59 protein-coding genes and 1 other annotated feature (1 of these 60 running past the window's edge) are annotated in these 57,671 nt (G+C 36.6%); of the genes, 48 read left to right on the top strand and 11 right to left on the bottom strand.

From position 1 onward, the window contains the following. From B4D49_RS01965 to B4D49_RS01940, 6 genes are all read left to right on the top strand, one after another. A protein-coding gene (locus tag B4D49_RS01965; protein ID WP_286783036.1) for a glycine betaine ABC transporter substrate-binding protein crosses the window boundary here: on the top strand, positions 1-12 show its 3' end. The gene continues 909 nt to the left of window position 1, outside the view; 12 of the gene's 921 nt are visible here — the last part of the coding sequence; its start codon lies off the left edge, out of view; the stop codon is at positions 10-12. A gap of 12 nt (positions 13-24) precedes the next feature. Further along, the gene (locus tag B4D49_RS01960) at positions 25-798 is read left to right on the top strand and encodes an ABC transporter ATP-binding protein (protein ID WP_286783035.1); all 774 of its coding nucleotides are present in this window, start codon (positions 25-27) and stop codon (positions 796-798) included. After that, positions 791-1,417, top strand: a complete 627-nt coding sequence (locus B4D49_RS01955) for an ABC transporter permease (RefSeq protein ID WP_286783034.1) — start codon at positions 791-793, stop codon at positions 1,415-1,417. The genes B4D49_RS01960 and B4D49_RS01955 overlap by 8 nt, the downstream gene beginning before the upstream one ends. A 135-nt stretch (positions 1,418-1,552) precedes the next feature. Next, positions 1,553-2,185 (top strand): GTP pyrophosphokinase, encoded by a 633-nt coding sequence (locus B4D49_RS01950; protein ID WP_286783033.1) that lies wholly within the window; start codon positions 1,553-1,555, stop codon positions 2,183-2,185. 5 nt (positions 2,186-2,190) lie between these two features. Beyond that, the gene (locus tag B4D49_RS01945) at positions 2,191-2,871 is read left to right on the top strand and encodes a response regulator transcription factor (protein ID WP_286783032.1); all 681 of its coding nucleotides are present in this window, start codon (positions 2,191-2,193) and stop codon (positions 2,869-2,871) included. 8 nt (positions 2,872-2,879) lie between these two features. Next, positions 2,880-4,106 (top strand): sensor histidine kinase, encoded by a 1,227-nt coding sequence (locus tag B4D49_RS01940; protein WP_286783031.1) that lies wholly within the window; start codon positions 2,880-2,882, stop codon positions 4,104-4,106. A 58-nt stretch (positions 4,107-4,164) separates the two neighbouring features. Here the strand turns inward: B4D49_RS01940 and B4D49_RS01935 are convergent, their stop codons facing one another. After that, positions 4,165-5,010, bottom strand: coding sequence for an aldo/keto reductase (locus B4D49_RS01935; protein ID WP_286783030.1), 846 nt, complete (start codon positions 5,008-5,010; stop codon positions 4,165-4,167). Positions 5,011-5,075: 65 nt separating this feature from the next. Further along, complete coding sequence (locus B4D49_RS01930; RefSeq protein ID WP_286783029.1) at positions 5,076-5,990, bottom strand: LysR family transcriptional regulator; 915 nt, start codon at positions 5,988-5,990, stop codon at positions 5,076-5,078. Positions 5,991-6,565: 575 nt separating this feature from the next. Here B4D49_RS01930 and B4D49_RS01925 point away from each other — a divergent pair. The 13 genes from B4D49_RS01925 to fni all read left to right on the top strand — a co-directional run bounded on the left by B4D49_RS01925 (position 6,566) and on the right by fni (position 17,779). Beyond that, positions 6,566-7,591 (top strand): uroporphyrinogen decarboxylase family protein, encoded by a 1,026-nt coding sequence (locus B4D49_RS01925; protein ID WP_074481659.1) that lies wholly within the window; start codon positions 6,566-6,568, stop codon positions 7,589-7,591. Positions 7,592-7,651: 60 nt separating this feature from the next. Beyond that, positions 7,652-8,530: a transporter substrate-binding domain-containing protein gene (locus B4D49_RS01920; protein ID WP_286783028.1), complete on the top strand. Its 879-nt coding sequence runs from the start codon at positions 7,652-7,654 to the stop codon at positions 8,528-8,530. A gap of 9 nt (positions 8,531-8,539) precedes the next feature. Then, complete coding sequence (locus B4D49_RS01915) at positions 8,540-9,232, top strand: amino acid ABC transporter permease (RefSeq protein WP_199543701.1); 693 nt, start codon at positions 8,540-8,542, stop codon at positions 9,230-9,232. Between the two features lie 10 nt (positions 9,233-9,242). Next, positions 9,243-9,923: an amino acid ABC transporter permease gene (locus tag B4D49_RS01910; RefSeq protein ID WP_199543703.1), complete on the top strand. Its 681-nt coding sequence runs from the start codon at positions 9,243-9,245 to the stop codon at positions 9,921-9,923. 20 nt (positions 9,924-9,943) lie between these two features. Further along, positions 9,944-10,702 (top strand): amino acid ABC transporter ATP-binding protein, encoded by a 759-nt coding sequence (locus B4D49_RS01905; RefSeq protein ID WP_199543705.1) that lies wholly within the window; start codon positions 9,944-9,946, stop codon positions 10,700-10,702. Positions 10,703-10,839: 137 nt separating this feature from the next. Then, entirely contained in the window at positions 10,840-11,523 is a 684-nt protein-coding gene (locus B4D49_RS01900) for an amino acid ABC transporter permease (RefSeq protein ID WP_286783027.1), read from the top strand. After that, positions 11,483-12,160 (top strand): amino acid ABC transporter permease, encoded by a 678-nt coding sequence (locus B4D49_RS01895; protein WP_286783026.1) that lies wholly within the window; start codon positions 11,483-11,485, stop codon positions 12,158-12,160. The genes B4D49_RS01900 and B4D49_RS01895 overlap by 41 nt, the downstream gene beginning before the upstream one ends. Continuing rightward, on the top strand, positions 12,148-12,912 hold the full coding sequence (locus B4D49_RS01890; RefSeq protein ID WP_199543710.1) for an amino acid ABC transporter ATP-binding protein: 765 nt from the start codon (positions 12,148-12,150) through the stop codon (positions 12,910-12,912). The genes B4D49_RS01895 and B4D49_RS01890 overlap by 13 nt, the downstream gene beginning before the upstream one ends. 32 nt (positions 12,913-12,944) lie before the next feature. Beyond that, complete coding sequence (locus B4D49_RS01885; protein ID WP_286783025.1) at positions 12,945-13,823, top strand: cysteine ABC transporter substrate-binding protein; 879 nt, start codon at positions 12,945-12,947, stop codon at positions 13,821-13,823. A gap of 165 nt (positions 13,824-13,988) precedes the next feature. After that, a complete protein-coding gene (mvk, locus tag B4D49_RS01880; protein WP_199543717.1) occupies positions 13,989-14,867 on the top strand; it encodes a mevalonate kinase in 879 nt (292 codons plus the stop codon). Then, the gene (gene mvaD / locus B4D49_RS01875; protein WP_286783024.1) at positions 14,849-15,799 is read left to right on the top strand and encodes a diphosphomevalonate decarboxylase; all 951 of its coding nucleotides are present in this window, start codon (positions 14,849-14,851) and stop codon (positions 15,797-15,799) included. Before mvk ends, mvaD begins: the two co-directional genes overlap by 19 nt. Further along, positions 15,786-16,784, top strand: coding sequence for a phosphomevalonate kinase (locus B4D49_RS01870; protein WP_286783023.1), 999 nt, complete (start codon positions 15,786-15,788; stop codon positions 16,782-16,784). Before mvaD ends, B4D49_RS01870 begins: the two co-directional genes overlap by 14 nt. Beyond that, positions 16,781-17,779 (top strand): type 2 isopentenyl-diphosphate Delta-isomerase, encoded by a 999-nt coding sequence (fni, locus tag B4D49_RS01865; protein ID WP_199543723.1) that lies wholly within the window; start codon positions 16,781-16,783, stop codon positions 17,777-17,779. The genes B4D49_RS01870 and fni overlap by 4 nt, the downstream gene beginning before the upstream one ends. A 24-nt stretch (positions 17,780-17,803) precedes the next feature. Here the strand turns inward: fni and trhA are convergent, their stop codons facing one another. From trhA to B4D49_RS01845, 4 genes are all read right to left on the bottom strand, one after another. After that, complete coding sequence (gene trhA, locus B4D49_RS01860) at positions 17,804-18,460, bottom strand: PAQR family membrane homeostasis protein TrhA (protein ID WP_074481671.1); 657 nt, start codon at positions 18,458-18,460, stop codon at positions 17,804-17,806. Then, the gene (locus tag B4D49_RS01855; RefSeq protein ID WP_132869344.1) at positions 18,450-18,893 is read right to left on the bottom strand and encodes a DUF1836 domain-containing protein; all 444 of its coding nucleotides are present in this window, start codon (positions 18,891-18,893) and stop codon (positions 18,450-18,452) included. The genes trhA and B4D49_RS01855 overlap by 11 nt, the downstream gene beginning before the upstream one ends. Before the next feature lie 145 nt (positions 18,894-19,038). Then, complete coding sequence (locus tag B4D49_RS01850; RefSeq protein ID WP_286783022.1) at positions 19,039-20,313, bottom strand: hydroxymethylglutaryl-CoA reductase, degradative; 1,275 nt, start codon at positions 20,311-20,313, stop codon at positions 19,039-19,041. Then, positions 20,303-21,478: a hydroxymethylglutaryl-CoA synthase gene (locus B4D49_RS01845; protein ID WP_286783021.1), complete on the bottom strand. Its 1,176-nt coding sequence runs from the start codon at positions 21,476-21,478 to the stop codon at positions 20,303-20,305. The genes B4D49_RS01850 and B4D49_RS01845 overlap by 11 nt, the downstream gene beginning before the upstream one ends. A 329-nt stretch (positions 21,479-21,807) precedes the next feature. On the opposite strand from B4D49_RS01845, the gene B4D49_RS01840 reads away from it, so the two are divergent. The 6 genes from B4D49_RS01840 (at position 21,808) to mmuM (ending at position 27,754) form a co-directional block, all read left to right on the top strand. Further along, a complete protein-coding gene (locus B4D49_RS01840) occupies positions 21,808-22,647 on the top strand; it encodes a thymidylate synthase (protein WP_286783020.1) in 840 nt (279 codons plus the stop codon). A gap of 82 nt (positions 22,648-22,729) precedes the next feature. Beyond that, on the top strand, positions 22,730-23,224 hold the full coding sequence (locus tag B4D49_RS01835) for a dihydrofolate reductase (protein ID WP_074481676.1): 495 nt from the start codon (positions 22,730-22,732) through the stop codon (positions 23,222-23,224). Between the two features lie 228 nt (positions 23,225-23,452). After that, positions 23,453-24,682 (top strand): ATP-dependent Clp protease ATP-binding subunit ClpX, encoded by a 1,230-nt coding sequence (gene clpX / locus B4D49_RS01830; protein WP_286783019.1) that lies wholly within the window; start codon positions 23,453-23,455, stop codon positions 24,680-24,682. Between the two features lie 10 nt (positions 24,683-24,692). Then, positions 24,693-25,286, top strand: coding sequence for a ribosome biogenesis GTP-binding protein YihA/YsxC (gene yihA / locus B4D49_RS01825; protein ID WP_286783018.1), 594 nt, complete (start codon positions 24,693-24,695; stop codon positions 25,284-25,286). Positions 25,287-25,422: 136 nt separating this feature from the next. After that, positions 25,423-26,799, top strand: a complete 1,377-nt coding sequence (locus B4D49_RS01820) for an amino acid permease (protein ID WP_286783017.1) — start codon at positions 25,423-25,425, stop codon at positions 26,797-26,799. A 10-nt stretch (positions 26,800-26,809) separates the two neighbouring features. After that, a complete protein-coding gene (gene mmuM / locus B4D49_RS01815; protein WP_286783016.1) occupies positions 26,810-27,754 on the top strand; it encodes a homocysteine S-methyltransferase in 945 nt (314 codons plus the stop codon). A 39-nt stretch (positions 27,755-27,793) separates the two neighbouring features. Here mmuM and B4D49_RS01810 read toward each other — a convergent pair whose 3' ends face one another. Together B4D49_RS01810 and B4D49_RS01805 are read right to left on the bottom strand one after the other, a co-directional pair. Then, positions 27,794-28,462 (bottom strand): YoaK family protein, encoded by a 669-nt coding sequence (locus B4D49_RS01810; RefSeq protein WP_286783043.1) that lies wholly within the window; start codon positions 28,460-28,462, stop codon positions 27,794-27,796. 217 nt (positions 28,463-28,679) lie between these two features. Next, a complete protein-coding gene (locus tag B4D49_RS01805) occupies positions 28,680-30,788 on the bottom strand; it encodes an ATP-dependent Clp protease ATP-binding subunit (RefSeq protein WP_286783015.1) in 2,109 nt (702 codons plus the stop codon). Positions 30,789-31,190: 402 nt separating this feature from the next. Next, positions 31,191-31,326: a sequence feature (ribosomal protein L10 leader region), on the top strand. A 29-nt stretch (positions 31,327-31,355) separates the two neighbouring features. On the opposite strand from B4D49_RS01805, the gene rplJ reads away from it, so the two are divergent. The 3 genes from rplJ to B4D49_RS01790 all read left to right on the top strand — a co-directional run bounded on the left by rplJ (position 31,356) and on the right by B4D49_RS01790 (position 32,747). Beyond that, positions 31,356-31,859, top strand: coding sequence for a 50S ribosomal protein L10 (gene rplJ, locus B4D49_RS01800; RefSeq protein WP_199543770.1), 504 nt, complete (start codon positions 31,356-31,358; stop codon positions 31,857-31,859). 68 nt (positions 31,860-31,927) lie between these two features. Beyond that, a complete protein-coding gene (gene rplL / locus B4D49_RS01795) occupies positions 31,928-32,296 on the top strand; it encodes a 50S ribosomal protein L7/L12 (protein ID WP_004232036.1) in 369 nt (122 codons plus the stop codon). 124 nt (positions 32,297-32,420) lie between these two features. Then, positions 32,421-32,747 carry a hypothetical protein gene (locus B4D49_RS01790; RefSeq protein ID WP_199543772.1) on the top strand — a complete coding sequence of 109 codons (327 nt, stop codon included), beginning with the start codon at positions 32,421-32,423 and terminating at the stop codon, positions 32,745-32,747. Positions 32,748-32,779: 32 nt separating this feature from the next. Here the strand turns inward: B4D49_RS01790 and B4D49_RS01785 are convergent, their stop codons facing one another. Next, positions 32,780-33,376 carry a TetR/AcrR family transcriptional regulator gene (locus B4D49_RS01785; RefSeq protein ID WP_199543775.1) on the bottom strand — a complete coding sequence of 199 codons (597 nt, stop codon included), beginning with the start codon at positions 33,374-33,376 and terminating at the stop codon, positions 32,780-32,782. Between the two features lie 478 nt (positions 33,377-33,854). Continuing rightward, a complete protein-coding gene (locus B4D49_RS01780; protein ID WP_286783014.1) occupies positions 33,855-34,796 on the bottom strand; it encodes a polysaccharide deacetylase family protein in 942 nt (313 codons plus the stop codon). 218 nt (positions 34,797-35,014) lie between these two features. Between B4D49_RS01780 and B4D49_RS01775 the strand changes: the two genes are divergently transcribed. From B4D49_RS01775 to B4D49_RS01695, 17 genes are all read left to right on the top strand, one after another. After that, the gene (locus B4D49_RS01775; protein WP_199543777.1) at positions 35,015-36,301 is read left to right on the top strand and encodes a homoserine dehydrogenase; all 1,287 of its coding nucleotides are present in this window, start codon (positions 35,015-35,017) and stop codon (positions 36,299-36,301) included. Positions 36,302-36,346: 45 nt separating this feature from the next. Next, complete coding sequence (gene thrB, locus B4D49_RS01770; RefSeq protein WP_132869322.1) at positions 36,347-37,213, top strand: homoserine kinase; 867 nt, start codon at positions 36,347-36,349, stop codon at positions 37,211-37,213. After that, positions 37,200-38,084: an EamA family transporter RarD gene (gene rarD, locus B4D49_RS01765; protein WP_132869315.1), complete on the top strand. Its 885-nt coding sequence runs from the start codon at positions 37,200-37,202 to the stop codon at positions 38,082-38,084. Before thrB ends, rarD begins: the two co-directional genes overlap by 14 nt. Before the next feature lie 12 nt (positions 38,085-38,096). Then, positions 38,097-39,812, top strand: coding sequence for an aminodeoxychorismate synthase component I (gene pabB / locus B4D49_RS01760; protein WP_286783013.1), 1,716 nt, complete (start codon positions 38,097-38,099; stop codon positions 39,810-39,812). A 184-nt stretch (positions 39,813-39,996) separates the two neighbouring features. Then, the gene (locus B4D49_RS01755) at positions 39,997-41,250 is read left to right on the top strand and encodes a bifunctional folylpolyglutamate synthase/dihydrofolate synthase (protein WP_286783012.1); all 1,254 of its coding nucleotides are present in this window, start codon (positions 39,997-39,999) and stop codon (positions 41,248-41,250) included. Between the two features lie 36 nt (positions 41,251-41,286). Then, positions 41,287-41,850, top strand: a complete 564-nt coding sequence (folE, locus tag B4D49_RS01750) for a GTP cyclohydrolase I FolE (protein WP_199543785.1) — start codon at positions 41,287-41,289, stop codon at positions 41,848-41,850. A 26-nt stretch (positions 41,851-41,876) separates the two neighbouring features. Next, positions 41,877-42,677 carry a dihydropteroate synthase gene (gene folP / locus B4D49_RS01745; RefSeq protein ID WP_199543787.1) on the top strand — a complete coding sequence of 267 codons (801 nt, stop codon included), beginning with the start codon at positions 41,877-41,879 and terminating at the stop codon, positions 42,675-42,677. Between the two features lie 65 nt (positions 42,678-42,742). Continuing rightward, positions 42,743-43,105, top strand: a complete 363-nt coding sequence (gene folB / locus B4D49_RS01740) for a dihydroneopterin aldolase (protein WP_199543789.1) — start codon at positions 42,743-42,745, stop codon at positions 43,103-43,105. Then, positions 43,102-43,581, top strand: coding sequence for a 2-amino-4-hydroxy-6-hydroxymethyldihydropteridine diphosphokinase (folK, locus tag B4D49_RS01735; RefSeq protein ID WP_199543791.1), 480 nt, complete (start codon positions 43,102-43,104; stop codon positions 43,579-43,581). Before folB ends, folK begins: the two co-directional genes overlap by 4 nt. Before the next feature lie 175 nt (positions 43,582-43,756). Further along, positions 43,757-44,659: a UDP-N-acetylmuramate dehydrogenase gene (murB, locus tag B4D49_RS01730; RefSeq protein WP_286783011.1), complete on the top strand. Its 903-nt coding sequence runs from the start codon at positions 43,757-43,759 to the stop codon at positions 44,657-44,659. 27 nt (positions 44,660-44,686) lie between these two features. Further along, a complete protein-coding gene (locus B4D49_RS01725; protein WP_132868816.1) occupies positions 44,687-45,838 on the top strand; it encodes an ABC transporter ATP-binding protein in 1,152 nt (383 codons plus the stop codon). Beyond that, positions 45,825-46,616: an ABC transporter permease gene (locus B4D49_RS01720; protein ID WP_132868817.1), complete on the top strand. Its 792-nt coding sequence runs from the start codon at positions 45,825-45,827 to the stop codon at positions 46,614-46,616. The genes B4D49_RS01725 and B4D49_RS01720 overlap by 14 nt, the downstream gene beginning before the upstream one ends. Next, entirely contained in the window at positions 46,613-47,404 is a 792-nt protein-coding gene (locus B4D49_RS01715) for an ABC transporter permease (RefSeq protein WP_132868818.1), read from the top strand. Before B4D49_RS01720 ends, B4D49_RS01715 begins: the two co-directional genes overlap by 4 nt. Continuing rightward, entirely contained in the window at positions 47,397-48,470 is a 1,074-nt protein-coding gene (locus B4D49_RS01710; RefSeq protein WP_286783010.1) for an ABC transporter substrate-binding protein, read from the top strand. Before B4D49_RS01715 ends, B4D49_RS01710 begins: the two co-directional genes overlap by 8 nt. Positions 48,471-48,619: 149 nt before the next feature. Continuing rightward, positions 48,620-50,152 carry a ClC family H(+)/Cl(-) exchange transporter gene (locus tag B4D49_RS01705; RefSeq protein ID WP_286783009.1) on the top strand — a complete coding sequence of 511 codons (1,533 nt, stop codon included), beginning with the start codon at positions 48,620-48,622 and terminating at the stop codon, positions 50,150-50,152. A 194-nt stretch (positions 50,153-50,346) separates the two neighbouring features. Further along, on the top strand, positions 50,347-51,186 hold the full coding sequence (gene licT, locus B4D49_RS01700; protein ID WP_199543801.1) for a BglG family transcription antiterminator LicT: 840 nt from the start codon (positions 50,347-50,349) through the stop codon (positions 51,184-51,186). A gap of 354 nt (positions 51,187-51,540) precedes the next feature. After that, a complete protein-coding gene (locus B4D49_RS01695) occupies positions 51,541-53,433 on the top strand; it encodes a beta-glucoside-specific PTS transporter subunit IIABC (RefSeq protein ID WP_132869907.1) in 1,893 nt (630 codons plus the stop codon). Between the two features lie 72 nt (positions 53,434-53,505). Here B4D49_RS01695 and B4D49_RS01690 read toward each other — a convergent pair whose 3' ends face one another. After that, positions 53,506-54,432, bottom strand: a complete 927-nt coding sequence (locus B4D49_RS01690) for a helix-turn-helix domain-containing protein (protein ID WP_199543805.1) — start codon at positions 54,430-54,432, stop codon at positions 53,506-53,508. A 442-nt stretch (positions 54,433-54,874) separates the two neighbouring features. Between B4D49_RS01690 and B4D49_RS01685 the strand changes: the two genes are divergently transcribed. The 3 genes from B4D49_RS01685 to B4D49_RS01675 form a co-directional block, all read left to right on the top strand. After that, a complete protein-coding gene (locus tag B4D49_RS01685; RefSeq protein ID WP_132869927.1) occupies positions 54,875-55,162 on the top strand; it encodes a phasin family protein in 288 nt (95 codons plus the stop codon). 15 nt (positions 55,163-55,177) lie between these two features. Next, complete coding sequence (locus B4D49_RS01680; RefSeq protein WP_286783008.1) at positions 55,178-56,746, top strand: ABC1 kinase family protein; 1,569 nt, start codon at positions 55,178-55,180, stop codon at positions 56,744-56,746. A gap of 109 nt (positions 56,747-56,855) precedes the next feature. Continuing rightward, positions 56,856-57,671 (top strand): family 1 glycosylhydrolase (locus tag B4D49_RS01675; protein WP_286783007.1); only part of this gene is annotated, 816 nt, incomplete at its 3' end.

The following is a 57,671-nucleotide window of genomic DNA, read 5'->3' as shown; positions in this document are numbered from 1 at the left end:
ATAAAAGGTTAGAAAGATAGATTTATGACAGAAAAGACAATGATTCAATTTGCGCATGTGAGCAAAGTTTATGGTGATAAAACGGTTGTTAATGATATTAACTTAACCATTGAAAATGGCGAATTTATTACCATTTTGGGAACATCAGGTTCTGGTAAGACAACCATGCTAAAAATGATTAACAAGCTGATTGAACCAACGTCAGGGACGATTCTCTTTGCTGGGCAAGATATTGAGCAGATGGATTCCGTTAGCCTTCGTCGTCAGATTGGTTACGTTGTCCAACAAATCGGCTTATTTCCACATATGACGGTTGCTGAAAATATTGCAACTGTTCCCAAGTTATTGGGCTGGGATAAGGAACGCATTGAAAATCGTGTGGGAGAACTTTTAGATTTGGTGCAATTGCCTGCAGCGGATTACGGCGAACGTTATCCAAGTGAATTATCCGGTGGGCAGCAACAGCGGATAGGTGTTGCGCGTGCTTTAGCTGCTGACCCTGATGTCATGTTATTTGATGAACCATTTGGTGCCATTGATGCCATTACTCGCAATGATTTACAAGAGGAATTGCAAGCGATTCATCAGAAATTAAATCAAAAGACATTTGTTTTTATCACTCACGATATTTATGAGGCGTTTAAACTGGGAACACGCGTGGTTATCATGGATAATGGTACCATTTGCCAGTTTGACACACCAGAAAATATTATCAAAAATCCAGGAAATAAATTTGTCCAAAAATTGATAACAACTGCGCAGGAACAAGAAAAACTGTGGAGGGCTAGCTATGATTGATTATTTTAAGACATCTTCTGATAAGTTAATCACGGCGCTCATTGAACATATTGAATTGACGAGTTTTTCCCTACTGTTTGCTCTGCTATTTGCTAGTGTCATCACGGTGATTTTGCTGTTTTACCCTAAAATAAGGCAGGCTTCTGTTTACGTCTTATCACTATTGTACGCCATTCCGAGTTTTGCACTGTTTACCTTGTTGATTCCCGTGACAGGTTTGGGGACGCGAACAGCCATAATAGCTTTGGTAATCTATGCGCAATATACGTTAGTTCGCACATTTTTAGCAGGATTGACACAAGTTGATGACAGTATTGTTGAAGCGGCGACTGGTATGGGGATGACAAGGTGGCAAATATTAGCAAAAATTCAGTTGCCATTGGCGCAATCCTCTATTTTTGTAGGAATACGTTTGGCAGCAAATTCAATGATTGCTATCGCAACAATTGCCTCAACGATTAATGCAGGCGGTCTAGGTAGTATTTTGTTTGACGGACTCCGCACAATGAGTTTGCCTAAATTGCTTTGGGGTATCATTTTGACTGTTGCCCTAAGCTTATTAGTCAACCTCATCTTGTATCTTGTTGAAGAATTAGTCAAGAACGAAAGCGTGAGTTAATGCGTCTTGCAATAATAAGAACACAAACCAAGAAGTTGGGCATTTTGCTCAACTTTTTAGCTCTTAAAAATGCCCCTTTTAGCTTCTTATAAGGAATTTTGTTATAATGAAACTATCATCTAGTTAGGAAAAGTTATGACAGATATGATTTATGGAGAATATGCTGATTACCTGCCTTTGATTTTGGAGGACTTTAGTCAGCGTATTCGCAAGAAAAATGATGAGGTTAAAAAAGAGACTGGTTATAAGCTGTTTGAACATTTTATCGCTCGCGTTAAGACTCCTGAAAGTATGACAGAGAAGTGTCAACGCAAAAATCTTCCAGTAACAACCGAGTCTGCTTTGAAAAAAGTGCGTGATAGTATTGGTCTGCGGATAGTATGTGGTTTTGTTGATGATATTTATACCTTAGTGGACCTTATCCGTTCTTTTGATGATTGCACCATTGTTGCTGAGAAAGATTACATTAAAAATGCAAAACCAAATGGCTATCGTTCTTACCATTTGATAGTTGAAGTTATGACACCTTATCCTGATTGTCTTGGAAATGAGGAGGGCTCATACTTTATTGAGGTTCAGCTTCGTACCATCGCCATGGATTCCTGGGCTAGTCTTGAACATCAGATGAAGTACAAACATGACATTAAAGATCCAAAACGTATTGTAAGAGAGCTAAAACGCTGTGCTGATGAATTAGCGTCATGTGATTTGACGATGCAGACCATTCGTAATTTGATCCAAGAAAGTTCTCAAGATGAAGGAGAATAATAACTATGAAAGTACTTATTGCAGAAGATGAAGTTCAGATGAACCGAGTTTTGACAACAGCATTGACTCATGAAGGTTATGATGTTGATTCTGTTTATGATGGTCAAGCAGCTATAGAGAAAGCTAATGAGAATGCTTATGACGTGATGGTCATGGACATTATGATGCCGAGAAAAACAGGAATTCAAGCTGTTCAAGAAATTCGTCAAAGTGGTAACCAAGCTCACATTATTATGTTGACAGCTATGTCTGAAATTGATGACCGCGTGATGGGACTTGATGCTGGTGCTGATGATTATTTGACCAAACCATTCTCTCTTAAAGAGTTATTGGCGCGACTTCGTTCAATGTCCCGTCGTGTAGATACTAACTTTACATCAAATATTTTAAAACTTGGGACGGTGACGTTAAATGTCGGTGAACAGGAATTAGCTAGTCAAAATACCATTCGTTTAGCAGGAAAAGAGGCAAAAATGCTTGAATTTTTTATGTTAAACCCCGGTAAGAAGTTATCAACTGAGCAAATTTTTAATCACGTCTGGGCAAGTGACAAGGATGATCCAGATATTGATGATGGTTATGTCTTTATTTATGTTTCCTACCTTCGTCAAAAACTCCAATCGATTGGGGCAAATCTCGTGATTGAAGGTGAAGAAATGGGAGACTATGAGTTGAAAGAATTGTAGGTGACCCGATGTTTCGAAAGCTTCGCATACGCTTTATTGCAATTGCTTCTTTAGCGATTTTACTGGTTTTGTTTTCGGTTGTTGGCGTCTTGAATTCTGCTCGCCATGTTCAGACGGTTGATGAAATCAATAAAATTTTATCCTTACTGGCTGATAATGGGGGTAGTTTTCCTAGCATTTCAAAAACGACTAGTGAGTTAGGAGATACGGTTTCAGTTGATACTCTTTTTCAATACCGCTATTTTAGCGCTAAAATGGACCGTGATGGGAATATCATTTCTTTAAATGCAAGCAATATTTCTGATTTGACTGATCAAGAAGTTAAAGATTTTTTGGTGAGAATCAACCAATCTAAGGATACTCGAGCTGATTTTTCTTATCATCACCATACCTACTCTTACTTGGTGACAGAAGAAAGTCGACATACGGATTTGATTGTGGTATTAGATTCGACTAATCAATTTAGAGATAATCTTGCTTTGGTGCACTTGTCTATTTGGATGTCAGGTGCTAGCTTTATTTTCTTTGTCTTGGTTATCTCAATTGTATCTGGAAAAGTTATCAAACCGTTTATTCGTAACTATGAACGTCAACGACGATTTATCACTAATGCTGGTCATGAATTAAAGACTCCGTTAGCGATTATTGCTGCGAATAATGAACTTGTTGAATTGATGAATGGAGAGTCTGAATGGACTAAAAGTACTAACGATCAAATCGATCGTATGACAGGCTTAATTAATGGTTTAGTAGCTATGGCGCGTTTAGAAGAACAGCCTGAGTTGGTCTTAACAAGTGTTAATTTTTCAGATATTGCAAGAGATGCTGCAGAAGATTTTAAAGGACCAGTTATCAAGGATGGTAAGCACTTTATCATGGCTATTCAATCAGGGATTCATGTTAAAGCTGAAGAAAAATCATTATTTGAATTAGTTACTCTTTTGGTTGATAATGCTAATAAATATTGCGATCCAGGTGGAACGGTATCGGTTAAATTAAGTAAAAATCGTCTTTCTAAAGCCCGTCTTGAAATTTCTAATACCTACAAGGCAGGCAAAAATGTTGATTATACAAAATTCTTTGAACGATTTTATAGAGAAGACGAATCTCACAATAATAAGAATTCAGGCTATGGAATTGGTCTTTCAATGGCTCAAACCATGGTTAAACTTTTTAAAGGTAACATTTCAGTTACCTATAAAGATGACCTCATCACATTTGTTGTGACTTTGTAATGATAAGAAAAAGCTGAGACAGAAAATCTCAGCTTTTATATTTATTAAAGTAGTAGTTTTAGACAGAATAGCCTGATAAGCGTTTTACTTGTTCAACGCTTTCATTTGGTCCGTAGTTGTCAGGGAAACGGTCAAGTGACTGGATTTGCTTGATGTCATCTGGTGTGAGTTCAAAATCAAAAATATCAAAATTTTCTTTGATACGGTTGAGGTGAACTGATTTTGGAATAGTTAGGATATCATTTTGAATTTGCCAGCGAAGAATGACTTGAGCAACTGACTTATCATGTTTTTTTGCAATACTTGTTAGGATAGAATCTTTGAAAATATCATCTTTTCCTTGATTAAAGGGACTCCATGCTTGTGTAGCAACGTCAAATTCTTGGTTAGCTGCACGGAGAAGTGGTTGCTGTTTGTATGGATGAAGTTCAATCTGGTTAAGTGCCGGAACAATTTCAGTATTGATAGCAAAATCTGTCAGCCGCCCCGTTGAGAAATTTGAGACGCCAATGGCACGAATACGACCTTCTTTATAGAGATCAGACATTGCACGCCAAGCTCCATGAGTATCACCGTATGGTTGGTGAATGAGGTAGAGGTCTAGATAATCAGTTCCTAGTTTTTTGAGGCTTGTTTCAAATGCTTTTTTGGTTTCATCATAGCCAAGTTGGTTAATCCAAGCTTTAGTAGTTATGAAAACATCTTCACGTTTAATACCTGAGGCTTTAATAGCCTTACCGACTGCTTCTTCATTTCGATAAAGAGCTGCTGTATCGATAAGACGATAACCGATTTCAAGAGCGTCTTCGACTGACTTTTGGCATTCATCTTGGTCAAAAATTTGCCATACTCCAAAACCAAGTTTTGGGATTTTAACGCCGTTGTTGAGAGTTTTAAATTCCATAAGCATCCTCCTTTTTTCTTCATTCTAACACAAAAGTTTTGTAATCTTAAAAGATACGACTCAAACTAGATTAGCTGACTGTTGTCTTCAAATTCTTCTAAACTAAGCTTGATTTCATTGATGAAACTAGCTCCGATATCAGATAGTTTTTTCTTGCGATTGGTCACATAACCAAGTGTGTGTTTTGGACTATTCTTCAGTGGAATAAGAACAATCTGATCTTTGACAAAGCTATTGACGATCCCAAGCCCTGAGGCATAAGCATTCGTAGCACAAAGCAAATTCATTACAGTTCCTCGGTCATTGCTGTAAAGAATACGTTGTTCATCATGGATATCGAGAGCATCTTCATCAAAATTTAAACCTGACTGCTCTTGACGAAAGCGAATTTGATTATAACCTTTTAGGTCACTTTCTGAAATTACTGCTTTGTTAGCAAGTGGGTGGTCACGACGGAGAAAGACACGTGTTGGAAATTCTCCTAAAGAGGTGAATTCCAAATCTTGATGTTCTAGTGATGATTTTAAAATGTGTTTATTGTCATCATCCAGGTAAATTATCCCTAAGTCAGCTTCAAAAGAAGCAACACTATCAAGGATTTTTTTGGTGCTTGTTTCAATTGTTTGAAATTCTTGATAATCTTGTTTAAATTCTTGGGCGACTTTAGCAAGCGGAATAGACAAAAAGTCGTAGTGATGAGAAGCAACCGTAAAACTTTTCTTAAATTGATCATGGTAGCGTTGTTGTAATAAATCTAATTCTCCAATGATGCGTTTAGCATACTTTAAAAAATCATGACCATCCTCAGTTAAACGCGTACCTGTATTAGAGCGCGTGAAAAGCTGGACTCCTAATTCAGTTTCTAAATCTTTAATAGAGCAAGACAAGTTGGGCTGAGTCATGTATAATTCCTTAGCGGCCCGGCTAAAAGACCCTACGCGAGCGACGACTTCGACATAACGACATTGTTGGAAATTCATAAAACATCATCCCTTTTTGTAATAATTGTTAATATTATAGTGAAAATACATTAAAAAATCAGCAAAATTCTGATAAGAATATCTTAAGTACTGATAAAAAAATCCTATAACCTGCGATAAATACGCTTAATTATTAGCCGATTTTATGGCTGGCAATAAAAAGAATAGATTTTTCTAAAGAGCTCAAAGCTGCTACAATAAGCTTAGAAAGCTACTCGGGGGTGACATGTCAATGCTCTTAACAGAAAAACACTTAAGAAATAGCTCAATTGCTGTTACAATTATTCTTGTCATATCTCTTCTTATTTTTTTAAATTGTTCTTCCTTCAAAGCCTATCAAACTAGAAAACGATCATCTCATATTCGAAAGGAAGATATTGTTCGAATTCAAAGTCTTAAGAGTTTGACACATTTACCTTACGAGTAAAAAGTTGGAGATAAACTGTCTCCAACCTTTTTTTTCTTTTTTATACCATAACTCATTTTTATGGCCGAGCATAAATAAAATAGATTTTTCAAGTCAGATAAAGCGTGATAGTATAATTGCCATACCAAATGCAAAGGAGATTACGCTAATGACAACAAAAAGAGAGTGGGTTTTAAAAGCCTTTAAAAATGAAAAAGTTGATAGAGTTCCAGTCGGATTTTGGTATCATTTTACAACTGATGATGAACGAAGTGATGGTTTCAATCCTGTTATTTTTAATAAAAATATCGCTGGGCACAAACGATTTATCTCAGATGTCGATCCAGATTTTGTAAAAATCATGAGTGATGGTTTCTTTACTTATCCAAATGATGCTATTCATGAAGGTATTAAATCGATTCATGAACTTGAAGGGATTACCTCTATTGGAGAAAATCATCCATGGATTACAAAGCAAGTTGAACTTGCTAAAAAAATTCGTGAAGATTTCCATGAAGATATTGCATCTTTCTATAATATCTTTGCTCCAGCAACTTATCTCAAATGGCATCTTGATGGAAAAGGTGGCAATGGGGATAAAATTATTGAAGATTTTATCAAAGAAGACCCAGAATTAACGAAGAAAGTTCTAGATGTAATTGCTTTTGATATTGCACTACTAACAAAACGTTTGATTGAAGAAGCGGGCGTTGATGGGATTTACCTTAGTGTTCAGAATTTGCAGGATTCACGATTGAGTCGCATTGAATATGACCATGTTATCAGACCGGGCGAATTGCATGTTTTAAACCGAGCTATTTCAGCCGGTGGAACAAATATTCTTCATATCTGCGGTTATGAAGGTGCTACAAATGATATTTCGTACTACACTGATTATCCAGCTGATGTCATTAATTGGGCTGTTGAATTGGAAGGTGTTAGCCTATCAGAAGGACGTCAGTTATTTGGTGGAAAAACGGTTCTCGGTGGCTTTAGAAATACTGAAAATGATTTGCTTTATCGAGGAAGTAAGGAAGCTATTCAAGACAAAGTTAAACAGTTGCTTGAAGAAGCGGGACGTCAAGGCGTTGTTATCGGTGCTGATTGCACGGTGCCAAGTGATATTGCCTCAGAACGTATTGCTTGGGTGAAAGAAGCCGTTCTTGATGAGGTTCTTGTCAAAGCAGCCGTTTGATTTTAAGAGTTTTTAGGAATGAAAGAAAAGTTTTAGGTAAAAAGAAAAGGAGTGGGTTATATGAGTAAGAAAAAAAGGATTATTTCTGGTGGTGTTATTGTAGCACTTGTTGCAGCGACAGTTGTCGGACGTCAATTAACAGGTAAGATATCAGCAAGTGCAGACAGTTCATCGAGCAAGTCAAATAAAGTAACAACTTTGCAAGTCGCTCACACACAAAATTATGTTCCATATGATTTTGTCAATGACAAAGGTGAAAGTGATGGATTTGAAGTTGCAGTGTTAAAAGCTGTTGATGACAAGCTAAAAAATTATAAGTTTGATTATACGGGAACAAGCGATGAAGATTTATTGATTGGTCTTGAATCAGGCAAGTATGATATTGGTGTCAAAGGGGCTTGGTACACCGAAGAACGCGCGCAAAAATTCATTATTCCTGATGAAGCCATTGGTGCTAGTGTAATTGGATTTGCCATTCGAAAAGCTGATGAAGGAAAATACAAAGACATTGATTCATTTGCCAAAGATGGTGGTAAGTTGGTTCCAATTTCGCCACAAAATGCTCAATATAATGTCATTCAAGAGTACAACAAAAAAGCTAAACACCCAATTGAACTCAAAGAATCTGAAAGCTTCTCAGTTGCGGATGCCTATGCTTGGGTGCTTGAAGGTCGTTATGACGCTTATTTCTCAATTAAATTGTCATTTGAAGAAGCTGTCAAAAAAGAAGATGGGGCTTACCATCAGTATGCAGACCAATTGACATGGTTCCCATATAAAGGTATTGAAACATACCCATTGATTCATAAAAATGATACTAATAAAGCATTTGCAAAAGAATACGATAAAGCCATCAAGGAATTGCAAAAAGATGGTACAATTGCTAAACTTTCACAAAAATACTTTGGAGAAGATGTCTTTAGTTATGTAACAGATTAGGAGGTAGCTATGGTTTCTTATGAACCGTCTCGTGTAATAAGAGTAATTCCAGATATTTTAACAGCTCTACCTCTTACTTTATGGGTCTTGGCATTAACTGTTTTGTTAGGAAGTTTATTAGGTTTCTTGTTAGCTTATGCACAACTATCAGACGAACATGGCTTTTCCATTTTAGCTAGAGGCTATGTCTTTATACTAAGATGTACACCACCAATTGTTCTTATCTTCCTTGTTTTTTATGGTTTACCTCGTTTTTTAGAATGGTGGTTAGGGATTGATGTAAATGGCTGGTCTCGTTCGATATTTGTGATTTTAGCAATGACTTTGCTCTTTGCGGCAAGTATTTCAGAAGTCTTTAAATCTTCGTATTTAGCCTTGCCAAAAGGACAACTAGAAGCTGGTCTTAGTATTGGTTTAACAGATTCTCAGACTTTTGTGCGTATTCTTTTGCCTCAAGCTTTTAGAATTGCCCTTCCTAACATTACAAGTGCCGTGATTAATTTATTAAAGGATATTGCTCTAGCTTACACCATTGGATTAGTGGATTTGATGGGTGAAGGCAATCTTATCATTTCGCGCAACATGGGCAATTATTCTTTGGAAACTTATACCGCAGTTGCCATTATTTACTGGAGTTTAGCACTGATTTTGTCTGTTGTTACTCATGTGATTGAAAATGATTTGGATACTAGAGAGGGTTAAGGAGGAGATTATGGATTTTTCTTATATTTTGGAAACATTTGTGAAGACTCTCGCTGGTATTCCGGTGACGTTAGGAATTATGGTGGTTTCGATTCTTTTGAGTTTTTTTCCAGCACTTTTCTTGGCCTTGGGGCGTATTTACAGGGTCAAAGGGGTGACAACATTTTCAGTGATTTACCTTGCTTTTATACGATCAACACCGGCTATTTTATTGATTTTATTTTTCTACAGCCTTTTTCCAAGTTTGATTAATCAATTATTGAAAGCATCAGGTTTTAACGTTTTTGACATTAATCCCATTTATTATGCATTTGTTATCTTCGGTCTAATGACGACTGGAAGTCTTTCTGAAATTATTCGCTCGGCAATTTTGACGGTTGATAAGGGGCAGTTAGAGGCAGCTCTTGCTATTGGTTTGTCAAAAAAACAAGCTTATCTCAGGATTGTCTTTCCTCAAGCAATTCGTCAGGCTTTGCCAAATCTCTGTAATTTAGTGATTAATCTTGTCAAAGGTACCTCTCTTGTTTTTGTAATGACAGTAAAAGATATTACAGCGATTGCGAAAATTGAAGCTGCTTATGGCTACCATTATTTTGAATCCTATTTTGTTATTTTTATTATTTACATTGTGATTTGCGGGCTTATTCAATATGGATTTAAAATCTTGGAAAAACGGGCACAAATTGGTTGATCTAAAGTGAGGAGTTTGTTATGTTAACAGTGAAAAATATCGAAAAATCATTTGGAGATAAGAAAGTTTTAGATGGCATTAGTTTGACAGTTAATCAAGGAGATGTTGTGGTGATTTTGGGACCATCAGGGTCAGGGAAAACAACTTTTCTTAGGTCTTTAAATTACCTTGAACATGCGGATGCGGGAGAATTAGAATTAGACGGAAAATCTTATGATTTAGCAAAAATCAGCCGTAAAGATGTCCTTGAAATTCGAAAGAAAACAGCTTTTGTTTTCCAAAATTATAATTTATTTGCCAATAAAACAGCACTTGAAAATATCTTAGAAGGCTTAGTGATTGCTAGGAAAGTGCCCAAAGAAAAAGCTATTCCGATTGCTGAAAATGCTCTTAAAAAAGTTGGGCTTTTAGAGAAAAGAGATTTTTATCCGAGCCAATTATCAGGTGGCCAGCAACAACGGATTGGAATTGCGCGTGCCATCGCTGTTAAACCAGAAGTAATCCTTTTTGACGAACCAACGTCAGCGCTTGACCCAGAATTGATTGGTGATGTTCTTGACGTGATGAAGGAATTGGCCGAAGAAGGCGTGACAATGGTTGTTGTGACCCACGAAATGAGCTTCGCGCGTGATGTGGCAACACACATTATCTTCATGGAGGGTGGACATATCATAGAAGAAGGTGACCCGAAAGAATTCTTCACACGACCAAAAGAAGAACGTACCAAACAATTCTTGACACGAATTATTCCAGAACTTAATATAGACCCAGTGATTTGAAAAATGTCGGCATGCTTTTGTGCCGATGTTTTTTTAGTTAGATTATAAATATTTTTTATGGCGAAGCATAAATAATTTAGAGTACACGAGTTTGGGATATTTTCCTATAATACCTTTATAACGTTTGGAGGGATATCATGTTAGATTGGGAGTTTATTTATGCGAATATTCCTTTGTACCAACAAGCTTTGCGATTAACGGTTAGGCTGGCTTGTTTTGGTATTTTAGGAGCGTTTGTTCTAGGCTTTTTGATTAGTCTGATTAAATTCTATCGGATTCCAATTCTGAGTCAGCTTTGTCAAATTTACATAGAACTGTCACGAAATACACCTCTTTTGATACAACTCTATTTTCTTTACTTTGGTTTACCAAAGATTGGTTTGGTCTTATCATCAGAGCTTTGTGCGGTTGTAGGGCTAACTTTTTTAGGGGGATCTTATATGGCTGAATCATTTCGTTCAGGCTTTGAGGCTGTTTCAAAAAGGCAGTACGAAGTAGGGTTAAGTCTAGGCTTGACGCCAGTTCAAAATGTCTTTTATGTGATATTTCCTCAAGCACTTGCTGTGGCTCTACCATCTTTAGCTGCTAATGTCATTTTTTTAATTAAGGAAACTTCTGTTTTTTCAATTGTTGCTTTAGCAGACTTGATGTATGTAGCTAAAGATTTGATTGGACTTTATTATGAAACAGATGAAGCTCTTTTGATGCTAGTGCTCGCTTATCTGATAGTCCTGCTACCAATTTCATTGCTAGCAAGACTAGTAGAAGGGAGGTTACGTCATGCAGGATTCAGGCCTTCAAGTGCTTTTTCAGGGGAATAATCTTCTTCGCTTGTTTAAGGGGTTACTTGTAACCATTGATATCTCGTTACTGTCAATTGTGATTTCATTGATTTTAGGGTTTGCTTTTGGATTTGTGATGATATCGCGATTTCGCATTATTCGGATACTTTCACAGCTCTATTTAGAATTTATTAGGATTATGCCACAGTTGGTTCTTTTGTTTTTGGTTTATTTTGGACTTGCTAGGAGTTTTAATCTAAACCTATCTGGAGAACTTGCAGCAGTCATTGTTTTTTCAATGTGGGGGACAGCTGAGATGGGAGATCTTGTCCGCGGGGCACTAACCTCTTTACCTAAGCATCAATTCGAAAGTGGTCTAGCTTTGGGGTTAACTAAACGGCAATTGTTTATCTATGTGATTATTCCACAAATTTTACGTCGCTTATTACCCCAAGCTGTAAATTTGATGACAAGAATGATTAAAACGACTTCATTGGTTGTCTTGATTGGAGTTGTTGAAGTGGTCAAAGTTGGGCAAGAGATTATTGAAGCTAATCGATTAACAGTTCCAAGTACAGCAATTTGGATTTATGGCTTTATTTTCATCTTGTATTTTGCCATCTGTTTTCCAATCTCACGATTGTCAATATACCTAGAAACTGTATGGAAGGAGTAACAGAATTGACAAAAGTTTTAGAACTCAAGAAAATAAAGAAATCTTATGATAGTCAAGTTGTTTTGGACAATGTGTCTTTTTCAGTTGACGAGGGTGAAGTTTTAGTCATTCTAGGTCCTTCTGGATGTGGAAAATCAACTTTACTTCGCTGTATTAATGGTTTAGAGCCAATCCAATCTGGGGAAGTTCGTCTAGAGGGTGAAAATATTTTAACAACCCCTAAAAATTTGCCACAGATTCGTCAAAAAATAGGCATGGTTTTTCAGTCTTATGACCTTTTTCCTCATTTGACTGTTTTGAAAAATCTATTGCTGGCGCCGATTAGAGCTCAAAAGCGCTCAGCAAATGAAGTAAGGAAAGAAGCTTTGCAACTGCTAGAACGTGTTGGGCTATCTGGAAAAGAAAATAGCTATCCGCATGAATTATCTGGTGGACAACAGCAGCGTGTTGCTATTATAAGAAGTTTGCTCTTGCATCCAGAGGTTTTATTATTCGATGAAGTGACAGCTTCGCTTGACCCAGAAATGGTGAGAGAAGTTTTAGAGTTGATTGGTGAATTAGCAAACGAAGGTCGGACAATGATTATTGTGACCCATGAATTACAATTTGCTAAAGCAATCGCAGACCGTGTGATATTTCTTGAGAAAGGTCATATCGTTGAAGAAAGTGATGCTGAAACATTTTTTTCTCAACCGAAAACCCAACGTGCTCGAGATTTCTTAAATGTCTTTGATTTTTCAACGGTAGGTTAATATGTGTGATTATTTTTATAAAGGAGATATATATGAAAATTGTAAAACATTTTTTGGCACTTGCTAGTCTATTATTCCTTGTTTTGTTGGTAGGATGTTCAGCATCGAAATCATCAACGGCATCAAGTTCGTCATCATCATCTGGAAATACAGCTAAAGCTCGTTCTCTTGATGCAATTAAGAAAAGTGGTACTATCAAAATTGGCGTTTTCTCTGATAAAAAGCCATTTGGTTATGTGGACGATAAAGGGAAATATCAGGAATATGATGTTTACTTTGCTAACCGTTTGGCAAAAGATCTAGGTGTGAAGGTCAAATATGTATCAGTTGATCCTGCCAGTCGTGTTGAATATTTGATATCAGCAAAAGTAGATATTATTCTTGCAAACTTTACTGTGACTGATGAACGTGCTAAACAAGTTGACTTTGCTTTGCCATACATGAAAGTAGCACTTGGTGTCGTTTCTCCGAGCGATCATTTGATTTCATCTGTTGATGATTTAGAAGGTAAAACACTTATTGTAGGTAAAGGAACAACAGCTGAAACTTACTTTGAAAAGAATTATCCAAAAGTCAATTTGCAAAAATATGATCAATATAGTGAAGCTTACCAAGCTATGTTAGATGGTCGTGGCGATGCACTTTCTACAGATAATACTGAAGTACTAGCTTGGGCTTTAGAAAACAAAGGATACCAAGTAGGTATTACAAGTTTGGGAGATACCGACACTATTGCGCCAGCAGTCCAAAAAGGAAACACTGAACTTCTTGATTGGATTAATGATGAGATTAATACTTTAGGAAAAGAAGACTTCTTCCACAAAGATTATGACAAAACACTTGCCCCAGTTTACGGCGATGCTGCTAAAGCAGATGATTTAGTTGTTGAAGGTGGAAAAGTTGACAAATAAATCTTTTGAGATAACATTGTGAAATTGATAAAGTCTGAGAGCCTAACATCTCGGACTTTTTACTATGCCTTTAAATTTTAATCCCCAACATTTTTTAGTAAAAGTCGCTTTTTTTGTGGAACAATGATAAAATGGAGTGTAAACTAAAAATTGTAAGAGAAGAAAATGACTAAGAAAATTGGCGTCGGAAAGGCGCATAGTAAGATTATTTGGATGGGTGAACATTCAGTTGTTTACGGTTATCCTGCCATTGCTATTCCACTTCAAGGAATTGAGGTTGAATGCCGTATCTATCCAGCTGATGAAAAGATTCACTTCGATTATTATGACACATTATCAACGGCTGTTTACGCAGCGCTAGAGTATTTGAATCACACAGATGTTTCCATCACTTATGCTATTCGTTCGGAAATTCCTCAAAAACGTGGTATGGGATCATCTGCAGCCGTTTCAATTGCTGCTATTCGTGCCGTGTTTGATTACTTTGAGCAAAGTATTGACATGGATACGCTTGAAATTTTGGTCAACAAGGCTGAAATCATTGCACATTCAAACCCAAGTGGACTAGATGCTAAGACTTGCTTGAGTGACAAAGCTATTACCTTTATTCGTAATATTGGCTTTAATACGCTGGATTTGGATTTAGAAGCTTATCTGGTTATTGCTGACACAGGGATTTATGGCAATACCCGAGAAGCTGTTGAGAAAGTTGCCCAAGCAGAAGAAGCTAATTTACCGCATTTAGCTGCTTTAGGTGATTTGACAGAGTTGGTCCAAAAGGCTATCAAAGAAAAAAATATTCAAAAAATCGGACCACTAATGACGAAAGCTCACACAGAACTTCAAGCTATCGGAGTTAGTATCGATAAAACCGATAAATTAGTTGAGATCTCTTTAGAAAACGGTGCCCTTGGTGCCAAAATGAGTGGTGGCGGACTAGGGGGCTGTATCATTGCCCTTGCAGAAACAAAAGCTGCCGCAGAAAAAATTAGTAAAGCATTAACAGAAGGAGGAGCGGTTCAAACGTGGATCGAAAAATTGTAACGGTAAAATCATATGCCAATATCGCTATTATCAAATACTGGGGGAAAGCTGATGCGGTCAAGATGATTCCAGCAACCAGCAGTATTTCATTGACACTGGAAAATATGTTTACAACAACAAGTGTTTCCTTTTTACCAAACTCAGCGACGCATGATGAATTTTATATCAATGGTGTTTTACAAGATGAAAAAGAACACGCTAAAATTTCTGCCATTATTGACCAGTACCGTGGGCAGCGTTCTGAATATGTTAAAGTTGAAACAAGCAATAATATGCCGACTGCTGCTGGACTTTCATCAAGTTCTAGTGGGCTTTCAGCTCTTGTTAAAGCTTGTAACGAACTCTTTGAAACTGGTCTAAGCCAGGCCGAGTTAGCCCAAAAAGCAAAATTTGCTTCAGGATCATCTTCACGTTCATTTTTTGGTCCGCTTGCTGCTTGGGACAAAGATACTGGTGACGTTTATCCTGTTCAAACAGATCTTAAATTGGCAATGATTATGCTAGTTTTAAGCGACAGCAAGAAACCAATTTCTAGTCGAGAAGGTATGAAACGTTGTGTAGAAACGTCAACAACATTTGCGGACTGGGTGAAACAATCTGAAAAAGATTATAAGGATATGCTTGCTTATTTGAAAGCTAATGATTTTGAAAAAGTTGGAGAATTGACTGAGCGTAATGCCCTTGCTATGCATGATACTAACACTCATGCTAACCCTCCATTTAACTATTTAACAGATGAAAGCTATCAAGCAATGGATTTTGTCAAACAACTGCGTGCTGAAGGTGAAAAATGTTATTTCACAATGGATGCTGGTCCAAATGTCAAAGTTCTTTGTCTTGAAGAAGATTTGGAACGTTTGACAAAACGCTTCGAGGAAAACTATCGTGTCATTGTTTCACGAACTAAGGAATTACCAGATGAAAATGATTAAGGTTCAAACTGGCGGAAAGCTCTACATTGCTGGTGAGTATGCCATCTTAACACCAGGTCAAACAGCTATCATTAAAAATATTCCCATTCACATGACAGCAGAAGTCAAAGGAAGTCCAGAGATTAAATTATTTTCTGATATGTTTGACTATGCTGTTGGGATGACGGAAGATAACAATTATGCTCTTATTCAGCAAACAATCGTGACACTTTTTGACTATTTAGGGAAGTCAGCAGAAGCAATGCCTCCTTTTGAGTTAAGCATTACTGGAAAGATGGAGCGTGATGGCAAGAAGTATGGCATTGGATCAAGTGGTTCGGTTACTGTCCTAACCCTTAAAGCCTTATCTGCCTTTTATGATTTGAATCTGTCAGCTGATTTGTTATTTAAATTAGCTTCTTACACATTGTTAAAAATGGGCGATAATGGGTCAATGGGGGATATTGCTTGTATTGCATACAATAACTTAGTTGCATTTACTTCATTTAATCGACAAAAGGTTGCCAAATGGATTGAGGATGAGCCAATTCAGACTGTTCTTGATAAAGACTGGGAATATCAGATTGAGGTGATAAAACCAGCCTTGTCTTGTGAGTTTTTGGTCGGTTGGACTAAGCAACCGTCAATTTCAAAAGATATGATTAATCTGGTGAAATCAGCTATCACACCTGAGTTTTTAGCAGAGACACAAAAACAAGTACTGATTTGTCAAAAGGCTCTAGAAAGTGCTGACAAAGAAACTGTTAAAACATCACTTCAAAAAGTCAGTGATTTACTGCTTGGCTTAAGCTCAGCTATTTATAACGATAAATTAAAAGCTCTAAAAGCTGCTGAAAAAGGTTTAGACGTGATTGCTAAATCATCAGGCTCAGGTGGAGGCGATTGTGGTATTGCAATATCATTTAGCCCTAATGATAGTAAAGAACTCATCAAACGTTGGCAAGAAGCTGGTATTGAGCTACTAGATTTGGAGGAATTAGCATGATGAACCGTAAAGATGAGCATATCAAGTACGCTCTTAAATACCAATCTCCTTATAATTCTTTTGACGATATGGAGTTGATTCATCATTCCCTTCCAGATTATGATTTAAGTGAGATTGATTTGCATACGCACTTTGCTGGACGAGATTTTGATTTTCCCTTTTATATCAATGCTATGACTGGCGGTTCAGAAAAAGCAAAAGCTGTTAATCTTAAATTAGCTCAAGTTGCTCAAGCGACAGGTCTTGTTATGGTTACGGGCTCATATAGTGCTGCTTTGAAAAATCCTGCTGATGATTCTTATCCAAGTAAGGCTGATTATCCAGATTTGTTGTTAGCGACAAATATTGGGATTGATAAATCCTATGAGCTTGGATTACAAACTATTGAAGAAATGCAGCCAATTTTCTTGCAGGTGCATGTGAATCTAATGCAAGAGCTTTTGATGCCAGAAGGAGAGCGTGAATTCCGTTCTTGGAAGCAAAATCTAGTTGATTACGCAACTAAAATGCCAGTTCCAGTTATCCTGAAAGAAGTCGGTTTTGGTATGGATTTAAAAACGATTGAAACTGCTTTTGAGCTGGGGATTAAAACTTTTGATATTTCAGGACGTGGTGGAACAAGTTTTGCTTATATTGAAAATCAACGTGGGGACAATCGCTCCTATCTTAATGATTGGGGTCAAACGACTGTTCAAAGTCTCTTGAATGCTCAATCTATGGTCGATAAAGCTGAGATTTTAGCATCTGGTGGAGTTCGTCATCCGCTTGATATTGTGAAATGTTTAGTACTTGGTGCTAAAGCCGTTGGACTATCACGTACGGTTTTAGAGTTGGTAGAAAAATACCCAGTTGAGAAAGTCATTGATATCATTAACAGTTGGAAAGATGATTTGCGACTAATCATGTGTGCTCTTAACTGTAAAACAATTAAAGACCTAAGACAAGTTGATTATCTTTTGTATGGAAAATTGCAAGAAGCCACAAAAAAACGCTGATTCATGGGAATCAACGTTTTTTTATTATAGCATGAAGTAAACGATGGCGATGTATTGAAGTACAGAAGCAAGCAAGATAAATAGGTGCCAAATCATATGATCATATGGACGTTTTCTAGCATAGAAAACAGCACCAATTGTATAAGCTAAACCACCTGCAACCATTAAACTCCAAAAGACAACTCCAGTTTTGCTAATAATACTTGGAATGATGAAGATGACTAACCATCCCATTAACAAGTAAAGAAAGAGTGAGAATTTTTCATTGATTTTCTTGGCGAAAATTTTGTAAAGAATACCAAAAATTGTAGCACCCCATTGCAATATGATAATTAAGTAACCTAACCAGCCACCAACAAGTGAAAGAGCGACAGGAGTATAAGAACCTGCAATAGCAATATAAATCATACTGTGATCAATGATACGTAAGATGAATTTTTGAGGTGAATCATATTGCATTGAGTGGTAAATGGTTGATGATAGAAACATCAAGAACAAGCTGATATCAAAAATTGACATCCCAACAGCAGCCTGCATGCCATAGTGGTGATAACTGTAAATAGCAGTAATTGGTAAAAGAACAAGCATTGCTACCGCACCAACTGCGTGAGTGACGCTGTTTGCGACTTCTTCACCAAAAGAAAGGCGTTTACTGAGTTTAAGAGTCATGCTAGCTTTCATGAGATTCTCCTTCTAATTCGTGAACCAATTCATGGGTTTGAAAATACAATTTCAAAGTTTGACAAGCAGAGACAACCACAGGTGGTAAATCATCAACTTTTTCACCGTTCATACAAGCTACAAAATCATCATAACGTTTTTGCGACTGGTCATCAGCTGTCAAAAGCGCTAACGTTTGACTAATTTCTTGGATAGAAAAGACATTTTTCAAACTTGTAATCACAATCAATCGAGCAACTTGTTTGCGATTGTATTTCTTTTTAATTGGTTTTTCGAGATGTCCATGTTTGACATAATTATTTATCATTGAAGCTGTTAAGCCTTTGCCATCTTGCTGGTTGGCTTGTCCAACTTGATTAACGTAAAGCAGTACTTGGTCTAAGTACAAATCAATTTCTGGTAATTCAGACCATTTTGGATAAGTTGGTTTCATAAAGTTATATCTACCTCTTTATCTAGTATCGATAACTAGATTATATAATTATCAAAAATTAAAGTCAAGAAAAAAACTGTCCAGTGGACAGTTTTTTTCACGAGCCTGAAAATAGGAAAACGAGTCAAGTCCAGTGGACAGTTTTTTAGTTATCTCTAAGATTTAGTAAGATATGCTGAGCAGTTTCTAGATTCATATGTGGTGCTTCTAAAAGAGCTTTAACCACTTCAGAAACTTCTTTATCCTTGGCACCAGCAAGAAGTACTAGTGATTTTGCTTGCAATTTCATGTGACCTGCTTGGATACCAGTAGATGTCAAAGCTTTAACAGCAGCAAAGTTTTGAGCTAAACCAACTGAGACAATGATTCGTGCAAGTTGACGAGCATCTGGCTGACCAAGAAGATTATGAGCGATTTTAACAGTTGGATTAAGGCCGATAGAACCGCCTTTTGTTGCAATTGGCATTGGCAGCGTCAATTGACCTCGAAGGACTTGCTCATCTTCATCAAAAGTCCAAGTAGCTAGACCACGGTACTGACCGTCTTTACAAGCATAGGTATTAGCGCCTGCTTCGATAGCACGCCAGTCATTTCCAGTTGCCATAACGACAGCATCAACACCGTTGAAAATGCCTTTGTTGTGAGTGCTTGCACGATAGATATCTTCCTGGGCAAGCTTGCTTGCTAAATGGAATTTGCGAGCTAATTCATGAGCTTCTTCTTTATTACGGCTGAGGTAACGTAGGTTAACTTGACATTCTGCAGTTACTAAAGATTCAGTCGCATAGTTTGATAGAATTGCCATTAAACTTTTTCCGCCAGAGAGTTCTTCAAGACTTGGTACTAAAGCCTCCATCATGGTGTTGACCATGTTAGCACCCATGGCTTCCTGAGTATCAACTGTCAAATAGACAATCACGAAATCATCTTTTTCATCGATACTCAATTCACGAGCACCACCCCCACGTTTTACAATAGAAGGGTGAGCATCGTTAGCTAAGCTTAGCAATTGTTCAGAATGTTCGACGATAGCCTTTTTAGCGGCGCTTTTATTTGGAACGTCATAAAGAGCAACTTGCCCAATCATTTTACGTGAGTGAACTTGAGTTTTGAAACCTCCAGAACGTTTGATGATTTTAGCAGCAAAACTTGCAGCAGCAACCACAGAAGGTTCTTCGGTTACCATAGGAACATTAAATACTTTGTCATCAATTTGAAAATCTGGTGCCAATGAAAATGGCAATGAAAAAGTTCCTAAAAGATTTTCTGTCATTTGATTAGCCGTTTCAAGTGACAGAAGTTTATTAGCTTTTAAGTGTTCTAAGTTATCAGCACTGATAAGTTCATTATTTTCCAGATGTTCAAGGCGTTCAGCCAACGTTTTTTTGGAGAATCCTCCCCAAGTCACTTTATTTGTCATTTACTTTACCATAGATTCTTTGATGTTCACGAATTTCTTTGAGAGCATAGGCTCCAGTTTTGTATTCAGCAATAGTTGCATTACCTTCAGCATCAATCACAGGCTCTTCAAAGAATAGTTTTTCATAGTCTTCAACTGATAAACGGATACGTTGTTTAAGTGTTTCGAGACGATTTGTTTGAAGCATATCTTTAAAACCATCGACCAGTGTTGCTGAGAAAATTTCTGCTACAGCACCGCTACCATAACTAAAGAATGCAATATTGTCACCAGCCACAAGATTTTTAGAGTTTTCAAGAAGTGAAAGAAGCCCTAAATAAATTGACCCTGTGTAGATGTTTCCAACTTGTTTACTATAGATAATAGAACTTTCAAAGTTTTCTTTGAGTTTTTCTTTAAGTTCTTCTGGAAGGCTTTTATCCATCACTTTGTTGAAGCCTTTGAGAGCTAGTTTAGGGAATGGAAGGTGGAAACAGAAAGCTGAGAAGTCAGCAAGTGAAGTGTCAAAACGTTTTTGGAACTCAGCCCAAGTTGTTTTCAACATGTCAAGGTACTGTTTTGTTGAGTAAATACCGTTAACAAAAGGTGTTGTTGAATAGTTTGGACGCCAGAAATCCATGATATCACGTGTTTGAGCAACTGATTTATCGTTAAGAAGTAGGATACGTGGATCTTTTGAAATCAACATAGCAATACTTCCAGCACCTTGAGTTGGTTCACCTGGTGTGTTAACACCATAATGAGCAACGTCTGAAGCAATCACGAGAACTTTTGATTCAGGGTGCTTTTGAACATGCAAGCGAGCATAATCAAGCGCTGCTGTTGCACCATAACAAGCTTCTTTCATTTCAATACTACGAGCAAATGGTTGAATTCCTAGAAGACTGTGGATATAAGTAGAGGCTGCTTTACTTTGGTCAATTGATGATTCAGTTGCCACAATAATCATATCGACAGTTTCTTTGTCTTCTTCGCTTAAGATACTTTCTGCCGCAGATGCACCAAGTGTCACAATATCGTCATTGACTGGTGTGATACTTAGATTATTTAATAGGAGACCTTTGCTGTATTTATCTGGATCAACATTGCGGCTCTCAGCCAAGTCGTCCATATTCAGCACGTATTGCGCTGTTGCAAATCCTATTTTATCAATACCAATTTTCATGAAAAAACCTTTCTCTTTATTGAATTTCCAATAAATGTTAGGGGGTTAAATTCGTACTTTCTTACCTAACAAGTCATTAAAAGGTGGGGAAGTCCTTTTAAAAAAGAAATCCTTTTTTATCAAATTACGGCGTGACGAATAATTGTCCATTCATAATTCTACCACAAAGTATGCAAAAATCCCTATAAAAAATTTGTTTGTTTTAACCTTCAAAGTAAATAAGAAATTCTTATTAAATCCTTCAAAATGCTGGTAATTTTCAACATTTTTGATAAAATAGGAGTAATGAGCCATTTTTTTATGGCTAAAAAAATTTAGAGGTGGATAGCATGACAAAAGCAGATGTTATTTTTAAAGAAAATATCAAGAAAATTATGAATGAAGGGGTATTTTCAGAGAATGCACGTCCTGTTTACCAAAGTGGTGGGCAAGCAAATTCTAAATATGTAACAGGTGCTTTTGCGGAATATGACCTTAGTAAAGGTGAGTTTCCAATTACAACTCTTCGTCCAATTCCGATTAAAAGTGCTATCCGAGAAATCTTTTGGATTTACCAAGATCAAACCAACGATCTCTCAGTCTTAAACGACAAATACAATGTAAAATATTGGAATGACTGGGAAGTTGATGGGACTGGTACAATCGGTGAACGTTATGGTGCAGTTGTTAAAAAACATGATATTATTCGAAAAATTTTAAAACAACTTGAAGAAAATCCATGGAATCGTCGTAATGTTATTTCGCTTTGGGATTATGAGGCATTTGAAAATACAGATGGTCTTTTGCCATGTGCTTTCCAAACCATGTACGATGTTCGTCGTGTTGACGGTGATATTTACCTTGATGCGACATTGACACAACGTTCAAACGATATGTTGGTTTCACACCATATTAATGCCATGCAATATGTCGCCCTTCAAATGATGATTGCAAAACACTTTGGTTGGAAGGTCGGTAAATTCTTCTATTTTGTTAATAATCTACATATTTATGATAACCAGTTTGAACAAGCAGAAGAATTATTACGCCGCGAACCAACAGATTGCAAACCACGTTTGGTCTTGAATGTACCAGATGGAACAGATTTCTTTGATATTAAACCAGAAGATTTTGAATTAGTTGATTACGATCCCGTTAAACCTCAATTGAAATTTGATTTGGCTATTTAATCTTTTTCAGTGGCTTTCGTATCACATTTCAGCAATTTTATAGGAAATCTGATAAAATGAAGGTAATGAATGAGAGGATAATATGACAAAGAAAATCGTTGCTATCTGGGCGGAAGATGAAAATCGCTTAATTGGGGTAAATGATGGTTTGCCTTGGCGTCTCCCAAAAGAATTGAAGCATTTTAAAGAAACAACGATGGGACAAGCTCTTTTGATGGGGCGTGTGACCTTTGACGGCATGAAACGTCGTATTTTGCCAGGTCGTGAAACCTTGATTTTGACTCGTGACAAAACATTTGAAGCAGACGGTGTAACAGTTGTTCATGATATGGATGACGTATTTGAGTGGTTTAAGAACCATGATAAGACACTTTTCGTAGTCGGTGGAGCAAGTATTTATAAGACCTTTTTACCTTACTGTGACGCCATTATTAAAACAACAGTTCATGGTGAATTTGAAGGAGATACTTATTTCCCAGAGGTCGACTTAAAAGACTTTAAAAAGGTTTCTGAGTCATTTAATGAAAAAGATGACAAAAACGCTTACGATTTTACGATTACAGTTTTTGAAAAATAACACAGGGAGAAAGGAATGCAAAGAAGTATTTTCGGTGTATTCACGGCTCTACTAGCAGTTATCTGTTTTTTGTGTGCTCTCCCAGCACTTCGAAAAAAACGCTATGGATTGGCTGCACTTTTGTTTTTGAATGCATTTACTAACGTTGTAAATACCATTCATGCCGTGTATGGTACCTTGTTTTAATTAATATATATATAGAAAGAATAGAGTTAGAGAGAACAAAAAATGGTTGGAAATCGAACAAATGATGTAAAAGTATATTGCTCATTTTGTGGAAAAAGCCAAGAGGAAGTTAAAAAAATTATTGCTGGAAACAATGTTTTTATCTGTAATGAATGTGTGGCTTTATCCCAAGAGATTATTAAAGAGGAGTTAGCAGAAGAAGTTCTTGCAGATTTGGCTGAAGTTCCAAAACCAAAAGAATTATTAGCTACTCTTGATGAATATGTTGTCGGTCAAGAACGCGCAAAACGTGCCCTCGCAGTGGCTGTCTACAACCACTACAAACGTGTTTCTTTTGCCGAAAGTCGTGATGAAGAAGATGTTGAATTGCAAAAATCTAACATCTTATTAATCGGACCAACTGGTTCAGGGAAAACTTTCCTTGCTCAAACATTAGCCAAAAGCTTGAATGTTCCATTTGCGATTGCTGATGCGACATCATTGACAGAGGCTGGTTATGTTGGTGAAGATGTTGAAAACATCCTTTTGAAATTAATTCAGGCAGCTGACTTCAATATTGAACGCGCAGAACGTGGTATTATTTACGTTGATGAAATTGATAAAATTGCCAAAAAAGGTGAGAATGTTTCAATCACTCGTGATGTTTCAGGTGAAGGGGTTCAACAAGCTCTTCTTAAAATTATTGAAGGAACAATTGCAAGTGTTCCACCACAAGGTGGTCGTAAACACCCTAACCAAGAAATGATTCAAATCAATACTAAGAACATTCTTTTCATCGTTGGTGGTGCTTTTGATGGTATCGAAGACATTGTCAAACAACGTCTTGGTGAAAAAGTTATTGGTTTTGGACAAAATAACCGTAAGATTGATGAAGGTGCTTCTTATATGCAAGAAATCATCTCAGAAGATATTCAAAAATTCGGTTTGATTCCAGAATTTATCGGACGTTTACCTGTTGTAGCAGCACTTGAACAATTGACTACAGATGATTTGGTACGTATCTTGACTGAACCTCGTAACGCTTTGGTGAAACAATATCAAACCTTATTGTCTTATGATGGTGTTGAATTGGAATTTGATGAAGATGCCCTTCAAGCTATTGCTAATAAGGCTATCGAACGTAAGACAGGTGCACGTGGACTTCGTTCAATCATTGAAGAAACAATGATGGATATTATGTTTGAAATTCCAAGTCGTGAAGAAGTCACTAAAGTCCGCATCACAAAAGATGCTGTTGAAGGCAAAGATAAACCCATTATAGAGATTGCCTAAGGAGAAGAGAATGACTGAGTATTTAAATACCCATAATGCCTCACTTCTGTTAAGTGCAGCTAATAAAACACATTATCCGCAAGATGATCTGCCAGAGATTGCTTTGGCTGGTCGTTCTAATGTTGGAAAATCTAGTTTTATCAACACGCTGTTAGGACGTAAGAATTTGGCTCGTACTTCTAGTAAGCCTGGTAAAACACAATTATTGAATTTCTACAATATTGATGATAAATTGCGATTTGTCGATGTTCCAGGTTATGGTTACGCTAAAGTATCGAAGGCTGAGCGTGCTAAATGGGGTAAAATGATTGAAGAATACCTTGTTAGCCGTGATAACTTACGTGCGGTTGTTAGTTTGGTTGATTTTCGTCATGACCCAAGTGCTGATGATATTCAGATGTATGAATTTTTGAAGTACTATGAAATTCCAGTTATCGTGGTAGCAACAAAAGCTGATAAAATCCCACGTGGTAAATGGAATAAGCACGAGTCAGCTATTAAGAAAAAATTGAATTTTGATAAATCTGATAAATTTATTGTCTTTTCATCAGTTGACCGTACTGGTTTAGATGAATCATGGGACAGTATTTTGGAAGAATTGTAATAATGAAAGTTTGAATGAAAAATTCAGGCTTTTTTTCATTGTTATAGTTTTTAACTAATGGATTGATAGTTAAACACTATTATCATTTCTTAAAATCTTGTGATATGATAGATATATTACAGATTGAGAGGCGTATATGGAAAATCATAATTTTGAAAATGAAGGCCAATTTCAGCGTAAGATGACGAGCAGGCATTTGTTTATGTTGTCTTTGGGTGGGGTTATTGGGACAGGCTTATTTTTAAGTTCTGGTTACACGATTGCTCAGGCAGGTCCTTTAGGAGCTGTTTTATCTTATCTGGTTGGCGCGGTTGTTGTGTATTTGGTGATGCTATCCTTAGGTGAATTAGCAGTTGCTATGCCAGTTACAGGGTCATTTCATACCTATGCTACAAAATTCATCAGTCCTGGTACTGGATTTACAGTGGCATGGTTATACTGGATTTGTTGGACGGTTGCGCTCGGAACAGAATTCTTAGGAGCGGCAATGCTGATGGGACGATGGTTTCCAGATGTGCCAACTTGGATTTTTGCGACATTTTTCGCCTTGGTTATCTTTGCCATTAATGCACTAAGTGTGCGAAGTTTTGCGGAAGCTGAGTCATTTTTTGCTTCGATTAAAGTTATTGCAATCATCATTTTTATCATCTTAGGACTTGGTGCTATGTTTGGGTTGGTTAGTTTTGATGGGCAACATCAGGCTATTTTATTTACCAATTTAACTGCTAATGGTGCCTTTCCTAAGGGACTTGCTGCGGTAGTTTCAGTAATGTTAGCTGTTAACTATGCTTTTTCTGGGACAGAATTGATTGGGATTGCCGCTGGTGAAACTGATAATCCTAAAGAGGCTGTGCCAAAAGCAATTAAGACAACTATTGGACGCTTAGTGATTTTCTTTGTTTTGACTATTGTTGTCTTGGCTTCGCTTTTACCGATGAAGGAAGCAGGTGTTTCAACTGCACCATTTGTTGATGTTTTTGACAAGATGGGAATTCCTTTTGCAGCTGATTTGATGAATTTTGTCATCTTAACAGCGATTCTGTCAGCTGGCAATTCAGGACTTTATGCATCAAGTCGTATGTTATGGTCACTGGCAAATGAAGGCATGCTTTCTCAGAAAGTTGTCAAAATCAATGAACACGGAGTTCCGATGCGTGCGCTATTGTTATCGATGGTTGGAGCAGTGCTTGCTTTGTTTTCTAGCATTTATGCCGCTGACACGGTTTACCTTGCATTGGTATCAATTGCTGGGTTTGCTGTGGTAGTTGTTTGGTTATCAATTCCATTAGCGCAGATTAATTTCCGAAAACTCTTTTTGGAAAATCATTCTTTGGATGAATTATCGTATAAAACGCCATTTACACCAGTTTTGCCTTACGTTACAATTATTCTATTATTGATTTCTATTGTCGGAATCGCTTGGGATGCTTCACAGCGAGCTGGCTTGTATTTTGGAATTCCGTTTATTGTGTTATGCTATTTGTATCATTATTTACGTTTTAAAAAATGGTAGGAAAGATCTTATGGGAAAATTTAAAGAAATACTAGTGTCAAATGATTATATAATTTTGGATGGGGCGCTAGGTACTGAGTTAGAAAATCGCGGATATGACGTTTCTGGAAAACTATGGTCAGCAAAATACTTACTTGAAAATCCTAAAGTTATCCAAGACTTGCACGAAGATTACTTGCGCGCAGGCGCTGATATTGTAACAACATCAAGTTATCAGGCAACTGTTCAAGGGCTTGAAGATCATGGCTTATCTGAAGTAGAAGCACTTAAGACGATTGCTTTGACAGTCGACTTAGCTAAAAATGCTCGTGATAACTTTTGGCAAAGTTTATCTGATGATGAGAAAGCAAAGCGTCACTATCCCTTGATTGCAGGTGATGTTGGTCCGTATGCTGCTTATTTAGCAGATGGTTCTGAATATACTGGAGATTATCAGTTGTCTAAGGAAGCTTTCAAAGATTTTCATCGTTCACGTATTAAAGCTTTACTCCTGGCTGGTAGTGACTTTTTAGCTATCGAAACAATTCCAAATGTAGTTGAAGCGCAAGCATTGATTGAATTGTTAGCAGATGAATTCCCTGATACGGAAGCTTACATGTCCTTTACGGCACAAGATAGTCAGAAGATTTCCGATGGAACGCCAATGACTGAGGTTGCAAAACTCTGCGACAGCAGCAAACAAATTCTTGCTTTTGGGATTAATTGTAGCCGACCAGCGATTATTTCAGATTTGTTGAAAGCTAGTCGTACAATTTCTCAAAAACCTTTAGTAACTTATCCAAATTCTGGAGAAATCTATGACGGGGCAACACAGACTTGGAAATCATTACCAGACAATTCACATACCTTGTGTGAAAATAGTCAAGTTTGGCACCAACTAGGTGCAAAAGTTGTTGGTGGTTGCTGTCGAACAAGACCTGAAGATATTAAATTATTAGCCACAAAATTGAAATAAAAAGAGGCTGGGACAAAAATGTCCAGTCTCTTTTATTTATTAGATATTTGTTTTTTGAAGACGGTAGCGAATAACTACACTTGTGTAATGATAAATGATAGTAGCTAATATGAGCGATACTATCCAGATAGTTCTTACTTGAATGAAATGGTGGACAATCGCGACAAAAATGGCACCGATGATAAAGCTAACAACAACCAAAGAATAGTTGACTGCTTGACGTTTCATCTTAGCTGTTTTTTCTTCAACCGTTAGATAATTGTGCCATGCTGTGATCATTTTTCGGTAGTTCCCAGAAGTCATCAAAATTGAGTAAGCATGTGATTCAATTTGACTACCAGAGAATGTCAAGGTTAGTAAGCCGGTACCCAATGCCAAAAGGATTACCCATAGCAAACGATTTTCAGGTAATAGTGGCAAAGCGATGGTTACAACTAAAAGCGGTAAAATAGCATAGGCACGCCAAAATGCTGTTTTTGCTTTAGCACGTACACGTAATCCGAACATAAATCCAAGTGAAAAGAACAAAACTGAATAGAAACGGATGAGTGTTTGATGAAGTGAACTATGACCGATATCAGCGATAAGAAAAAGAATATTTCCGGTTTGAGTGGCAACTAGCGTATCAAATTGAATCTGACAATAGACATCTAGGACTCCACCTAAAAATCCGAGTAAGACTGCTTCAAAACGACTGTTCTGAGGCATGTATTCTAAATCATTCACACCATGTCCTTCTTTCTAATAGAGTCAACAGACTTATTGTAACATTTTATATGATAAGGTACTAGGGGATTTTTAGAAAAATCTTGTTAAAACCATATGAGAATATAATATAATAGAAAATAGCCCAACCTAAGGAAATTAGGTTGGGCTATTAGGAGATTAGGAGTGCTTAGAAAAGTTGGAATTGCCACTACATGGCTTATTTTTCGCTGATAACAAGTTCTCCGTCAACCATATCAGCTTTAAGGTGTTTAACATCTGTGTGATCAAGGTAGAAATCAGTGATTTTATCACGAATTTCTTGTTCGATAACACGGCGGAGTGGTCGAACACCCATGGCTTCATCGTAACCTTCTTCGATAAGGTGTTTTTTAGCATCATCGCTAACGACTAGATCAATACCTTTCTTAGCGATAGTCTTGCTGACTTCTGCCAACATCAAGTCAACAATGTCATTCAAATCTTCCTTAGTTAAGTGAGAGAATTCGATAATACCATTGAAACGGTTAAGAAATTCAGGACGGAAGTAAGGGGCGATACGATCCATAATCTTCATGTCTTTATCTTCTTGACCAGTCAAAGCTTCATTACCAAATCCAGCATTTGAAGTAGCAATGATAACAGTGTTTTTGAAGTTAATTGTGTTACCTTGACCATCTGTCAAACGACCATCATCCAAAACTTGAAGCAGAAGTGTGATAACTTGTGGGTCCGCTTTTTCAATTTCGTCAAGAAGGACGATTGAGTAAGGATTACGACGAACACGTTCTGTAAGAGTGTTGTTGTTGTCATCATAACCAACGTAACCAGCAGTAGTACCGATTAATTTTGAAACTGCAGTACGATCTGAGTATTCAGACATATCAAGACGAATGATAGCATCTTTTGAACCAAACATATCAAGAGCTAATTGTTTAGCAAGTTCAGTTTTACCAACACCAGTAGGTCCTACAAAGAGGAAGCTACCAATTGGTCGGTTACCTTCGTCAAAACCAGCACGGTTACGGCGAATAGCACGAGCAACAGCATCTACAGCTTCGTCTTGACCAATGACTTTACCTTTCAAACGACTAGCCAATTCTTTCAAACGTTCGATGTCACTTGCGCCCATGTTTGAAACAGGCACACCAGTTAGACGTTCAACGGATTCAGCAACGTCATTAACGGTAGCAGTAACTTTCTTGTCTTCAGTGTGATTATCGATTTGTTTTTGCAATTCTTCGATACGCACTTTGGCATTAAGAGCTGCTTCGTAATCTTCTTTAGCGGCAGCGGCTTCTTGTTTTTCTTTTTGTTCTGCGATTTCTTTTTCCAAAGATTTCACATCAGTAACAGGATGTTGTGCAGCTAGGTGAGCGGCAGTCATATCGATTAAGTCAATTGCTTTATCTGGTAAACTACGTTGTGGAATGTATTGAATTGAGAAATCAACAGCTGCTTTCAAAACGTTATCAGGAAGAATAACATTGTGGTGTTTTTCGTACAAGTCACGAATACCCATCAAGATGTTAAAGCTGTCTTGAGCAGAAGGAGCGTTAACTTTAACTTCGTTGAAACGACGTGCAAGTGCAGCATTTTTCAAAATGGTATTGCGGTATTCATCTTGTGTAGTTGCACCAATAACAGTCAATTCACCTCGAGAAAGGGCTGGTTTAAGAATATCAGCCAAACCTTTTGAACCAGAGTCGCCACCAGTTGAACCAGCTCCAAGAATTTGATGAATTTCATCAAAGAAGAGGATGATATTACCAGCGTCTTTGACTTCTTTAATCATGTTTTGGATGTTTTCTTCGAAAGCACCACGGTATTGTGTACCAGCTTCAAGGCCTGAAATATCAATTGAGATGATTTCTTTGTTCTTGATAGCAGCAGGCACGTCACCGTTAACAATAGCTTGCGCTAATCCTTCAACGACAGCTGTTTTACCAACACCAGCATCCCCGACTAGAACTGGGTTGTTCTTTGTACGACGAGACAAGATTTCAGCAGTCTCTTGAATTTCTTTATTACGTCCAATAACAGGATCAAGTTCGTTATTACGAGCACGTTCAGTCAAGTTAGTTCCTAATTTTGCCAAGATGCCATCTTCTTTAGGAGCTGAAGCTGGAGTACCTTCTTGGTATTCAGGATTTCCAGGAAGTTTACCTGTTTGACGGTATTGAGCGAACTCTTCAGGAGTCACTTCGCGCCCATTGATAAGGTAGCGTTTGTTTTCTGAATTATAGCCTCCCATGTTTCCCATTAGTTGATTGAAGATATCATCCATGCTTCCAAAAGGATCTCTTCCGTAAAATTGATTGTTTGCCATATGTTATTACCTCTTTTCATTTTTAAGATTATTCCAAATGATATTATTGTACGATTTGGAAGATTGAAGGTAGTTTCTCTTTAGTCTTTACATATCGGAGTAGAGAGGTCGTATTTAAAGAGAACTATCAATTGTTCCTATCAATCACCTTCTGAGGATATAATACACCTTTGGTCAGTAAAAGTCAAAGATTTATGCGCAAAAAATCTGACTTTTTTAATTAGTAAGCGTTTGATATTTTTTATAATGATACTATAGCATGATTGTAAGAGGATGGGTTGAAATAAACAAAAGTATTTTGCTCCTGTTAATTAATAGTAGAAAATCTTAAAAATAAAAAAATTAATAAAAAATAATCAAAAAGTGTTGACACCTTCTAGAATCTAAGTTATAATGATTAAGGTTTTGTAATGAAACTGACCTAAGACAGCAGGGGAGCCGTGCTCGTAATATTCCTGCCGAGGCACAAAACGTAATGATGAAATAACGTATTTGTACTTTCGTGTCTAGGTTTAGGTGCGAATTTTTTTTGTACCTAGCCCAAAAATAATAACGGAGGTAAAACTAATGAGTGAAGCAATTATTGCTAAAAAAGCTGAACAAGTTGATGCTGTTGCTGAAAAAATGAAAGCTGCTGCATCTATCGTTGTTGTTGATTCACGTGGTCTTACAGTTGAACAAGATACAGTTCTTCGTCGTAATCTTCGCGAAAACGGTGTTGAATTTAAAGTTATCAAAAATTCAATCTTGACTCGTGCAGCTGAAAAAGCAGGTCTTGACGGAATGAAAGATCTTTTCGTAGGACCATCTGCAGTAGCATTTTCTAACGAAGATGTTGTTGCACCAGCAAAAATTCTTAGTGACTTTGCTAAAGATGCTGAAGCACTTGAAATCAAAGGTGGGGCAATCGAAGGCGCTGTATCTTCAAAAGAAGAAATCGCTGCTCTTGCATCATTGCCAAACCGCGAAGGACTTCTTTCTATGCTCCTTTCTGTACTTCAAGCGCCAGTTCGCAACGTTGCACTTGCTGTCAAAGCAGTTGCAGACAACAAAGAAGACGACGCTGCTTAATGCGTATGGTAGCCTAAGGCTACAAACAATTATCTAATAAAACATTAATATTTTTGGAGGAATCTACAATGGCATTGAACATTGAAAACATTATTGCTGAAATTAAAGAAGCTTCAATCCTTGAATTGAACGATCTTGTAAAAGCTATCGAAGAAGAATTTGGTGTAACTGCAGCTGCTCCTGTAGCTGTAGCTGCTGCTGGTGCTGCAGACGCTGGTGCTGCTAAAGACTCATTTGACGTTGAATTGACTTCAGCTGGTGACAAAAAAGTTGCTGTTATCAAAGCTGTACGTGAAGTTACAGGTCTTGGTCTTAAAGAAGCTAAAGCTCTTGTTGATGGTGCACCTGCTAACGTTAAAGAAGGCGTTGCTACAGCAGAAGCTGAAGAAATCAAAGCTAAACTTGAAGAAGCTGGAGCTTCAATCACTCTTAAATAATAGAGTAACTACTCAAGTAGCTTAATAAAACAGAACCACTAGTCAATTGACTGGTGGTTTTTTGTTGACAATTGTGAAGTGGAAGACTAAAATTTGAGTAACAGTACTTGCTAGGAGAAGTCAGATGAAGAGATTCTCGTTGTATGTTAGGTTGCTATATGGTGTTATATTTCTAGTAACTATCGCCTTTGTTCTACTTTCACCAGAAGAAGATGCACTTCATTTTAATAGTGGTTTAATGGTTGGTAAAGAAAGTAGGATTAAATTTTTTATTTATCCATTTCTTACTTTTATCCTTGGAGAGGCAGGGATTTTTTGGTCAAAATGGTATCGTAAAAAGACTAATCTGAGAAGTTATCCCATACTTTTAGCAAGTGAAATCAAATTCATTCAGATCATATCATTGATCGTGTTGATTTTCATTTTAGTCATGCTACATCAAGTGTTTTAATATTACTAAAAAAGATAAGAACTCTGAAATTATCAGAGTTCTTGTTTTTCGATTTGTGGATTTAGATCAAAGAATTTAGCTAATTTAATAATGAGTTGTTTAACATCTTGGGTAATTTCTTCAGGTTTCTCAGGATTTTCTTTTTTAAGCCAAGTTCTGAGAATATTATAATAACCTCCAGCGATAAATTCAACTGCATAGTTGATTTTTGCGACATCATCATTATAAGCAAACCAAGGTAAAGTAATACTATCAAATATTTTTCTGGTTCGGCTATCAAATTTTTGAAAGAAAAGATCAAAATGTTGGTGCTTGATTAATATTGATAAGACTTTGCGTTTACGATACCAGAATTCTAGTGAGCCAGCAAGCATTTCATCAAAAATATCAGATTGGGCGAAGTTTTGCCGTTCTTTTAAATACTCATTAATCACTTTTTCAAAATAGTAATTTAAGAGTTCTTGTTTATTGGCAAAGTGACGATAAAAGGTTCTTCTTGAAACTTGGGAGATTTCGAGAATGTCTTTAATTTTGATTTCTTCGAACTTCTTATCTTTCATCAGGCAGATGAGGGCGTAAAACAATCTGTCTTTTGTATTTTTAATTTGTTTAACTTTACCACATACCATAATATAATCCTTTCTTTTTGAGCAAAAATGGGAAATGGATCTGAGTATTAGTTAAGGTTATTATAGCACTCTCTTGTTAAAGTCTGGGAAAAGAACTTAACTCTAAAACGTTTTCTAAAAATGTAAACGTATTAAATGTTGAGGATAGCTCTTTCAATTAGAATGTAAAGACTTATTGAAAAATCATTGGTGATATAGACAGCGTCTTAAAATTGTGTTATGATATGACGAGTCAAAGGGAGAGTAAGTTATGCAGCAAAGTAAGAAATTATTTCCAGTTATGTCATTGGTTTATCTGGTAATTTATTTAGTTGCCATTATTTATAACATTGAGCACCATCAGAAACTTTTTGTCTATCTGTGGTCAGCTTTGTTTTTAGGAAATTTAGCTTATATCATTTATAGTTTAATCAAAATGTTTCGAAAAACAAATCATTAATGAAAAATTGACTAAAAAGAGCCTTACTGAGGCTCTTTTTTATTGGTTGATACTTGCCATAAGGCTATCTGCTGTTGTTTCTGGTAAAATTCGAATGCGATCTAATGATAGTAAACCGTCATTTTTATCAGCAATTCCTTCATTTGTTGTAATACCAAGCTTATAGTTGAGTTCACCAGCGAGTTGAAGAGTGGTATCAGAATAACGTCCTGCAGGATAGGCGATTGTTATGGTATCTTGTGATAAGTTGTTATCAAGGTAGCTTTTGGCATCGGACATTTCTGTTTTTTGAGTATTGTCATCACTAGCAGATAAGTCTGGGTGGGTTGAAGTATGACTTTGGAAAGACATCCCTTGTCCTTTCATTTCAAGCATCTGGTCGAGACTTAAGTTAGCAGAATTTCCGACAGTACTTGTGATAACGTTATTAGTTGCTTTGGCTTTATATTTTTTTAAAATGGGGTAAGCATTGTCATAGAAATCCCATAAACTGTCATCAAAAGTTAACCAAATGATTTTAGGATTTCCGTTTGGAAGAACATTTTCTGTTAGAACTTTATAAGCTTCTTCAGGAGTTAAAAAATAGTATCCTTCGTCAGAAACTCGCTTGATGTGGCTTTCAAAGGTTGTCGGATCTACGATAAGGTTAGCGTTTGAAGCTTCCTCGGGAGCCATGACGTGAATGGCGTGATACATTAGAATTGGAAGAGAAACGTCAGAATCTTGCTGAACCCAGTTAACTTCGCTATTATTGTCATTAGCTTGATTTACTGAAGTTTGCTCGGTAGAAGGAGTGGTTGACGTTTGTTGATCTGATTTTTTTGAGATTTGTTCAGTTTTTTCTGCTGATAGAATCGAATGACTCTCTTTTAGTGTGAAAAAGAGTATGGCGCCAGCTATGATACAGGCTAAAAATAGAATAATATTGACGAGTAAGAGTGATTTTTTACTTTTTTTCTCGTGTTTGTGTCGTTTTTTCATGAAAATCTCCCCTGAAACAAAATCTGTTTCTATTGTACTGTTTTTTTAGTACAAAAGAAAGAATTTACCTTAAATTAGGGAAAGATTTTTAGACTTCGTTATTTTTCTGTAAATTCTGAATAATTTTATGGTATAATGTAGAAAATGTTTTTATTTTAGGAAGTGCTGGTTGTAAAAATCACTTTTCCGTTCGAAAATTACTTACTAAGGAGAATAAAATGTCAATAAAAATTGCTTTGCTCGGTTTTGGTACAGTTGCTAGTGGTGTTCCTTTCCTTTTGAAAGAAAATCATTCAAAAATTACTGAAGCAGCTCACGACACCATTGAAATCGCTAAGGTTCTTGTCAAAGACGATGAAGAAAAAAATCGTTTGTTGGCTGCCGGAAATGATTATAATTTTGTTACAAACGTTGATGAGATTTTAAGTGATGATAGCATTGACATTGTTATTGAATTGATGGGACGTATTGAACCAGCTCGTACTTTTATTACTAAGGCTCTAGAAGCTGGTAAAAATGTTGTTTCTGCAAACAAAGATTTGATTGCTACACATGGTAAAGAATTGATTGCTCTTGCAAAAGACAAGGGTGTAGCTTTCTACTATGAAGCTGCTGTAGCGGGTGGTATTCCAATTCTACGTACTCTTGCTAACTCACTTACTTCAGATAAAGTGACTCGTATTTTGGGAGTTCTTAACGGAACATCTAACTTTATGATGACTAAAATGGTTGATGAAGGTTGGACTTACGAAGATGCGCTTAAAACAGCTCAAGAGCTTGGTTATGCTGAAAGTGACCCAACAAATGACGTCGAAGGTATCGATGCTGCCTATAAAGCTGTCATTTTAAGTCAATTTGGTTTTGGAATGACGATTGATTTTGATGATGTCGCGCATAAGGGAATCACAACGATCACACCAGATGACGTTGCTGTCGCTCAAGAACTTGGCTATGTCATCAAATTGGTCGGAGATGTGCGTGAAGTTGAATCAGGTATCTCAGCAGAAGTTTCACCAACTTTCTTGCCAAAAGCACATCCGCTTGCTAGTGTCAACGATGTTATGAATGCTGTCTTTGTGGAGTCAATTGGTATCGGGGAATCAATGTATTATGGACCTGGTGCTGGTCAAAAACCAACAGCAACGTCTGTAACTGCTGATATTATCCGTATCTGTCGTCGTATTAAAGACGGTAATGTTGGGAAACCATTTAACGAATTTGTTCGTGAAACAACATTGGCAAATCCTGCAGATGTGAAGAGCCATTATTACTTTGCGATTAATACCCCTGATAAAAAAGGTCAATTGCTTCGTTTGGCTGAAATCTTCAATTCAGAAAATATTTCATTTGAACAAGTGCTTCAACAAAAAGCAAACGGAACTCGCGCTCGTGTTGTTATCATCACTCATTCAATGAGTAAGACACAATTGGCTGCCGTTACTGAGAAATTGGAAGCTGAAGAAGATTTCAAAGTGTTGAACACACTTAAAGTATTAGGTGAATAAGCAGTTAAAAAGTGAAAGGAAGCTCGTTTGAGCATTAATAGTGATATGAAAATTACAGTACCAGCAACCTCTGCTAATGTTGGACCAGGTTTTGACTCTGTCGGTGTTGCGGTTTCTAAGTACTTGACTATCGAGGTTTTAGAGCCTGCTGACCATTGGGAAGTTTTGCATGATTTAGGTGATGTTCCAAGTGATGGTACAAATCTTTTGATTACAACAGCTTTGCAAGTGAAATCTGATTTAAAACCTCATCGTATAAAGATGGTATCTGATATTCCTTTAGCTCGTGGTTTGGGATCATCCTCATCTGTTATTGTTGCAGGAATTGAGTTAGCCAATCAATTGGCTGGCTTGAACCTGTCTGATGATGAAAAATTGACACTTGCAACTAAAATTGAAGGGCATCCAGATAACGTAGCGCCAGCTATTTTTGGTAATCTAGTGGTGTCATCATACGTTGACGGAAAAGTAAATAGCACAGTGGCTACTTTCCCAGAAGCATCATTTGTTGCTTTTATCCCAAACTATGAATTAAAAACAAGCGATAGCCGTAATGTTTTACCTGTTCAATTTTCTTACAAAGAAGCAGTAGCAGCCTCTTCAATTGCTAATGTTGCTATTGCGGCGCTTTTGACAGGTGATTTGGAAAAAGCTGGGAAAGCTATTGAAGCAGATCTTTTCCATGAACGTTTCCGTCAAAAATTAGTTAAAGAATTTGCTCAGATTAAAGAAAAAGCGCATCAAGTTGGAGCTTATGCAACATATCTTTCAGGAGCCGGACCAACTGTTATGGTGTTAGCACCAAAAAATCAAGAAAGCAATGTTTTAAAGGCTATTCAATCACTTCATTTAAATGGTGAAGTTGTTGCTTTACATGTAGATACTAAAGGAGTATTTGTTGAAAAAGACTAATTTAGGTTTTCTACTTGGTTTAGTAACCTACATTTTGTGGGGATTTTTATCTCTTTATTGGAAATTACTTTCAGGTGTTAGTTCATATAACACCTTTTCTTATCGTATCATTTTTACGGTGCTTACCATGCTAGTTTACATGGTTCTATCACGTAATCAGAGACGTTACCAGATTGAAATTCGGGAATTAGTATCTGATAAAAAGAAGCTATTTATGATGGTTTTAGCTAGCTTTTTGATTGCCATTAACTGGCTCACCTATATTTATGCGGTAGCTCATGGCCAGGCGACACAAGCAAGTTTTGGATATTACATTATGCCTCTTGTTTCAATTCTGCTTGCTCTTATTTTCTTACATGAGCGTTTGAGCCCATGGATGAGCTTAGCTATTATCATTGCTGGAATTGGTGTTGGTGTTTTAGCTGTTGATACTGGTCAAATCCCGCTTATATCAGTTCTTCTAGCGTTATCTTTTGGCTTATATGGATTGGTCAAGAAAAATGTTCGTCTTTCAAGTGATGTAGCAATGTTGGTTGAAAGTAGTTTAGTTGCTCCGTTTGTTTTGGTCTATTTGCTAGCTTTTAGTAAAGAAAGTATGCTAGATTACTCGTGCTTTGAAAACATCTTACTAATACTTTCTGGCGTGGTAACAGCTGTTCCTTTGCTGTTATTTGCCGAAGCTGTTAAACGGGCACCGTTAAACATTATTGGGTTCATTCAATACATTAATCCAACCATTCAATTGATTATTGCAGTTCTCATTTTTAAGGAGACAGTAGCTTCAGGACAGCTCAAAGGTTTTGTCTTTATCTGGATAGCCATTGTTGTTTTTGTTCTTGGACAATTAATTGTCATGCGAAAAAATAAGTAGTTTGGAGCTAATATGCACAAAAAGACTGTTGTTGATTTTAAGGAACTAAGTCAGCGTTTGATTTTCGAGAAACCTTTAGCAGAGCTAGCAACAAAATCAGTAGCTGATGTTAAGAAAATCTTAAAAGCAGTAGAAGATTATCAAAAACAAGGTTACTATGTTGTTGGTTATCTAAGTTATGAGGCTGGAAAAGCCTTTGATGAAAAGTTTACACTCAAATCGCAGCCTCTTTCTGGTGAGTATCTTGCTTATTTTACGGTCCATCAGGCTGCCAAAAAAGAAGCTTTTCCCAATCAATCACAGAAATCCGTCTTTTTGCCAAAACATTGGCAGTCAAAAACAAGTAAGGAAACTTATGAAAAAGCAATTCAAAGGATTAAAGAAGAAATCAGGCAGGGAAATACCTATCAAGTAAACTATACTTTGCAATTAACGAGTCAATTAGAGGGTGATGCTTTTGAGTTATATAATCATTTAGTGGTTGAACAAGAAGCAGCTTATAATTGTTATATTGAACACGATGATTTTGCCATTTTGTCTGTTAGTCCTGAGTTATTTTTTAAGAAAAAGGGTCAACAGTTAGTGACACGTCCGATGAAAGGAACAGTTGCCCGTGGCAACACTGACAAGCAAGACTTGGCTAACAAAGAATGGCTAGCACATGATAGTAAAAATCGTGCTGAAAACATGATGATTGTTGATTTGTTACGCAATGATATGGGACGTATTTCAGAAATTGGTAGTGTTCAGGTTACCAAACTTTGTGATGTTGAGCAATATTCAACAGTTTGGCAAATGACCTCAACTATAGAAAGCCAGTTACAGACCGATAAAACTCTCTTAGATGTTTTTTCTGCTCTTTTTCCTTGTGGTTCAATCACAGGCGCTCCGAAAATTGCTACCATGTCGATTATCAACCAGCTAGAGCCCCATCCTCGTGGTGTTTACTGTGGAGCAATCGGAATTTGTCTACCCAATGATGATGCTATTTTCAACGTTGGCATTCGAACAATTCAAAAACAAGGTAACCATGCGATTTATGGTGCTGGTGGCGGCATTACTTGGGGTAGTAATTGGGAAGATGAATTTAAAGAAACATGTGACAAATCGGCTGTTTTATATCGTAATCAACCTAAATTTGAACTAATTACTACTGCAAAAGTATCTGCTAAACAAGTCATTTATTTAGAGGAGCATATCAAGCGTTTGAAAGAGTCGGCAAGGTATTTTGCTTACCCATTTTCAGAAAAGATATTTTATGCCAACTTGTCAAGTCAGCTTAAAAACCTAGATGATTGTGATTATCGTATGAGACTGTCGCTGAATCGTAAGGGAATATTTAAGTTTGAAACTGTGAAACTTCAAGCACTGTCACAATCATATTTGCAAGCTAGGCTTGTTAAGCGTAATGAGTCGATTGAAACGCCATTTACCTATTTTAAGACGTCTTATCGTCCTCATCTTCCAAGTAGTGAAAATGAGAGTATTTATATTTCAGAAAATGGTTATCTTCAAGAGACAAGTATTGGCAATCTAATTTTAGAAATAGACGGTAAATGGTACACACCACCAGTTGACGTTGGTATTTTAAATGGTATTTGTCGTCAACGTCTTATAAAAGAAGGACGTGTTGTTGAGCGTTATTTGACAGAAGCTGATTTAGCAAGAGCCAGTCATCTATATGCTTGTAACAGTGTTCGTGGTGTTTATGAAATTACTGTCATTTAAATAGCAAGTAGCTCTGTCTAAAATCATTAGATTGAGCTTGCTTGTGCTATAATAGAAGTGTTATTGTATTTTTATAAGAGAAAGGTATATGCGCTAAAAGCTTATCATTGAAAGATTTAGAGGTAAATGTCTCAATCTTATTTTTAATGTCAACAACTTTTGGTCATAGTAGGACATTCATCAAATGAATTATCAAGAAGCTTTAGATTGGATTCATGGCAAGTTAAAATTTGGTATTAAGCCTGGATTAGAGCGAATGGCTTGGATGCTAGAAGAACTTGGTAATCCTCAAGAGAAGCTTGCCGCTGTTCATGTTGTCGGGACAAATGGTAAAGGATCAGTTACTAGCTATTTGCAACATATTTTTTCACTAGCTGGCTATGAAGTTGGGACATTTACGTCACCTTATATTGTCGATTTTCGTGAACGTATCAGCTTAAATGGGCAAATGATTTCAGAAAAAGATTTTCTTGAATTGGTTGAACGTGTTCGTCCAGTTGTGGAACGATTGTCCGTTGAAACTAATTTGGAACCTGCAACAGAGTTTGAAGTTATTACTGTCTTAATGTTTGAATATTTCGGTCACATGCATCCAGTAGACATTGCGATTATTGAGGCTGGAATGGGTGGCCTTTATGACTCAACAAATGTGTTTAAGGCTTTAGCGGTTCTTTGTCCATCAATTGGTTTAGATCATCAGAATGTTTTAGGGGAATCTTATGCGGAAATCGCTGCGCAAAAAGTTGGAGTTTTAAAAGAAAAAGTACCATTTATTTTTGCGACAAATCGTGCAGATGTTCGTCAAGTCTTTGCTGATAAAGCTAAGTCTTGTCAAAGTCCCCTTTACGAATTTGGTAAAGATTTTTTAGTAAAAGAAAATGAAAACGGTTTTGATTATCTAGGACACGAGACACTTGAACAAGTTGAATTAGCCATGCCAGGAAAACATCAAATTAGTAATGCTAGTCTTGCAATTACAGCAGCATTTATGTTACGTAATCGATATCCAAAAGTGACTAAGGGAATTATCAAAGTTGCTTTAGCTCAAACGCATTGGGTAGGACGTACAGAACTAGTCTTTCCAAATGTCATGATTGACGGGGCTCATAATAATGAAAGTGTTCAAGCTCTTGTTAATGTTATGCAAAAATATAAAGATAAACATTTGCACATCTTATTTGCAGCGATTGATACTAAGCCTATTGATTCAATGCTTGATTTGCTTAGTCAGTTAGCCGATGTAGATGTGACAACTTTTGTTTATCATAATGCATTGCCGTTAGACAAATACCCAAGTCAATACCATAAAGTTGCTAAATGGCAAGATTGGATTGATCAGATTGACTTTGGCAGTCAAGAAGATTTTTATCTTATTACTGGTTCACTTTACTTCATTTCTCAAGTACGTCCTGTACTTTTGTCAAGACAGCAAAATTAAGCTATAATAGAAAAAATAAAAAGATTGGAAAAGAAAATGGCAAATCAAGAAAAACTCGAAGCAGCAGTTTACCAACTTTTAGAAGCTTTAGGAGAAGATCCAAAACGCGAAGGGTTATTAGATACTCCTAAACGTGTTGCAAAAATGTATCAAGAGATGTTTTCAGGCTTAAACGAAGATCCAAAAGACCAATTTACAGCCGTATTTACCGAAAATCATGACGAAGTTGTTCTCGTTAAAGATATTCCGTTTTACTCAATGTGTGAACACCACTTGGTTCCTTTTTATGGAAAAGCTCATGTTGCTTATTTGCCAAGTGATGGTCGTGTAACTGGTCTTAGTAAATTAGCGCGTGCTGTTGAAGTGGCTAGTAAACGTCCTCAGTTGCAAGAACGTTTGACTGAGCAAGTAGCTACAGCTTTGGAAGAAGCGCTTCATCCAAAAGGTATTTTTGTGATGATTGAAGCTGAGCACATGTGTATGACAATGCGCGGTATTAAAAAACCAGGTAGCAAAACAGTGACAACCGTTGCTAAAGGTATTTTTAAAGAAGATCGTGAAGAACGTAAAGAAATTTTATCTTTGATTTTAGGAAAATAGTTAGATAGATTGCTAAGGGGACTGTTATGAAAATTGGTAAACACGATATTGATGGAAAAGCTTGTATCATGGGCGTTTTAAATGTCACTCCAGATTCATTCTCTGATGGTGGGGCTTATACATCAGTTGAAAAAGCTCTTGCTCAAGCTGAAAAAATGATTGCTGAAGGTGCCAAAATCATTGATGTTGGTGGTGAATCGACTCGACCAGGTTATACATTTGTCGAAGTCCAAGAAGAGATTAATCGTGTCGTACCAGTTATCAAAGCATTAAAAGAAAAATTTGATGTTTTAGTCAGTATCGATACTTATAAAACAGAAACAGCTCGTGCAGCCCTAGAAGCTGGTGCTGATATCTTAAACGATGTTTGGGCAGGACTTTACGATGGCCAAATGTTGGCACTAGCAGCAGAAAAGAATGTTCCAATTATCTTGATGCATAATCAGGAAGAAGAAAAGTATAATGACATCACAAAAGAAGTCTGTGACTTTTTAACTGAACGTGCTCAGGCAGCACTAGATGCTGGAGTTGCAAGAGAAAACATTTGGATTGATCCTGGTTTTGGTTTTGCCAAGAATGAATCACAAAATATTGAACTTTTACAAGGTCTAGATGCCGTTTGTCAGCTTGGGTATCCAGTTCTTTTTGGTATTTCACGTAAACGTACCGTTGATTATCTGCTAGGTGGTGGAACTCTTGCAACGGATCGTGATATGGGAACAGCCGCTTTGTCAGCTTGGGCAATTGCTAAGGGATGCCAAATTGTCCGCGTGCACAATGTGGATGTCAATCGCGATATTGTTAAAGTGATTAGTCAACTCGTTTGAAAGGAGTAAGAGAAGAAAGGTAAGTTTGAGAAGATGTCTCAGACTTTCTTCTTTGTTACAACTATATGGATAAAATTCATTTAAATGGTTGCCGTTTTTACGGTTACCATGGTGCTTTTAAAGAAGAGCAGACTTTGGGGCAGATTTTTGTTGTTGATTGCACTTTGTCTGTTGATTTGCAAAAAGCTTCTCAGTCTGATTGTCTTGAAGACACTGTTCATTATGGTTTAGTTTTTGAAGCTATTAAAAAGCAAGTAGAAGAAAACAAATATATTTTGATTGAACGTCTAGCTGGTGCTATTTGCCAAGATATTTTTGATCAATTTCCACTTGTTCAAGCTATTCAACTAAAAATTTCTAAAGAAAATCCACCGATCAATGGTCATTACGATTCTGTCGGAATTGAGTTAGAACGGGAGAGAGCATGACAAGAGTTTATTTGAGTTTAGGCAGTAATATTGGTGATAAAAAAGCATACCTAGATGCCGCTCTTGAGAGACTAAATCAGCTTCCTCAAACCTCAGTTACTATTGTTTCATCTTTTTATGAAACAGATGCTTGGGGTAAGACTGACCAAGATGACTTTTTGAATATCTGTTGTGAATTGGAGACAAGTTTACCTGCACAGCAGTTGCTGTCAGATTGCCAACAAATTGAAAAAGATTTGGACCGTGTTCGTCATGAACATTGGGGACCGCGTACCATTGATATTGATATTCTTTTGTATGGTAACGAGGCTATTAATACAGAGAATCTTAAGGTGCCACATCCTTACATGACAGAGCGCGCTTTTGTTCTTATGCCTTTATATGAGATTGCTCCGTTTCTTAAGATTTGTGGCGAATCTATTACATCTTATTTAAAAACATTAAATCTTGAAGAAGTGCGAAAACTTCAGTCTTAAATATCGTCAAAAGCTGATTTTTTTGTTATAATTAAGGTCGGCTTTATGCCGATTTTTTAGTAGATAATAAAAATCATTTGATCATAAATGAGCTAATAATATTTGTAAAAGTATTGGTTGATTTTAATCAAACGATTATTACAATTTTGATTAATAGTTTTAGAGTTGGAAGAAAATGTTAGAATTTTTAAATGATGAACTAAAAGGGATTGATATTCGTGTTAATGAACCTTTAAAAAAATATACGTACACTAAAGTGGGAGGTCCAGCGGACTATCTCGCTTTTCCACGTAATCGTTATGAATTAATTCGTATTGTTGAATTTGCTAACAAAAATGATATTCCATGGATGATCCTTGGTAATGCTAGTAACATCATTGTTCGCGATGGCGGTATCCGTGGTTTTGTTATCATGTTTGATAAATTAAACACTGTAACCGTGAATGGCTATGTCATTGAAGCAGAAGCTGGTGCTAACTTGGTTGAAACAACACGTATCGCCAAATACCATAGCTTAACAGGTTTTGAGTTTGCTTGTGGTATTCCAGGTAGCGTAGGTGGTGCTGTCTTTATGAATGCTGGTGCTTACGGTGGTGAAATTTCACACGTTTTGGTTTCAGCACAAGTCCTTACCAAAGAAGGTAAAATTAAGACAATTGAAGCACGTGATATGAAATTTGGTTATCGTCATTCAGCTGTTCAAGATAGCGGAGATGTTGTGATTTCAGCGAAATTTGCCCTTAAACCAGGTGATTATGTTTTAATTGAGCAAGAAATGGCTCGCTTAACTCACTTACGTGAATTAAAACAACCTCTTGAATATCCTTCATGTGGTTCAGTGTTCAAACGTCCAGTAGGTCACTTTGCTGGACAATTAATTACAGAAGCTAATTTGAAGGGTCATCGTATTGGTGGCGTTGAAGTTAGTAAGAAACATGCCGGATTTATGGTAAATGTCGCTGACGGTACAGCTCAAAATTATGAAGATTTGATTGCTTACGTTATTGACACTGTTGAGAAAAATTCAGGCGTTCGTTTAGAACGTGAAGTTCGCATTATCGGCGAGAAAAAAGATTAAAGAAGCTCTATGGAGGTTTTATGAGAATTGACTAAACCAATTATTGCATTTAAAAACGTATCAAAAGTATTTGAAGATAACGGTACAGTTGTTTTAAAGGACATTAACTTCGAACTTGAGGAAGGAAAATTTTATACCTTGCTTGGTGCTTCAGGTTCAGGTAAATCAACGATTTTAAATATCATCGCTGGTCTTTTAAAACCAACAACAGGTGATGTTTTCCTTGACGGCGAACGTATTAATGATATTCCTATTAATAAACGTGATGTTCACACCGTTTTTCAAAACTATGCCCTTTTCCCGCACATGAATGTTTTCGAAAATGTCGCTTTTCCTCTAAAATTAAAAAAAGTCGATAAAAAAGAAATCGAACGACGCGTGGGTGAAGCGTTAAAAATGGTACGTTTGGCTGGTTTTGAGAAACGTCCAATTCAGAAGTTATCAGGTGGTCAACGTCAACGTGTTGCGATTGCGCGTGCAATTATCAATGAACCACGTGTTGTCTTATTGGATGAGCCTTTATCAGCTTTGGATTTAAAACTACGTACAGAGATGCAATACGAGCTTCGTGAATTGCAACAACGACTTGGCATTACATTTGTTTTTGTTACACATGATCAAGAAGAAGCGTTAGCAATGTCAGACTGGATTTTTGTCATGAATGATGGTGAAATTGTCCAGTCTGGTACTCCAGTTGATATTTATGATGAGCCAATTAACCATTTTGTAGCAACCTTTATTGGTGAATCTAACATCATTCCAGGTAAAATGATTGAAGATTATTTGGTTGAATTTAATGGTAAACGTTTTGAAGCAGTTGACGGTGGTATGCGACCAAATGAAGCTGTCGAAGTGGTCATTCGTCCAGAAGATTTACAAATTACAATGCCAGAAGAAGGGAAATTGCGTGTTAAAGTTGATACGCAGCTTTTCCGTGGTGTGCACTACGAAATCATTGCACACGATGAACTTGGTAATGAATGGATGATTCATTCAACACGTAAGGCAATTGAGGGTGAAGTAATTGGTCTTGATTTCACGCCTGAAGATATCCATATTATGCGCCTTAATGAAACAGAAGAAGAATTTGACGCTCGTCTTGAAGAATATGTTGAAATGGAAGAACATGAAGATGGTTTGATTCATGCCATCGAGGAGGAGCGCAATGAAGAAAAATAGTTTCTTCTCGATTCCATATATTTTATGGTTGTTACTTTTTGTTATTGCTCCCGTTATTTTGATTTTATGGCAGTCTTTCTTTGACATTCAAGGTCATTTTACTTTGGATAATTACAAGACTTTCTTTAGTTCTTGGACTTATCTTCGAATGAGTTTTAACTCTATTCTTTATGCTGCTATTATTACTTTAGTGACTTTGTTGATTTCTTATCCAACAGCGTATTTTTTGACACAACTAAAGCACAAGCAATTATGGTTGATGCTTGTAGTCTTGCCAACTTGGATTAATCTTTTGTTGAAAGCATATGCGTTTATGGGAATTTTTGGTCAGCAAGGTGGGATTAATGCCTTCCTTTCATTTGTTGGTATTGGTCCAAAACAAATCTTGTTTACAGATTTTTCATTTATTTTTGTAGCTTCTTACATTGAAATTCCGTTCATGATTTTACCGATTTTTAATGCACTAGATGACATTGATGATAATCTTATTAATGCTAGTCATGATTTAGGTGGTAATAATTTACAAACATTTACAAAGGTTGTCTTTCCACTGTCTCTAAATGGTGTGCGAAGTGGTGTTCAATCAGTCTTTATTCCTAGTTTGAGCTTGTTCATGTTGACACGCTTGATTGGTGGTAACCGAGTCATTACTCTTGGTACGGCTATTGAACAACACTTCTTAACAACACAAAACTGGGGAATGGGTTCAACCATTGGTGTGATTTTGATCATGGCAATGCTTGTGATTATGTGGATGACTAAGGAGAGACGAAAATGAAAAAATTTGCGAATTTATATTTGACTTTTGTCTTTATCATCCTATATATCCCAATTGCTTATTTGATTTTTTACTCATTTAACCAAGGTGGTGATATGAATGGTTTCACTGGTTTTACCATGGAGCATTATTCAGAGATGTTTGCTGATAATCGTTTGATGCTGATTTTGGTGCAAACTTTCTTTCTAGCCTTTTTGAGTTCGATTATCGCAACAGCAATAGGGATATTTGGAGCAATCTTCATCTATCAGGCGCGTCGTAAACACCAACAATCTATTCTTTCGATGAATAATATTTTGATGGTGGCACCGGATGTTATGATTGGTGCAAGCTTTTTGATTCTCTTTACGCGACTAGCTGATTTGTTCCATTTTAATCTTGGGTTTATGACGGTCTTGCTTAGTCATATTGCTTTTTCAATTCCGATTGTCGTGCTTATGGTTTTGCCACGCCTTAAGGAAATGAATGATGATATGATTAATGCTGCTTATGATCTTGGAGCAACACCATGGCAAATGCTTAAAGAGGTTATGTTACCTTATTTAACCCCTGGTATTATTTCAGGTTTCTTCATGGCATTTACGTATTCACTAGATGATTTTGCTGTAACATTCTTTGTTACTGGGAATGGCTTTTCAACGCTTTCTGTTGAAATCTATTCACGTGCGCGTCGAGGAATTTCCCTTGAAATTAATGCACTTTCAACGATTGTCTTTATCTTTAGTGTCTTGTTGGTAATTGGTTATTACTTTATCTCACAAGATAAGAAGGGAGAACGTGATGCGTAGATTATATTCATTTGTTTTAGGACTCATTGCGGTGACCCTTATCTTATTTGGTGTTTCAGTTTACATGCAAAAGACCTCAAGTTCCTCAAGTCAATCTGATAAATTGGTGATTTACAACTGGGGAGATTACATTGATCCAGAATTGATTACAAAATTCACCAAGGAAACCGGTATTGAAGTGCAGTACGAGACATTTGATTCCAATGAATCAATGTACACTAAAATCAAACAAGGTGGAACAACTTACGATATTACCGTTCCATCTGATTATATGATTGATAAGATGCGCAAAGAAAATCTTCTGATCAAATTGGATAAATCAAAAATTGTTGGTTTAGATAATATTGGTCAAGAATACCTTGGTATGAGTTTTGATAAGAATAATGATTATTCAGTCCCATATTTCTGGGGAACACTCGGTATTGTATACAATGATACCATGGTTGATAAAGCACCGGAACATTGGTCAGATTTGTGGAAGTCAGAATATCAGAATGATATCATGCTTGTCGATGGTGCTCGAGAAGTGATGGGAATTGGACTTGGAACACTTGGTTATAGCTTAAATACCAAATCTATGACTGAACTAAACGCAGCTTCGGCGAAATTAGATGACTTAACACCAAATATCAAAGCTATCGTTGGTGACGAGATGAAAGGCTATATGATAAATAGTGATGCTGCTATAGGTGTTACCTTCTCTGGTGAAGCTAGTGAAATGCTTGATTCAAATAATCATTTGCATTATGTGGTGCCTAGTGAAGGTTCAAATCTTTGGTTTGATAATCTGGTTATTCCAAAAACGGCTAAGCATATTAAAGAAGCTTATGCTTTCATTAACTTCATGTTAAAACCTGAAAATGCTGCACAAAATGCAGAATACATTGGCTATGCTACTCCAAATGATAAGGCTAAAAAGCTTTTACCTGATGAAATCAAGGAAGATAAAGCATTTTATCCTCCAACAGAAACCTTTAAACATTTAGAGGTTTATGATAACCTTGGCCAAAAATGGCTGGGTATTTACAATGATTTGTACTTACAATTTAAGATGTATCGTAAATGATAATAAAAGAGTTTGGAATTTTTCCAAGCTCTTTTTTTGATGAGGTCGAAATCAGCTTAAAGTTTTGATAAAATAGTAGTGAGATATTTTTTTTGAAAAAAGTTTGAAATTATTTTGGTATTTTCAATAGGATTAGTTAGGAGTCTAAAATGGAAAGTTATCGTAGAGAGTACGAATTTTCACTGTCCTCAATTTTAAGCTTCGTATGGCGTGGTGTTATTGTAGGCTGTGTTTCAGGAAGTGTGGTCAGTCTCTTTCGTCTCTTGATTGCTAAAATTTTTGCACAAGTTGTAAAATGTTATGAGCTATCACATGAACAACCAGTTTTGCTAGGTCTGATTTTGTTAGTGAGTGTACTAGTCGTCTTAGCTATTGGCTTTTTGGTTAAGTCTGATCCAGATATTAAGGGTTCAGGAATTCCACATGTTGAAGGTGAGTTAAAAGGCTTACTTCATCCGAATTGGTGGTCTGTACTTTGGAAAAAATTTGTCGGTGGTGTTCTTGCTATTTCAATGGGATTTATGCTAGGGCGTGAAGGCCCAAGTATTCAATTAGGCGCAATGGCAGGAAAAGGTGTTGCAAAATCACTAAAAGCTCAGCGAATGGAACAACGTGTTCTGATTGCAAGTGGTGCAGCAGCTGGATTATCAGCGGCTTTTAATGCTCCGATTGCAGGTTTACTTTTCGTAGTAGAAGAAATTTATCATCAATTTTCTCGATTGGTTTGGATTTCTGCACTTGTTGCTAGTTTGGTTGCTAATTTTATTTCTTTAAACATTTTTGGCTTAACACCAGTACTGGCTATGCCAAACGATCTTGCGATTTTACCTTTAAATGATTATTGGATTCTTTTGTTGCTAGGGGCCTTCTTAGGTTTGATGGGTTACCTTTATGAAAAAGTAACGTTGAATGCCAACCTTATTTATGATTTCTTGGGTAAAATCTGTCATCTTCCAAACTATTTTTATGGTGTATTTGCAGCAGTTCTGATTTTACCAATTGGTTATTTTTACCCACAATTATTGGGCGGTGGAAATGGCTTGATTACTTCACTATCGACAAGTCATTTGACTTTAGCAGTTGTTTGTCTTTATTTTATTATTCGTTTTGCATGGAGTACTCTCAGCTATGCTAGTGGGTTACCAGGTGGTATTTTCCTTCCTATCTTGACCTTGGGTTCACTTTTAGGATTTGGCTTTGGTTTGGGAATGCAACAAATTGGTTTTGTCGGAACATCGGTCTTGGTTAATTTCCTTGTTCTTGGTATGGCAGGATATTTTGGAGCCATTTCAAAAGCTCCGCTGACTGCTATTATTTTGGTAACTGAAATGGTTGGAGATTTTCGCCAATTGATGACGATTGCTGTTGTTACCCTAGTTGCTTATATCGTTATGGATGTGTTAAAAGGTGAGCCAATTTATGAAGCAATGTTAGCTAATCTATCTATTCCAAAAGACCGTGAAGTGATTGAACCGACATTAATTGAATTAACAGTGTCAGATAAAATCGCAGGTAAACGTGTTCGTGACTTGACCTTGCCTAAAAATGTACTTATCACAACTCAGATTCATCGTAAAAAATCTGAAGTGGTTTGTGGGAGTACCGTTTTAAATGCCGGTGATACTATTTTCTTGGTTGTTAATGAACCTGAAATTGGTAAAATCCGCAAATTATTAATGTAATTAGATTTATATTTTTGTATCCCCTTTCATTTTGAGTGAAGTTTTGGTAAAATGGATATTAGTAAGAGGATTGTTACTGGTTAAGCAGGCAAAACCTAGTGTACATATGAAGCATTGTGTTTTGGAACATATTACCTTTTGTGTACGCTAGTTTTGCCTTTTCTTTCCGAATTTTTTTGAGGGAGTAGTAGATAATGAAGATAGATAAAGTCTATAATAACAATGTTGTCTTAGCTAAAGGTGATGAAGGAGAAGAAATCATTGTTATGGGGAGAGGTCTTGGATTTCAAAAGAAATCTGGTGATGAAATTGACACATCTTTAGTTGAAAAAACGTTTGTTATGCAAGATAGTACTGCTACAAATGAATTAACGCGTGTTTATATTGATTTGTCACCACTAGAGACAGAGGTTGTTCTTGATATTATTAAGCACGGTCAGGAAGTCTTAAAAACTACTTTTGATACACCTTTTTATATTGCGCTAGCTGATCACCTTCATTATACTCTTCAACGATCTCGTGAAAATTTGATTATTCAAAATCCATTATCATGGGAAATCCGTAAGTTTTTTCCAAAAGAGTATCAACTTGGACGAGATGCTTTGAAGATTGTCTTTGAAAAACTAGGAATCATTCTTCCAGAAGACGAGGTTTCTTCAATTGCACTTCATTTTATCAATGCTCAAAAAGATTCTGGCTTAGTTGAGCAAAGCTATCAGATTTCAAAGATTGTGACTGATATCTTAGGAATTGTGCGCCTGTTTTATGGTAAAATTGCTGATGAGGATTCTGTGAGCTATAATCGATTTATCACGCATACTCAGTATTTTGCTCAACGTGTCGTTAATGGCGTAGTGCAAGGAAAAAATGATAGTTTTTTGTATGAACAAGTTAAATTAAACTATCCTGATGCTTTTTCGTGCTCAGAAAAAATTAAGAACTATATTGAATCATCTTATGATTTTCCAATGAGCCGAGATGAGCAGGTCTATATTACCATCCATATCCAACGCTTAGAAACAAGTAGTAATTAAACAGTATTCTTCTCGTCAACTGTCGAGAAGATTTTTTGTAAAAAAATTGAACCTGAAAATATCTTGAAAAATTTTGAAAGATGCTTTAGAAATAATAAAATGCAACAGATGCTTTTCAATAATTTATGAAAACGGTTTGTTTTTATTAAAAAAACTCCGATAAAGCGCTTGCATTTTGTGAAAGAGCATGCTATACTATGAATTGTTAAAAGGATTGTTACTGATAAGCAGGCAAAACCTAAATAGATACAAGATAGTTTTGGCGTTACCGCATATGTGGGCGCAGAAAATTGTTTCGTATTTATTTAGGTTTTTTCTGTTTCTAAGAAAGAACATTAAGAAAGGAGCCAGCTTATGGCTAAAGATTATACTGAATTGGCACAAGATATTGTTGCTCACGTTGGAGGTAAAGACAATATCATTAAATTAGTTCACTGTGTGACTCGCTTGCGTTTTACTCTAAAAGATGAGAGTAAAGCTGATGATGACTATCTTAAACAACGTGATGGTATTGTCACAGTTGTTAAAGCAGGTGGTCAATACCAAGTGGTTATTGGTAATCATGTACCAGATGTCTATGATACTGTTTTGAAAGTTGCTGGTATTCAAGGTGAAGGTGGAATTGATGTGAATGAAGGAGATGTTCCTCAAGGGAATCTTCTTGATCGTTTTATTGCATTGGTATCAGGTCTTTTCCAACCAATGCTTGGCGCATTGTCTGCAGCAGGTATGTTGAAAGGGGTAGTCGCTATCCTTGCAGCGTTTGGGGTTTCTGATACCAGCGGACTGTATGTTATTTTAAATGCAGCCGGTGATGGTTTCTTCCAATTCTTACCAGTTATCTTAGCATTGACAGCCGCTAAGCGTTTCAAAATGGAACAATTTACAGCTTTGGCTCTAAGTTTTGCTCTTGTTTATCCTGATATTGCAACAAGCTTTGCAAATGGAAATGTTGATTTCTTGGGTATCCCAGTCATTTTCCCAGCATCAACGTATCTATCAACTGTGTTGCCAATCATCTTGACAGTTTATGTTGGTTCTAAAATTGAACATCTCTTTAAGAAAATTGTTCCTGATGTTGTTAAAGTTTTCGTTGTTCCATTCTTTGTACTTTTGATTACTGTTCCGTTAGCATTCTTAATCATTGGACCAGTAATGAACTGGGCTTCTGATTTAATCGGTGTTATCTTCACAGGTATTTACAATATCAGCCCGATTTTATATGGATTGATTCTTGGTGCTTTGTGGCAAGTATTGGTTATGTTTGGTCTTCATTGGGGACTTGTACCACTTGCAATTTTGGAATTACAACAAAACCCTTCAGGTGTAATCCTTGTTGCTTCAATCGCTATCTGTTTCTCACAAGCAGGTGCATTGCTTAATATTATGATTCGTACAAAAGAATCTAAAGTTCGTGAATTAGCTATTCCAGCGTTTATTTCAGCACTCTTTGGTGTTACTGAACCTGCTATTTATGGTATTACACTACCAATGCGTACACCATTTATTATGACCTGTGTTGCAGGTGCCATTCAAGGTGCTTTCCTTGGTTTGTTTAATGTCAAAATGTACGTAATGGGTGGTATGGGACTGTTCTCAATTCCGTCATTTATCTCAAGTGAAAATGGTTCAAACCTTGTTTACTACTTGATTGCCATTGCCATGAGTTTTGTTCTTGGTTTTGTATTGACACAATTTGTTAAAATCCCTTACCTTTACGGAGGTCCAAAAGATGCCTCTGCTATAACTGAAGAAAAAGTAGTAGAACCTGTTAATGATTTAAAAGAATTAAAACAAGAAATCATTGCAAGTCCAATGATTGGTAAAGTGGTTAAACTTGAAAATGTTCCTGATGAAGTATTCGCAACAGGCGCAATGGGGAAAGGAATTGCAATTGATCCAGCCGATGGTATTGTAGTAGCTCCTGCATCAGGTGAGATTACACTTGTTTTCCCTACAGGACATGCTATTGGTATGCGTACTGAAAATGGAGCAGAAATCTTGATTCACGTTGGTATGGACACAGTTTCACTAGCTGGTAAAGGATTTAAAACCTTTGTTCAAGTAGGAGACAAAGTTGAAGCAGGTCAAAAATTGCTTGAATTTGATTTGACAGCTATTCGTGATGCTAATCTCCCAGTTATTTCACCTGTGATTGTTACAAATTCATCCGAATTTGAAGATGTTTTAACAACACAAGATAGTCGTGTTAATGCAGGGGATTACCTCCTAACAACATTAGCTTAAAAATAAAAAGGGCGCGAAAGCGTCCTTTTTAAGTGATTACAGATAAGAAAAAAGCTGAGAAACATCAGCTTTTTAGTGTGTATTTCTGGCAGGGTTAATTAATACACGACTTTCTTTTTGTTTGCTAAATTGTTTACGATACTGGCTTGGTGTTAATTCGTAGTAGCGTTTAAATTGACGATTGAAGTTTGATAAATTGTTAAATCCGACAGCAGTAGCAATTTCAAGAACAGGATTTGAAGTATTAATTAACATATCACAAGCTTTGTTTAAACGTACTTGAATGATAAATTCAGTGCACGAACTTCCAGTATGTTGTTTAAAGACTGCCATAAAATGTGTCTTACTATATCCCATGAATTGAGAAAGATAGTCGATGGATAGATTTTTTTGGTAGTTATTATTAATAAAATCAATTAATTCACGTATCTGTTCATTTTTGCGATAGGTATCATCGGTATTTTTTCGCAATACGTATCGGTAGTAAAAGAGCAGGTATAGAAATTCATTGAGTTTTGATTTGAGCATCAGTTCAAAATGACGTCCTTCATTTTTTGAAAGCTCAAAAATTGTAAAAAGGCACTCTTTAATTTCTTCGTATCCTTCCATTCCTGGTTGAATACGTGGTACGAATTTATAAAGACTGGTCTGCAAGGGTTGCAAATAGCGTAAGCTTACTTGGTCGACAATTGAATAGCCAATCATATCTAAGTGAAATCGGAAAGTATCAGTGACATGTCTTTGGTTTTCTAAAGGATGAATAGAATGCATGCCATTTGGTCGTATGAGGATAATATCACCTGCTTGACTATTAAAGTAATCGTAATCAATGTGAAAACGCGCAGACCCTTCATAAATGTAATTAATTTCAATTTCTGGATGCCAGTGGAAAAGCACGTCAGGACGGCCATTCTCAACCACTGTGCTGTAATAATCATAGGGAAGAAGGTGCTTACTTTCATCTATTTTAATTTCATGAGCTGGATTTGATTGTTTCATATAATAACCCTTCTAATCATATCATAGTATTATAGTACCTTTTTATTGTAGCACAATTGTTTTCAAAATGGAAGCGTATTCCAGAAAAGGTTTTCATAAAATGTTTCAAAAAATTATCAGATAAAAGTATTATAAATGAGAAGGATAGTGTAAGAATGTCTCTAAGAAGGCGATTATAATAAGGGTGTAAAATCATATAGCAAGACCTTTTTTGATCGTGCAACAATATGATTTTTAGTCACAAAGACTTATTTGTTTACATTTTTAAAAGCTTCGCAAGGCAATTTAATCTCCTTTGTTAACTGCGGAGCTTTTTTGGTTGAAAAAGTTTAAGGTGTCAGAATCTTTCATGAAAAGACTGTTTCTTTTAGAAATTTTATCGCAAAAGTAGTAGAATGAAAGGGTAAACATATGTTATTTAGTCATTCAAGGAGGAATAATCATGGAAGAATTGAAAAAAGTTCTCTTAGCTGGGATTGGTTTGACGTCTATGACTTTGGAAAAAGCAGATGCTTTTATTAAAGAATTAGTTGAAAAAGGACGCCTCACTGTTGACGAAGGAAAAGAATTGCAATCTGAACTAAAACGAAAAAGTGAAGATGAAGCACAAGAGTTTTTGGATGAATTAAACGAAAAAACAAAAGCTGTTCAATATGCTACCAAAGAAGATGTTTCTCGTCTTGAAGACAAAATTGATGCACTTTTGAAGAAGTCAAATATCTTACATTAGAAATATTGGTGGGTTATGTCAGGTAGACGTTTAAGAGAAATCATTGGTGCCTTCAGTTCAGTAGGCTTAACTTCTTTAATCGAAAAAGGAAAAGCAGCCGAAGATAAATCAACGCCGCGTAAGCTTCGTTTAGCTTTTGAAAAGTTAGGGCCAAGTTTTGTCAAAATTGGACAAATCTTATCTACTAGGAGTGATTTATTTCCAGAAGCTTATGTTAGAGAATTAAGTAAGTTACAAAGTAACGTGCTTCCCTTACCTCAAGAAATTGTTATGCAGGCTATCTCTGACGAACTTTCCGGGCCAGTTTCAGCTTATTTTGCTGAAATCACGCCAGAACCTTTGGCAAGTGGGTCAGTAGCTCAGACACATCGAGCGCGTTTATTAAATGGACGCGATGTCATTATTAAAATTCAGCGTCCACATTTGCCTGAAATCATTGAAGAAGATTTAACGCTTTTGATTCGTCTGTCAAGACGTGTTCCAAAAGCTTTGCTTCCAATGGTCAATTTGCCAGAGGTTTTGCAACAAATCAAGGAAAGTTTGACACGTGAAATTGATTTTCGTAATGAAGCACAAGCCATGATTGCTTTTGCCGAGTTAAACCAATCAAGCAAGTGTATTGCCAGTCCAGAGGTCTATGATGAGTTTACGACACCTCGCATGTTGGTTGAAGATTACGTGTCTGGTATCCCAATTAATCATTACGAAGAATTAATTAAAGCGGGTTATGATTTAGAAGACATTGGTAAAAAACTCATGCTAAGCTTTATCAAGCAAGTCTTTAAAGATGGTTTTTTCCACGGTGATCCTCACCCAGGAAATCTTTTTATCTCCGATGGAAAAATTTATTTTATTGACTTTGGAATCATGGGGAGACTTGATAATGGCATGCGCGTGGCTCTAAATGACATCCTCTATAGCTTTACCGCTCAAGACGTTGAAGGTATGATGCAAGGAATTTTGTCTGTCACAAGTTTTGACACATCGATGAACAAATCAGCTCTAGCTCAAGACGTCGAACGTATGCTTGCTAAGTATTCAAGCCTTGATGTAGGTGTCCTATCGATTACTGATCTTATCGAGGATTTATTAAATGTCTTTGTTAAAAATGGCTTGAAAGCTTCACCGCAGATTACTATTTTGGAAAAAGCTGCGCTGCAAATTGAAGGGATTTTCCGTGAATTAGCTCCGGAAGTTGATTTAATGACACTTGCTAAGAATTATTTCCTAGAAAATATGGGACCTGACATGCTCAAACAAGCTTTGAATAAAGAAACGCTTTTGATTGAGCTTTTTTATCAGTTAAAAAATGGTAAAAATATCCCACGTCGACTTAATCAACTTTTGGAACAAGTTCTAAATGGGCGAATTTTGGTTAATCATGATTTGTACGATTATACCAACCGTATTAAGGTTTTTAATCGTTTTGTTAATCGTTTTGTGTTGAGCTTGCTCTTTTTTGCAGTATTGATAAGTGCGGCAATTTTGAGTTTTAACCAGAACTTAGAAATCCTATCAAATGGCCTTTTTGTCGTGGCTTTACTGCTCTTTTTATGGGACCTTGTTCTTATCTTGAAAAAATAAAAAACTAACAAGATAGAAGGAATTTCCTAATGACTTAGGAAATTTTTTCTATTTTTATTTTTGTAACCGCTTGCTATAATGACAGTGTATTAAACAAGGAGGATTCGTAATGGCTAAGTTACCAGATAATTTTTTGTGGGGTGGTGCAGTTGCTGCTCACCAACTTGAAGGTGGATGGAAAGAAGGAGGAAAAGGACTCAGTGTTGCTGATGTGATGACAGCTGGTCGTCATGGTGTTCCTCGTGAAATCACTGATGGTGTCGTGGAAGGAAAATATTATCCAAACCATGAAGCTATCGATTTTTATCATCACTATAAAGAAGATATTGCTCTCTTTGCAGAGATGGGATTTAAGACATTTAGATTCTCAATTAACTGGACAAGAATTTATCCTACAGGTATGGAAGAAACACCTAATGAGAAGGGGTTAGAGTTTTATGATAATGTAATTAATGAGTGTGTTAAGTATGGTATTGAGCCACTTATTACAATTTCTCATTATGAAATTCCATATGCATTAGTTGAAAAATATAACGGTTGGTATTCAAGAGAAGTAATTGATTGCTATGTAAGATATGCAAAAACTCTTCTTGACCGTTATTCAGATAGAGTTAAGTATTTCTTAACATTTAACGAGATTAACTCAGGTACAATGCCAATGGGTGCTGTACTTTCACTTGGTTGTGTTAAGGGTTTAAATATTGCAATGAATGAAATTCCTGATGAACCTCAGATTCGTTATCAGGGTCTTCATCATCAGTTTATTGCAAGTGCACTTGCTGTTAAATATGCTCATGATAATTATCCAGAAGTCAAGATGGGTGATATGAACATTTTCGCAACAATGTATCCACTTACATGTAATCCAGATGATGTTGTTGGAACACAGAGAGCTATGCAGATGATGAACTGGTTCTGCTCTGAT

This window comes from Streptococcus sp. UBA4344 (assembly GCF_002393675.1).
Taxonomy (GTDB): domain Bacteria; phylum Bacillota; class Bacilli; order Lactobacillales; family Streptococcaceae; genus Streptococcus; species Streptococcus vicugnae.
The sequence above is the reverse complement of the archived record's forward strand: the minus strand, read 5'-3'. Positions and strand labels throughout refer to the sequence as shown.

What these genes read in the sequence shown, in the direction of transcription:
- B4D49_RS01960 (WP_286783035.1), top strand. Translation starts at nt 25, where the DNA reads ATGACAGAAAAGACAATGATTCAATTTGCGCATGTGAGCAAAGTTTAT.
- B4D49_RS01955 (WP_286783034.1), top strand. Translation starts at nt 791, where the DNA reads ATGATTGATTATTTTAAGACATCTTCTGATAAGTTAATCACGGCGCTC.
- B4D49_RS01950 (WP_286783033.1), top strand. Translation starts at nt 1,553, where the DNA reads ATGACAGATATGATTTATGGAGAATATGCTGATTACCTGCCTTTGATT.
- B4D49_RS01945 (WP_286783032.1), top strand. Translation starts at nt 2,191, where the DNA reads ATGAAAGTACTTATTGCAGAAGATGAAGTTCAGATGAACCGAGTTTTG.
- B4D49_RS01940 (WP_286783031.1), top strand. Translation starts at nt 2,880, where the DNA reads ATGTTTCGAAAGCTTCGCATACGCTTTATTGCAATTGCTTCTTTAGCG.
- B4D49_RS01935 (WP_286783030.1), bottom strand. Translation starts at nt 5,010, where the DNA reads ATGGAATTTAAAACTCTCAACAACGGCGTTAAAATCCCAAAACTTGGT.
- B4D49_RS01930 (WP_286783029.1), bottom strand. Translation starts at nt 5,990, where the DNA reads ATGAATTTCCAACAATGTCGTTATGTCGAAGTCGTCGCTCGCGTAGGG.
- B4D49_RS01925 (WP_074481659.1), top strand. Translation starts at nt 6,566, where the DNA reads ATGACAACAAAAAGAGAGTGGGTTTTAAAAGCCTTTAAAAATGAAAAA.
- B4D49_RS01920 (WP_286783028.1), top strand. Translation starts at nt 7,652, where the DNA reads ATGAGTAAGAAAAAAAGGATTATTTCTGGTGGTGTTATTGTAGCACTT.
- B4D49_RS01915 (WP_199543701.1), top strand. Translation starts at nt 8,540, where the DNA reads ATGGTTTCTTATGAACCGTCTCGTGTAATAAGAGTAATTCCAGATATT.
- B4D49_RS01910 (WP_199543703.1), top strand. Translation starts at nt 9,243, where the DNA reads ATGGATTTTTCTTATATTTTGGAAACATTTGTGAAGACTCTCGCTGGT.
- B4D49_RS01905 (WP_199543705.1), top strand. Translation starts at nt 9,944, where the DNA reads ATGTTAACAGTGAAAAATATCGAAAAATCATTTGGAGATAAGAAAGTT.
- B4D49_RS01900 (WP_286783027.1), top strand. Translation starts at nt 10,840, where the DNA reads ATGTTAGATTGGGAGTTTATTTATGCGAATATTCCTTTGTACCAACAA.
- B4D49_RS01895 (WP_286783026.1), top strand. Translation starts at nt 11,483, where the DNA reads ATGCAGGATTCAGGCCTTCAAGTGCTTTTTCAGGGGAATAATCTTCTT.
- B4D49_RS01890 (WP_199543710.1), top strand. Translation starts at nt 12,148, where the DNA reads ATGGAAGGAGTAACAGAATTGACAAAAGTTTTAGAACTCAAGAAAATA.
- B4D49_RS01885 (WP_286783025.1), top strand. Translation starts at nt 12,945, where the DNA reads ATGAAAATTGTAAAACATTTTTTGGCACTTGCTAGTCTATTATTCCTT.
- mvk (WP_199543717.1), top strand. Translation starts at nt 13,989, where the DNA reads ATGACTAAGAAAATTGGCGTCGGAAAGGCGCATAGTAAGATTATTTGG.
- B4D49_RS01870 (WP_286783023.1), top strand. Translation starts at nt 15,786, where the DNA reads ATGAAAATGATTAAGGTTCAAACTGGCGGAAAGCTCTACATTGCTGGT.
- fni (WP_199543723.1), top strand. Translation starts at nt 16,781, where the DNA reads ATGATGAACCGTAAAGATGAGCATATCAAGTACGCTCTTAAATACCAA.
- trhA (WP_074481671.1), bottom strand. Translation starts at nt 18,460, where the DNA reads ATGAAAGCTAGCATGACTCTTAAACTCAGTAAACGCCTTTCTTTTGGT.
- B4D49_RS01855 (WP_132869344.1), bottom strand. Translation starts at nt 18,893, where the DNA reads ATGAAACCAACTTATCCAAAATGGTCTGAATTACCAGAAATTGATTTG.
- B4D49_RS01850 (WP_286783022.1), bottom strand. Translation starts at nt 20,313, where the DNA reads ATGACAAATAAAGTGACTTGGGGAGGATTCTCCAAAAAAACGTTGGCT.
- B4D49_RS01845 (WP_286783021.1), bottom strand. Translation starts at nt 21,478, where the DNA reads ATGAAAATTGGTATTGATAAAATAGGATTTGCAACAGCGCAATACGTG.
- B4D49_RS01840 (WP_286783020.1), top strand. Translation starts at nt 21,808, where the DNA reads ATGACAAAAGCAGATGTTATTTTTAAAGAAAATATCAAGAAAATTATG.
- B4D49_RS01835 (WP_074481676.1), top strand. Translation starts at nt 22,730, where the DNA reads ATGACAAAGAAAATCGTTGCTATCTGGGCGGAAGATGAAAATCGCTTA.
- clpX (WP_286783019.1), top strand. Translation starts at nt 23,453, where the DNA reads ATGGTTGGAAATCGAACAAATGATGTAAAAGTATATTGCTCATTTTGT.
- yihA (WP_286783018.1), top strand. Translation starts at nt 24,693, where the DNA reads ATGACTGAGTATTTAAATACCCATAATGCCTCACTTCTGTTAAGTGCA.
- B4D49_RS01820 (WP_286783017.1), top strand. Translation starts at nt 25,423, where the DNA reads ATGGAAAATCATAATTTTGAAAATGAAGGCCAATTTCAGCGTAAGATG.
- mmuM (WP_286783016.1), top strand. Translation starts at nt 26,810, where the DNA reads ATGGGAAAATTTAAAGAAATACTAGTGTCAAATGATTATATAATTTTG.
- B4D49_RS01810 (WP_286783043.1), bottom strand. Translation starts at nt 28,462, where the DNA reads ATGCCTCAGAACAGTCGTTTTGAAGCAGTCTTACTCGGATTTTTAGGT.
- B4D49_RS01805 (WP_286783015.1), bottom strand. Translation starts at nt 30,788, where the DNA reads ATGGCAAACAATCAATTTTACGGAAGAGATCCTTTTGGAAGCATGGAT.
- rplJ (WP_199543770.1), top strand. Translation starts at nt 31,356, where the DNA reads ATGAGTGAAGCAATTATTGCTAAAAAAGCTGAACAAGTTGATGCTGTT.
- rplL (WP_004232036.1), top strand. Translation starts at nt 31,928, where the DNA reads ATGGCATTGAACATTGAAAACATTATTGCTGAAATTAAAGAAGCTTCA.
- B4D49_RS01790 (WP_199543772.1), top strand. Translation starts at nt 32,421, where the DNA reads ATGAAGAGATTCTCGTTGTATGTTAGGTTGCTATATGGTGTTATATTT.
- B4D49_RS01785 (WP_199543775.1), bottom strand. Translation starts at nt 33,376, where the DNA reads ATGGTATGTGGTAAAGTTAAACAAATTAAAAATACAAAAGACAGATTG.
- B4D49_RS01780 (WP_286783014.1), bottom strand. Translation starts at nt 34,796, where the DNA reads ATGAAAAAACGACACAAACACGAGAAAAAAAGTAAAAAATCACTCTTA.
- B4D49_RS01775 (WP_199543777.1), top strand. Translation starts at nt 35,015, where the DNA reads ATGTCAATAAAAATTGCTTTGCTCGGTTTTGGTACAGTTGCTAGTGGT.
- thrB (WP_132869322.1), top strand. Translation starts at nt 36,347, where the DNA reads ATGAAAATTACAGTACCAGCAACCTCTGCTAATGTTGGACCAGGTTTT.
- pabB (WP_286783013.1), top strand. Translation starts at nt 38,097, where the DNA reads ATGCACAAAAAGACTGTTGTTGATTTTAAGGAACTAAGTCAGCGTTTG.
- B4D49_RS01755 (WP_286783012.1), top strand. Translation starts at nt 39,997, where the DNA reads ATGAATTATCAAGAAGCTTTAGATTGGATTCATGGCAAGTTAAAATTT.
- folE (WP_199543785.1), top strand. Translation starts at nt 41,287, where the DNA reads ATGGCAAATCAAGAAAAACTCGAAGCAGCAGTTTACCAACTTTTAGAA.
- folP (WP_199543787.1), top strand. Translation starts at nt 41,877, where the DNA reads ATGAAAATTGGTAAACACGATATTGATGGAAAAGCTTGTATCATGGGC.
- folB (WP_199543789.1), top strand. Translation starts at nt 42,743, where the DNA reads ATGGATAAAATTCATTTAAATGGTTGCCGTTTTTACGGTTACCATGGT.
- folK (WP_199543791.1), top strand. Translation starts at nt 43,102, where the DNA reads ATGACAAGAGTTTATTTGAGTTTAGGCAGTAATATTGGTGATAAAAAA.
- murB (WP_286783011.1), top strand. Translation starts at nt 43,757, where the DNA reads ATGTTAGAATTTTTAAATGATGAACTAAAAGGGATTGATATTCGTGTT.
- B4D49_RS01720 (WP_132868817.1), top strand. Translation starts at nt 45,825, where the DNA reads ATGAAGAAAAATAGTTTCTTCTCGATTCCATATATTTTATGGTTGTTA.
- B4D49_RS01715 (WP_132868818.1), top strand. Translation starts at nt 46,613, where the DNA reads ATGAAAAAATTTGCGAATTTATATTTGACTTTTGTCTTTATCATCCTA.
- B4D49_RS01710 (WP_286783010.1), top strand. Translation starts at nt 47,397, where the DNA reads ATGCGTAGATTATATTCATTTGTTTTAGGACTCATTGCGGTGACCCTT.
- B4D49_RS01705 (WP_286783009.1), top strand. Translation starts at nt 48,620, where the DNA reads ATGGAAAGTTATCGTAGAGAGTACGAATTTTCACTGTCCTCAATTTTA.
- licT (WP_199543801.1), top strand. Translation starts at nt 50,347, where the DNA reads ATGAAGATAGATAAAGTCTATAATAACAATGTTGTCTTAGCTAAAGGT.
- B4D49_RS01695 (WP_132869907.1), top strand. Translation starts at nt 51,541, where the DNA reads ATGGCTAAAGATTATACTGAATTGGCACAAGATATTGTTGCTCACGTT.
- B4D49_RS01690 (WP_199543805.1), bottom strand. Translation starts at nt 54,432, where the DNA reads ATGAAACAATCAAATCCAGCTCATGAAATTAAAATAGATGAAAGTAAG.
- B4D49_RS01685 (WP_132869927.1), top strand. Translation starts at nt 54,875, where the DNA reads ATGGAAGAATTGAAAAAAGTTCTCTTAGCTGGGATTGGTTTGACGTCT.
- B4D49_RS01680 (WP_286783008.1), top strand. Translation starts at nt 55,178, where the DNA reads ATGTCAGGTAGACGTTTAAGAGAAATCATTGGTGCCTTCAGTTCAGTA.